This is a genomic window from Aquimarina aquimarini, assembly GCF_900299535.1.
In the GTDB taxonomy this organism is placed as follows: domain Bacteria; phylum Bacteroidota; class Bacteroidia; order Flavobacteriales; family Flavobacteriaceae; genus Aquimarina; species Aquimarina aquimarini.
Genome location: NZ_OMKE01000012.1, coordinates 1 through 57,671 on the forward strand (window position 1 = coordinate 1; position 57,671 = coordinate 57,671).

At 32.2% G+C, this 57,671-nt stretch carries 59 protein-coding genes and 1 tRNA gene (1 of these 60 running past the window's edge); 27 read left to right on the top strand and 33 right to left on the bottom strand.

Annotation, left to right across the window (positions count from 1 at the left end; translation table 11 throughout):
- The 18 genes from DG508_RS06980 to DG508_RS07065 form a co-directional block, all read left to right on the top strand.
- Window positions 1-411: transposase (locus DG508_RS06980; RefSeq protein ID WP_108867451.1), on the top strand; the 411-nt coding region annotated here is incomplete at its 5' end.
- 133 nt (window positions 412-544) lie between these two features.
- Complete coding sequence (locus DG508_RS06985) at window positions 545-973, top strand: hypothetical protein (RefSeq protein ID WP_108867452.1); 429 nt, start codon at window positions 545-547, stop codon at window positions 971-973.
- On the top strand, window positions 954-1,388 hold the full coding sequence (locus tag DG508_RS06990) for a hypothetical protein (RefSeq protein WP_108867453.1): 435 nt from the start codon (window positions 954-956) through the stop codon (window positions 1,386-1,388). The genes DG508_RS06985 and DG508_RS06990 overlap by 20 nt, the downstream gene beginning before the upstream one ends.
- Window positions 1,389-2,204: 816 nt before the next feature.
- Complete coding sequence (locus tag DG508_RS06995) at window positions 2,205-2,615, top strand: prepilin-type N-terminal cleavage/methylation domain-containing protein (protein ID WP_108867454.1); 411 nt, start codon at window positions 2,205-2,207, stop codon at window positions 2,613-2,615.
- 5 nt (window positions 2,616-2,620) lie between these two features.
- Window positions 2,621-3,097 carry a hypothetical protein gene (locus DG508_RS07000; RefSeq protein ID WP_159090725.1) on the top strand — a complete coding sequence of 159 codons (477 nt, stop codon included), beginning with the start codon at window positions 2,621-2,623 and terminating at the stop codon, window positions 3,095-3,097.
- Complete coding sequence (locus DG508_RS07005) at window positions 3,094-4,512, top strand: GspE/PulE family protein (RefSeq protein WP_108867456.1); 1,419 nt, start codon at window positions 3,094-3,096, stop codon at window positions 4,510-4,512. Before DG508_RS07000 ends, DG508_RS07005 begins: the two co-directional genes overlap by 4 nt.
- Window positions 4,513-4,517: 5 nt before the next feature.
- Window positions 4,518-6,734 carry a type II secretion system protein GspD gene (locus DG508_RS07010; protein ID WP_108867457.1) on the top strand — a complete coding sequence of 739 codons (2,217 nt, stop codon included), beginning with the start codon at window positions 4,518-4,520 and terminating at the stop codon, window positions 6,732-6,734.
- Complete coding sequence (locus DG508_RS07015) at window positions 6,734-7,951, top strand: hypothetical protein (protein WP_108867458.1); 1,218 nt, start codon at window positions 6,734-6,736, stop codon at window positions 7,949-7,951. The genes DG508_RS07010 and DG508_RS07015 overlap by 1 nt, the downstream gene beginning before the upstream one ends.
- Window positions 7,935-8,453, top strand: coding sequence for a hypothetical protein (locus DG508_RS07020; RefSeq protein ID WP_108867459.1), 519 nt, complete (start codon window positions 7,935-7,937; stop codon window positions 8,451-8,453). Before DG508_RS07015 ends, DG508_RS07020 begins: the two co-directional genes overlap by 17 nt.
- A gap of 27 nt (window positions 8,454-8,480) precedes the next feature.
- Entirely contained in the window at window positions 8,481-9,215 is a 735-nt protein-coding gene (locus DG508_RS07025; protein WP_159090727.1) for a hypothetical protein, read from the top strand.
- Between the two features lie 2 nt (window positions 9,216-9,217).
- On the top strand, window positions 9,218-10,147 hold the full coding sequence (locus tag DG508_RS07030) for a fibronectin type III domain-containing protein (RefSeq protein ID WP_108867461.1): 930 nt from the start codon (window positions 9,218-9,220) through the stop codon (window positions 10,145-10,147).
- Between the two features lie 7 nt (window positions 10,148-10,154).
- Window positions 10,155-10,625: a hypothetical protein gene (locus DG508_RS07035; protein ID WP_108867462.1), complete on the top strand. Its 471-nt coding sequence runs from the start codon at window positions 10,155-10,157 to the stop codon at window positions 10,623-10,625.
- A 29-nt stretch (window positions 10,626-10,654) separates the two neighbouring features.
- Window positions 10,655-11,893 carry a hypothetical protein gene (locus DG508_RS07040; protein ID WP_159090729.1) on the top strand — a complete coding sequence of 413 codons (1,239 nt, stop codon included), beginning with the start codon at window positions 10,655-10,657 and terminating at the stop codon, window positions 11,891-11,893.
- Entirely contained in the window at window positions 11,881-12,195 is a 315-nt protein-coding gene (locus DG508_RS07045; protein WP_108867464.1) for a pilus assembly FimT family protein, read from the top strand. Before DG508_RS07040 ends, DG508_RS07045 begins: the two co-directional genes overlap by 13 nt.
- A complete protein-coding gene (locus DG508_RS07050; RefSeq protein WP_108867465.1) occupies window positions 12,192-12,656 on the top strand; it encodes a prepilin-type N-terminal cleavage/methylation domain-containing protein in 465 nt (154 codons plus the stop codon). The genes DG508_RS07045 and DG508_RS07050 overlap by 4 nt, the downstream gene beginning before the upstream one ends.
- 3 nt (window positions 12,657-12,659) lie before the next feature.
- Entirely contained in the window at window positions 12,660-13,790 is a 1,131-nt protein-coding gene (locus tag DG508_RS07055) for a type II secretion system F family protein (RefSeq protein WP_108867466.1), read from the top strand.
- A 74-nt stretch (window positions 13,791-13,864) separates the two neighbouring features.
- Complete coding sequence (locus tag DG508_RS07060; RefSeq protein WP_159090731.1) at window positions 13,865-14,881, top strand: acyltransferase; 1,017 nt, start codon at window positions 13,865-13,867, stop codon at window positions 14,879-14,881.
- Window positions 14,882-15,160: 279 nt separating this feature from the next.
- A complete protein-coding gene (locus tag DG508_RS07065) occupies window positions 15,161-15,592 on the top strand; it encodes a tellurite resistance TerB family protein (RefSeq protein ID WP_108867468.1) in 432 nt (143 codons plus the stop codon).
- Between the two features lie 46 nt (window positions 15,593-15,638).
- Here DG508_RS07065 and DG508_RS07070 read toward each other — a convergent pair whose 3' ends face one another.
- The 5 genes from DG508_RS07070 to fbp all read right to left on the bottom strand — a co-directional run bounded on the left by DG508_RS07070 (window position 15,639) and on the right by fbp (window position 20,011).
- Window positions 15,639-17,177 (bottom strand): ATP-binding response regulator, encoded by a 1,539-nt coding sequence (locus DG508_RS07070; protein WP_108867469.1) that lies wholly within the window; start codon window positions 17,175-17,177, stop codon window positions 15,639-15,641.
- 6 nt (window positions 17,178-17,183) lie between these two features.
- Window positions 17,184-17,678 (bottom strand): Rab family GTPase, encoded by a 495-nt coding sequence (locus DG508_RS07075; RefSeq protein ID WP_108867470.1) that lies wholly within the window; start codon window positions 17,676-17,678, stop codon window positions 17,184-17,186.
- The gene (locus DG508_RS07080; protein ID WP_108867471.1) at window positions 17,665-18,489 is read right to left on the bottom strand and encodes a cell envelope biogenesis protein OmpA; all 825 of its coding nucleotides are present in this window, start codon (window positions 18,487-18,489) and stop codon (window positions 17,665-17,667) included. The genes DG508_RS07075 and DG508_RS07080 overlap by 14 nt, the downstream gene beginning before the upstream one ends.
- Window positions 18,490-18,507: 18 nt before the next feature.
- Window positions 18,508-18,861 (bottom strand): fructose 1,6-bisphosphatase, encoded by a 354-nt coding sequence (locus DG508_RS07085; RefSeq protein ID WP_108867472.1) that lies wholly within the window; start codon window positions 18,859-18,861, stop codon window positions 18,508-18,510.
- 151 nt (window positions 18,862-19,012) lie between these two features.
- Window positions 19,013-20,011 carry a class 1 fructose-bisphosphatase gene (gene fbp / locus DG508_RS07090; protein WP_108867473.1) on the bottom strand — a complete coding sequence of 333 codons (999 nt, stop codon included), beginning with the start codon at window positions 20,009-20,011 and terminating at the stop codon, window positions 19,013-19,015.
- 179 nt (window positions 20,012-20,190) lie between these two features.
- Here fbp and DG508_RS07095 point away from each other — a divergent pair, with 179 nt between their 5' ends.
- From DG508_RS07095 to DG508_RS07105, 3 genes are read left to right on the top strand one after another with little or no spacing between them, the layout of a single operon-like run.
- Window positions 20,191-20,673, top strand: coding sequence for a GNAT family N-acetyltransferase (locus tag DG508_RS07095; protein ID WP_108867474.1), 483 nt, complete (start codon window positions 20,191-20,193; stop codon window positions 20,671-20,673).
- A gap of 3 nt (window positions 20,674-20,676) precedes the next feature.
- Window positions 20,677-21,933 carry an aspartate kinase gene (locus DG508_RS07100; protein ID WP_108867475.1) on the top strand — a complete coding sequence of 419 codons (1,257 nt, stop codon included), beginning with the start codon at window positions 20,677-20,679 and terminating at the stop codon, window positions 21,931-21,933.
- Window positions 21,934-21,987: 54 nt separating this feature from the next.
- Window positions 21,988-23,796 carry a GNAT family N-acyltransferase gene (locus tag DG508_RS07105; protein ID WP_108867476.1) on the top strand — a complete coding sequence of 603 codons (1,809 nt, stop codon included), beginning with the start codon at window positions 21,988-21,990 and terminating at the stop codon, window positions 23,794-23,796.
- 75 nt (window positions 23,797-23,871) lie between these two features.
- On the opposite strand, the gene DG508_RS07110 is transcribed toward DG508_RS07105, so the two are convergent.
- From DG508_RS07110 to DG508_RS07130, 5 genes are all read right to left on the bottom strand, one after another.
- The gene (locus tag DG508_RS07110) at window positions 23,872-24,300 is read right to left on the bottom strand and encodes an arsenate reductase ArsC (protein ID WP_108867477.1); all 429 of its coding nucleotides are present in this window, start codon (window positions 24,298-24,300) and stop codon (window positions 23,872-23,874) included.
- Between the two features lie 53 nt (window positions 24,301-24,353).
- Window positions 24,354-24,848 (bottom strand): GNAT family N-acetyltransferase, encoded by a 495-nt coding sequence (locus tag DG508_RS07115; RefSeq protein WP_108867478.1) that lies wholly within the window; start codon window positions 24,846-24,848, stop codon window positions 24,354-24,356.
- A complete protein-coding gene (locus tag DG508_RS07120) occupies window positions 24,848-25,333 on the bottom strand; it encodes a DUF6428 family protein (protein ID WP_108867479.1) in 486 nt (161 codons plus the stop codon). Before DG508_RS07120 ends, DG508_RS07115 begins: the two co-directional genes overlap by 1 nt.
- A 21-nt stretch (window positions 25,334-25,354) precedes the next feature.
- Entirely contained in the window at window positions 25,355-25,678 is a 324-nt protein-coding gene (locus DG508_RS07125) for an ArsR/SmtB family transcription factor (protein ID WP_108867569.1), read from the bottom strand.
- Between the two features lie 90 nt (window positions 25,679-25,768).
- A complete protein-coding gene (locus DG508_RS07130) occupies window positions 25,769-26,140 on the bottom strand; it encodes a TM2 domain-containing protein (protein ID WP_108867480.1) in 372 nt (123 codons plus the stop codon).
- A gap of 184 nt (window positions 26,141-26,324) precedes the next feature.
- Here DG508_RS07130 and DG508_RS07135 point away from each other — a divergent pair, with 184 nt between their 5' ends.
- Window positions 26,325-26,669 carry a DUF805 domain-containing protein gene (locus DG508_RS07135; protein WP_103865355.1) on the top strand — a complete coding sequence of 115 codons (345 nt, stop codon included), beginning with the start codon at window positions 26,325-26,327 and terminating at the stop codon, window positions 26,667-26,669.
- Between the two features lie 49 nt (window positions 26,670-26,718).
- On the opposite strand, the gene DG508_RS07140 is transcribed toward DG508_RS07135, so the two are convergent.
- The 8 genes from DG508_RS07140 to DG508_RS07175 all read right to left on the bottom strand — a co-directional run bounded on the left by DG508_RS07140 (window position 26,719) and on the right by DG508_RS07175 (window position 34,326).
- Window positions 26,719-27,105: a VOC family protein gene (locus DG508_RS07140; RefSeq protein WP_108867481.1), complete on the bottom strand. Its 387-nt coding sequence runs from the start codon at window positions 27,103-27,105 to the stop codon at window positions 26,719-26,721.
- Between the two features lie 40 nt (window positions 27,106-27,145).
- Entirely contained in the window at window positions 27,146-27,604 is a 459-nt protein-coding gene (locus tag DG508_RS07145) for a DUF1801 domain-containing protein (protein WP_108867482.1), read from the bottom strand.
- Window positions 27,605-27,629: 25 nt separating this feature from the next.
- Window positions 27,630-28,142, bottom strand: a complete 513-nt coding sequence (locus DG508_RS07150; protein ID WP_108867483.1) for a DUF4199 domain-containing protein — start codon at window positions 28,140-28,142, stop codon at window positions 27,630-27,632.
- A gap of 102 nt (window positions 28,143-28,244) precedes the next feature.
- Window positions 28,245-28,661 carry a response regulator transcription factor gene (locus tag DG508_RS21415; RefSeq protein WP_108867484.1) on the bottom strand — a complete coding sequence of 139 codons (417 nt, stop codon included), beginning with the start codon at window positions 28,659-28,661 and terminating at the stop codon, window positions 28,245-28,247.
- A gap of 119 nt (window positions 28,662-28,780) precedes the next feature.
- On the bottom strand, window positions 28,781-29,401 hold the full coding sequence (locus DG508_RS07160) for an HD domain-containing protein (RefSeq protein WP_108867485.1): 621 nt from the start codon (window positions 29,399-29,401) through the stop codon (window positions 28,781-28,783).
- Window positions 29,395-30,336 carry a 2-hydroxyacid dehydrogenase gene (locus tag DG508_RS07165; RefSeq protein ID WP_108867486.1) on the bottom strand — a complete coding sequence of 314 codons (942 nt, stop codon included), beginning with the start codon at window positions 30,334-30,336 and terminating at the stop codon, window positions 29,395-29,397. The genes DG508_RS07160 and DG508_RS07165 overlap by 7 nt, the downstream gene beginning before the upstream one ends.
- A gap of 126 nt (window positions 30,337-30,462) precedes the next feature.
- Complete coding sequence (locus DG508_RS07170; RefSeq protein ID WP_108867487.1) at window positions 30,463-31,242, bottom strand: class I SAM-dependent methyltransferase; 780 nt, start codon at window positions 31,240-31,242, stop codon at window positions 30,463-30,465.
- A gap of 18 nt (window positions 31,243-31,260) precedes the next feature.
- Window positions 31,261-34,326, bottom strand: coding sequence for a glycosyltransferase family 117 protein (locus DG508_RS07175; RefSeq protein ID WP_108867488.1), 3,066 nt, complete (start codon window positions 34,324-34,326; stop codon window positions 31,261-31,263).
- A 251-nt stretch (window positions 34,327-34,577) separates the two neighbouring features.
- Here DG508_RS07175 and DG508_RS07180 point away from each other — a divergent pair, with 251 nt between their 5' ends.
- From DG508_RS07180 to DG508_RS07190, 3 genes are all read left to right on the top strand, one after another.
- Window positions 34,578-37,163 (top strand): beta strand repeat-containing protein, encoded by a 2,586-nt coding sequence (locus tag DG508_RS07180; RefSeq protein ID WP_108867489.1) that lies wholly within the window; start codon window positions 34,578-34,580, stop codon window positions 37,161-37,163.
- A gap of 66 nt (window positions 37,164-37,229) precedes the next feature.
- Window positions 37,230-38,249, top strand: coding sequence for a hypothetical protein (locus DG508_RS07185; RefSeq protein WP_159090733.1), 1,020 nt, complete (start codon window positions 37,230-37,232; stop codon window positions 38,247-38,249).
- Window positions 38,250-38,498: 249 nt separating this feature from the next.
- On the top strand, window positions 38,499-38,678 hold the full coding sequence (locus DG508_RS07190) for a hypothetical protein (protein ID WP_108867491.1): 180 nt from the start codon (window positions 38,499-38,501) through the stop codon (window positions 38,676-38,678).
- Between the two features lie 122 nt (window positions 38,679-38,800).
- On the opposite strand, the gene mgtE is transcribed toward DG508_RS07190, so the two are convergent.
- The 11 genes from mgtE to DG508_RS07245 form a co-directional block, all read right to left on the bottom strand.
- Entirely contained in the window at window positions 38,801-40,156 is a 1,356-nt protein-coding gene (gene mgtE, locus DG508_RS07195; protein ID WP_108867492.1) for a magnesium transporter, read from the bottom strand.
- A gap of 89 nt (window positions 40,157-40,245) precedes the next feature.
- A complete protein-coding gene (rsmA, locus tag DG508_RS07200) occupies window positions 40,246-41,109 on the bottom strand; it encodes a 16S rRNA (adenine(1518)-N(6)/adenine(1519)-N(6))-dimethyltransferase RsmA (RefSeq protein WP_108867493.1) in 864 nt (287 codons plus the stop codon).
- A gap of 3 nt (window positions 41,110-41,112) precedes the next feature.
- Window positions 41,113-41,421 (bottom strand): DUF4286 family protein, encoded by a 309-nt coding sequence (locus tag DG508_RS07205; protein ID WP_108867494.1) that lies wholly within the window; start codon window positions 41,419-41,421, stop codon window positions 41,113-41,115.
- A gap of 86 nt (window positions 41,422-41,507) precedes the next feature.
- Window positions 41,508-43,295 (bottom strand): tetratricopeptide repeat protein, encoded by a 1,788-nt coding sequence (locus tag DG508_RS07210; RefSeq protein WP_108867495.1) that lies wholly within the window; start codon window positions 43,293-43,295, stop codon window positions 41,508-41,510.
- Between the two features lie 138 nt (window positions 43,296-43,433).
- Window positions 43,434-44,705: a serine--tRNA ligase gene (gene serS, locus DG508_RS07215; RefSeq protein WP_108867496.1), complete on the bottom strand. Its 1,272-nt coding sequence runs from the start codon at window positions 44,703-44,705 to the stop codon at window positions 43,434-43,436.
- Between the two features lie 153 nt (window positions 44,706-44,858).
- Window positions 44,859-46,757 carry a tetratricopeptide repeat-containing sensor histidine kinase gene (locus DG508_RS07220; RefSeq protein ID WP_159090735.1) on the bottom strand — a complete coding sequence of 633 codons (1,899 nt, stop codon included), beginning with the start codon at window positions 46,755-46,757 and terminating at the stop codon, window positions 44,859-44,861.
- Window positions 46,758-46,926: 169 nt separating this feature from the next.
- Window positions 46,927-48,261: an HTTM domain-containing protein gene (locus DG508_RS07225; RefSeq protein WP_108867498.1), complete on the bottom strand. Its 1,335-nt coding sequence runs from the start codon at window positions 48,259-48,261 to the stop codon at window positions 46,927-46,929.
- On the bottom strand, window positions 48,258-49,190 hold the full coding sequence (locus tag DG508_RS07230) for a bifunctional riboflavin kinase/FAD synthetase (protein WP_108867499.1): 933 nt from the start codon (window positions 49,188-49,190) through the stop codon (window positions 48,258-48,260). The genes DG508_RS07225 and DG508_RS07230 overlap by 4 nt, the downstream gene beginning before the upstream one ends.
- 139 nt (window positions 49,191-49,329) lie before the next feature.
- Entirely contained in the window at window positions 49,330-49,959 is a 630-nt protein-coding gene (gene pth / locus DG508_RS07235) for an aminoacyl-tRNA hydrolase (RefSeq protein ID WP_199912765.1), read from the bottom strand.
- Window positions 49,960-50,156: 197 nt separating this feature from the next.
- Window positions 50,157-50,780 (bottom strand): 50S ribosomal protein L25/general stress protein Ctc, encoded by a 624-nt coding sequence (locus DG508_RS07240; protein ID WP_108867500.1) that lies wholly within the window; start codon window positions 50,778-50,780, stop codon window positions 50,157-50,159.
- A 27-nt stretch (window positions 50,781-50,807) separates the two neighbouring features.
- Complete coding sequence (locus DG508_RS07245; protein ID WP_108867501.1) at window positions 50,808-51,749, bottom strand: ribose-phosphate pyrophosphokinase; 942 nt, start codon at window positions 51,747-51,749, stop codon at window positions 50,808-50,810.
- 147 nt (window positions 51,750-51,896) lie between these two features.
- Here DG508_RS07245 and DG508_RS07250 point away from each other — a divergent pair.
- Together DG508_RS07250 and DG508_RS07255 are read left to right on the top strand one after the other, a co-directional pair.
- A tRNA-Leu gene (locus DG508_RS07250) sits at window positions 51,897-51,978 on the top strand.
- A gap of 237 nt (window positions 51,979-52,215) precedes the next feature.
- On the top strand, window positions 52,216-54,243 hold the full coding sequence (locus tag DG508_RS07255) for a DUF4365 domain-containing protein (protein ID WP_108867502.1): 2,028 nt from the start codon (window positions 52,216-52,218) through the stop codon (window positions 54,241-54,243).
- Here DG508_RS07255 and DG508_RS07260 read toward each other — a convergent pair.
- The 4 genes from DG508_RS07260 to DG508_RS07275 all read right to left on the bottom strand — a co-directional run.
- Complete coding sequence (locus DG508_RS07260; protein ID WP_108867503.1) at window positions 54,232-55,137, bottom strand: Abi family protein; 906 nt, start codon at window positions 55,135-55,137, stop codon at window positions 54,232-54,234. The two genes, DG508_RS07255 and DG508_RS07260, sit on opposite strands and share 12 nt — an antisense overlap.
- A gap of 298 nt (window positions 55,138-55,435) precedes the next feature.
- Window positions 55,436-56,230 (bottom strand): hypothetical protein, encoded by a 795-nt coding sequence (locus DG508_RS07265; RefSeq protein ID WP_108867504.1) that lies wholly within the window; start codon window positions 56,228-56,230, stop codon window positions 55,436-55,438.
- Window positions 56,231-56,284: 54 nt separating this feature from the next.
- Window positions 56,285-56,818: a metallophosphoesterase family protein gene (locus tag DG508_RS07270; RefSeq protein WP_108867505.1), complete on the bottom strand. Its 534-nt coding sequence runs from the start codon at window positions 56,816-56,818 to the stop codon at window positions 56,285-56,287.
- A gap of 196 nt (window positions 56,819-57,014) precedes the next feature.
- Window positions 57,015-57,671, bottom strand: the 3' portion of a protein-coding gene (locus DG508_RS07275) for a hypothetical protein (protein ID WP_108867506.1). 105 nt of this gene lie beyond the right edge of the window; only the last 657 of its 762 coding nucleotides appear in the window; its start codon lies beyond the right edge, outside the window — the gene reads right to left on this strand; the stop codon is at window positions 57,015-57,017.

Sequence of the window (57,671 nt, forward strand, 5' to 3'; positions counted from 1 at the left end):
GAGTTATATGCTTATTGTTTTATGCCAAGTCATATTCATTTAATTTTTAGATCGGCAGATGATAATCCAGCAGGGTTATTAAGAGATTTTAAAAGCTATACAGCTAGAAAAATAATCGAAGCTATAACAGAAAACTCGCAAGAAAGTAGAAGAGAGTATTTGCTTTGGTTTTTTGAAAGAGCTGGAAAAAAGAAAGGTAATGGAGCAAAGTATCAATTTTGGCAACATCATAATAAACCTATTGAGTTATGGAGTGAAGCGGTTATAAAACAAAAAATAGACTATATCCATAATAATCCTGTTGAGGCGGGTTTTGTTACAGATCCAACCCACTGGAAATATAGTAGTGCAAGAAACTTTCAAGAAGATAATACTATATTAGAAATCGATAGCACTGGTTTTTTAGGCTGAGTATTAATATTTTTATAATGTTTGGATTAACTTTTGTGACCACTAAGCACAGCTTAGCGGGAGCGGGGGACCAAGAATTAGAAATTTTGATCAAAGCTCAAATTTCACACGAACCTTAGCGGATCATTATCATATGGAAAATACCAGAAATGCAATAAGACAGGGGCTTAGTGCAAATGCAGAGCCTTTTACTGGTAATAGCTCATATAATCTTGGAGGAACACAAGGTTTTAAATATTTGAGAGATGTTGGAATTGTTGATGCATTTCCTCTTGCTGATTATGTTTTACCTGGGAATAAAGGTAGTCGTCATAATAGAGCTGCATTCTTTTTAGGTGGGTATTCTGTTTCATATAAAGTAACTTATGTTGATGTCAATAGAAGAATTGCTAAAGTAAGTTTTAGTGTACACAATAGGTCATCAATTGAATCCGCTACTAGACCTCCTGGTTTAGGTTATACTAAATTTTGGATTTCAATAACTAATAATTTAAATACAGAATCTGGGCCTACTTCTAATATTTATCAAAATTTTAACTGGAATGAAACAATTAGGTTTTAATTTATCAATGATTATTTGCTTGCTTTTATTTACTAATTGTAATAAAGAATTACAAAAGGATGAAATTTTAGGAAAATGGAGTGATAATAATGTAACAATAAACTTTCTTGATGATTATAAATTTCAGGGTTATGTAAATGGTAAATTCATTTCATCTTTCAATTCTCAAAAGAAAGATTCTATAGAAGGTAATTATATAATTATAAATGACTCAAAAAGAAGTTTTATTCCGATTATAGAGCTATCTATTTCAAATATTAATAAGAACCATGATATAAAAATAGAATTATTTTATAATGACATTGACGAAATACCATTTCTATCAAATCATGAAGATAGTTTTTTATATTGTAAATTAACCACCCTTGATGGCCCCCCCCCCGCTCCCGCTAAGTTGTGCTTAGTGGCGTTCTGAGTAAGTAAGCTATGAATATTTCAGATAAATGAGCAGGAATTATAAATTTCAGAATAAGTCTGGTTTGTATTTTGTGAATTTTACCCCCGCTCGGGGGTTCTTGTAATAATATTTTTATCTAGATATGTAGGTTTGAGCCTGTAACTGATAACAATAAAGATTGGTAGGTCAATAGTGATAAACACGAGTAAGAAAACTAAAAAAAGCGAGGTAAAAATTTTACACTCGCTTTTTTATATTTTGTAGTGCTCCTTTGGTATAAAGAGCAATAATCTCCTATGTGTCATCATAGCCTACCTGTGAATTGCATAGCTAGAAGATGCAGGAAGCTGTTTTATGAATTTGATAAGCGGTTTAAGGTTCAAGGTTACTGTAATAGTGTATAAAGTTTTCATAACTGTAATTATTTTAATTAATATTCATTTTGTTTGATCATAGTATAACCAATTGTTGTGCCAAAAAATAAAGTTAAATGTATGTGTTTCTTTTTCAGTGTTTTGTGTGCTTTTGTTTTTTGTGTTAAAATGTAGAGACATGTGTTTGTAGCGTGTTTTTTACTAAGTTTTTGAACTTAAAAGTTAAAAAAATGATTAAAAAATAGGCCAGTTTCAAAAAACGGTACTTCTATGTAGTATTATTGTACCAGAAAAGGATGTATTGATCCAGATTTTTGTGTTGAATAAAAAAGAGTAGACATAAAAAAATAGGAATAGTTTTAAAGAGAAATGTGCTAATACAAGCCATGCCATTTCCTTTTGATATTGATAAGAAATTATAGTGTTTCTACATATATTTGAAGCACAATAGAATAAACATATGAGAAAAGTCCTACCCACAAAAATAAAAGCCTTCAATTTACAGGAGATGCTTCTTGTACTGGCCATTATTGGTATTTTGTTGTTGATAGCATTGCCAAATTTCTTGCCTTTGATAGCACAAACCAAGGCACAAGAAGCCAAAATACAGCTCAAAACGATTAGTAATATGCAAACGCAATATCGATACCTTAATTCTAAGTATTCGATGGATTTTACTGAGCTTAATTATGAAGCCCCTAAAACGGTAAAGAATGGGGGTACTGCCAATTATAGCTATGAAGTGCTTCAGGCGAGTGTATCTAATTTTAAAGCAAGAGCCACAGCCGTAGTTGATTTTGATGGAGATGGCGTGTTTAATGTGTGGGAAATAGACGAAAACGGTAACCCTAAACAAATAATAAAAGACTGATGCTTTTGGTCAAAATACTTAGCCTGGTGGTATTAGCAGCAATAGCTTATCAAGATCTTAGCGATAGAAAAGTGTATACTTTTGTATTCCCTGTGCTTATTGGCTTATTAGGATATTTACACTATCAAAGCGTAGAAATAATTACTTTTATAAGTGCGATATGTATCAATATTGCAATGCTTACTATTATTATAGGTTTATTATACCTATATACAATAGTAAAAATAAAACGACCTTTTTTTGAAGAAGTATTCGGGATGGGTGATGTGCTCTTTTTTGTAGCACTTGCTATAGGATTTCCTACCATGACATTTATAATTTTATTTGTCTTTTCATTAATTTTTTCTTTGCTGGTATGGTTGGTTCTTAAAAAAAGAGCAAAACATGATTCAGTACCGTTGGCGGGATATATGTCTATATTTTTTGGAGTATTGTTTATAATGCAATGGGTGACTAATTCATTAACACTGTATCTGATATGAGTACTACAAAAAATTATGAAATACCAGTGCATTTGAAACAGATGATTACTTCAAATCAAGCATTTCATTATAGAATAATACCAGTAGTAAAAGAAGAGGGGATACTTCATCTCAAATCTGATACTCAGCAAGCCAATGCGCTACAAAAAGAGCTGACCATTATTTTGGGATGTGAGATTGCTATAGTAGAGGAAACCACAGAAAATATACAGGCGTATCTTGCTTTTAATTATCGTAAGACAACCACTTCTTCTAGTGAAAAACTACAATATGAAGATCAATTTTTGCAAAAATTGATTGCTACAGCCAAAGATTTTGGGAGTAGCGATATTCATATGGAACCTTATGAGAAGTTTTGTAGAGTACGTTTTAGGCTAGACGGTAAGCTAAAAGAGCAATACACAATTTCTAGTACAGAATACCCACAATTAGTCAATCAAATCAAAATACAGTCAGGACTAGATATATCTCAAAAAAGACTCGCGCAGGATGGTAGAATAACTTTTAAGGAAGGAACAGACGAATTTGATATCAGGGTTTCTACTATGCCAACATTATATGGAGAAAAGATAGTATTGAGGTTATTAAATAGGAATACACAAGAGGTTTCTTTGAATGAATTAGGGTTTACTCAAGAAGAAATACATGAATATCGTGAAGCTATCAAAAACCCTCAAGGAATTATCCTGATTTCTGGACCTACAGGGTCAGGTAAAACCACGACACTGTATGCTACCTTAAAAGAACTCAATAAGGAGACTACAAATATTCTTACTATAGAAGACCCTATAGAATATACATTGCAGGGGATTAATCAGGTACAACTTAGAGAAGATATCGAATTTGATTTTCCTGCCGCACTACGTGCCTTTTTGCGTCAGGATCCAGATATTATTATGGTAGGAGAGATCAGAGATGATCGTACTGCAGGAATGGCTATCAAGGCGGCATTGACAGGACACTTGGTTTTGTCTACAATACATACCAATTCGGCTTGGGCAACCATCTCTAGATTAATAGATATGAAGGTGCCTGCATTTTTACTGGCCAATACAATCACTATGAGTATTGCACAGCGATTGGTAAGAAAGCTGTGTCCTCATTGTAAAACAAAGAAAAAGACAGAAAGTAAAGATTTTCCTGCAGGGTTTGAAATTCCCGAAGCTATAGAACAACATTATATTGCTGTAGGGTGCAATCAATGTTATCATACAGGATATATGGGTCGTAAGGCAATTTATGAGATACTGCCTATTACAAAAGAATTGGAGACAGCTATACGGCATAATGAATTGCAGATCGATAGCTATTTAGAAAAAAGAAATATAAACACATTACAACATAACGCCATACGCATGGTTCTTAATGGAGAAACTTCTGTAGAAGAAGTATATGCACTGTTGGCGGATAATTAATTATTATGAAAATACATCGACTGATACTTATTTTTACACTGGCAATAGGAATACAGCTTTTTGCGCAGGAAAATTACCAAACTCTTGGGCAAGATAATACGCGAGTTGCTACGATAGAAAATAAGTTGCAATTACTGAATGTAGATATTCCTGGATTATCAGAAAAAGTAAATGTAAATATTTCTAACACCTCATTACTTAATTTTTTACGTGCAGTATCTCAAGTACATAAAATAAATATTAATCTATCACAGGAGTTAAACAATATTACTATTGTCAATGGATTTAATAATGTAAGTGTTCAGGATTTATTAGTGTTTTTGGTCAAAGAATATCAATTAGATATTGTGTTTACAGGTAATATTTTATCGATAAAACCATTTACCCCTCCAGTAGTTGTTCCTGCAGAAAAAGAAATTATAGCGCAATATGATGTTCTTGCAACTACTCTATCGCTGGATTTGAAAAATGACCCTTTGCCAAAGGTATTTAGAAAAATAACAGAAGCTTCAGGTAAGAATCTATTATTTACACCAGAGTTGAATAGTAAAAATCTAAACCTCTTTATAAGTAATGTTTCTTTTGATATTGCTATGAAAAAACTAGCAGAGGCCAATGATCTTGATTTTAATAAAACAAGAGACGGGTTTTATGAGTTTGCTGCTTTTCCTCAACAAGGAGCTGATGGAAGTAATCAGGTTGGTTACCGCCCCAGACGAGCTAATTTTTCATATAAGGTAATAGATACTGTAGCACGGGTTATATCTGTTGATCTTAGAGATACACCCATATCCAATGTAATCTATACACTGTCAGAAGATCTGAAACTTGATATTTTTACTGCTTCTCCATTAGAAAACGCAGGAACAGTAACCGTAAAAGCAGAATCGATTTCTTTTGATGCTTTGCTGGTCAAAATTTTTGAGAGTAATATACATACAGCGCAGAAAACTACATCAGGTAATGAGTCTAGGCAGAACAATACCAATAACTATAATACACAGTCACCCTCACAAAATAGAGCACCCGTATCAAATGCATTTACATTCAAAAGAGAAGGAAATGTATATTATTTTGGTACCGAAGATCAGTTGGCACTCAAAAAAATAGAACTGGTACAAATGATGCATCGCTCTATTGCTATGCTTGGAGATGCAAACCCTTCTAATTCTTATGGCAATAGTTTTAATAATTCTAATTTTACAACAGGAGGAGTTAATTATATATCAGGAGGTTCCAGTTCAGGGTTCAATCAAAATGGAAGTAATGCCATAAACCAGCGGGGATCATCTTTTAGAAATACAAGTTCTTCCTCTGCAGGAACACAGCGGGTAGGATCTATTTCAGATATTTTTCCCTCAACAGTAACAGCAGGATTAGATGTCAAGATAGATACAGAGCTTAATAGTTTTGTGGTGAGCGGTGCAGGAACACGTGTAGAGAAATTTAAAAATTTCATTAAGTACATAGATAAACCAGTACCTTTGATTTTGATCGAGGTAATGATTCTAGAGGTAAATCGCTCTGCGAAGGTAGAGACGGGGGTAGAGTTTGGAATTGGTAAAGAACCCGTTACTACAGAAGGAAGGATTTTTCCTGATGCAAAAATTACTTTGGGTGCCTCAACAATAAATAGGGTAATTGGTGGATTTGATGGTTTTGGATCTTTAAACTTAGGCAATGTAGTGCCTAATTTTTATATGGATATCAAAGCCATGGAAAGTAATGGTAATATAAAAATATTGTCTACTCCCAAGCTAAGTACTCTAAATGGACATAAAGCTTATTTATCGAGTGGGCAAACTACCTATTATGCGGTTACCAATCAAAACTTCTTTGGATCGCAGATCCCTCAAACATCAGAAGTGGTCAATTACCTTCCAATAGATGCAGAGTTGGCTTTAGAATTCAAGCCTTTTGTATCAGGAGATGGGCAAATAACGTTAGATATACAGGTGATCCAATCCAGTTTTAGTGGAGATCGTATTGCAGAAAATGCTCCACCAGATATTAATAGTCGTAGATTTTCATCAATTATGAGAATGCGAGCAAATGATGTTGCTATTCTTGGCGGTATAGAACAAAAAGTTAAGAATGACTCAGGGTCAGGAGTGCCTTTATTATCGCGTATCCCAGTTTTGAAATGGCTATTTAGTAAAAGAACTCGAGAGGACAGTAAGAAAAAATTAAATGTAATTATTAAACCAACTGTTTTTTATTAATGAGGAGTCTGTTATCGTCATATAACCCTATAGGAAAAACCCTAGTTGCTCTAGAATATTCTATTCAGCAAGAAGAATTGGTTGTTTTTGGTTTGGAACTGGTGCAAAAAAAAGGCGAATTAAATATTGCCCAAACGTTTACTTTAAAAGAATTAGAGAAGTTACAATCTGTTTTAAAAACAACAGCAGGAGTACATCTGGTCATAACAGATGATCAGGTATTATATAAAGAAGTTTTTAATACAGGTACAGATGCAGAGGTAGTAGGTGAGGCTTTTCCTAATTTGAATCTGAATGATTTTTATTATCAAATTCTTCGATCAACAGAAAAATCATTTATAGCAGTAAGTAGAAAAGAATATGTAGAAAACTGTATTCAGGAATTTAAAGGTATAAAAGGTAAGATTGTTACAATTTCTTTGGGAGCTCTAGCAACAATAGCTTTGGCAGCATATGCAGAAGGAGAAATATTACATAGTCATACTGTAGCGATAGGTTTCAAAAATGAAGAAATCATATCAATTAATACCAAAAAAGAAGAAGTAATAGAGCATTATACTATAGAAGGTTTAGCCTTTTCCTCTACACATACATTATCACTGGCAACAGCTCTGGATGCCGTGATAAAAAACAATAAAATTTCTGGGAATCTTGATGCCAGAAATAAAAAATTACAAAAGGCATATAAAGAGTCTAGGTTTTTTAAAAACACATTACAAATAGGTGTTGGGTTTCTCTTGGTAGCATTGTTAATTAATTTTTTTGTTTTTAATGCAAACTATAAAAAATGGCAAGGATTGCAAGAAGAACTTCAGGTGTATACAGTACAAAAGGAGCAAATAACAAATAAACAGGCTGAGGTTACTACCAAAGAAGCTTTGGTGGAAAGTATATTGGCTACTGGGTTTTCTAAAAGTTCATGGTTTATCAATTCTATAGTACAAGCCCAACCCAGTACGATTATATTAACATCATTTGCATATCAGCCTTTAAAAAAACCAATTAGAAAGGATAAGAGTATTATTCTTGAGAAAGAAATGATTGCTATTTCGGGGACCTCAATAGATAAATCGGATTTTACCATCTGGTTAAGAACAATAGAAGGATTAGAGTTTGTAGATTCAGTAACAATTACACAATATGGGATAAACAAAAAGAATACTTCAGATTTTGAGTTAACGATTAATATCAAAACGAGTAATGAAACAACAGACTAAAAATATTATACTGAGTATAGTGCTATTTTGCGTGCTTTTGATTGCGTATCGTTTTGGTTTTTCTAAAACTTTTGCGATACGGTCTGAAGTTGCAAAGTTAGAATACGAGAAAGAGAAATACTTGGCTGCACCAAAGCAATTGGTAGCATTGACAAAAAAAGAACAACAGCTTGATGTTATTTTAGCAAAAAATAATGTAGAAGGAAATTCTCTGCAACATAATCTGTTGAAAACATTGCATTCGTTGTCTGCAACATCAGGGATTAAAATAATTTCTTTTGAGGAACCTCATATTTATTTTAACAAAGATATAAAAGAAGGAACAACCACCTATGATTTTGTTTTACAAGGTGATTATAAAGGGTTGATAGGAGTGATATATGCATTAGAGCAAGAGTATAGTTTTGGGAATATTGCCCAAGTTTATTTTGAGAAAAAGAAAAATTTTAGATCAGGAGCAAAATACTTGCAATGCAAGGTGTTATTGCAACGTCTTAATTAATTACGATAAAAATAGAAGAACAATAGTATGAATTATAGAATAGTTGGTTATATATTTTTTTTGATATGTTGTTGTGTAGGATGCCAAAGTATCAAGGTTGACAAAAGTAAAATGCATACTGCGGTAAAGAACCCTATTGCTCCTGGATTAATCGGGGTGCAAAAAAATGGAATATACAGCTCTGAATTTCAGGTTTCTGCAATACCCGAGTATAAAAGGCGTATTAGAGTGAATGCTACAAGAGTTGATTTTAGTCAAACCACATTTAATGCATACCTGAACGTTTCAAAAGATAATAAGCAACAAATAAAATACGTGGATTCTCTTGAGAGCAAACCTCGTTTTATGACATTTGAGTTATTGGATAGGGTTACGATACTTGGTGAACTTCAAAAAGAATATAATATAGAAGCTCTAGCATATATAAAAAATCAAAAAGTAGCTAGTATAGTAACCTCGATATCATTGGCAATGCCTGAATCACTTATGCAGGAAATAGAGCAGGCGGAGGCAATTTTTATAGGTAGTGGTGCTTATAAGCAGTATGAATTGTCGTTGATAAAAGATGGAAGAAAGTATAAGGCAATTGATTTTTCTAATACCACAATCTTTGCTTATGGATTGTCATTTTTTTGCTGGGGTGAAAATGATAGGAAACAAATAATGCTGGCAGATATTATTGAAGAAAAATCGTCATGCCCCAAAAATGCATATAGAGATGCAGAAAAGGCAACAGCAAAAATGAATTATTTTAAACTTTGATTATGAAAAAAGTAGTTTTGTATATCCCTATATGTCTCTTAGCTATTTTTAGTTGTGAAGAGGTGCTTTTTGAAGAAGATTTATCTGATAAAGAAATCGTGCTGATTGCTCCCTCTGATAAAACTACAGTAGAGAATACCTCAGTAACTTTCAGTTGGGAGGCAGTAGATCAAGCAACAGAATATCACCTTCAGTTGGCGCAACCTAATTTTGAGAATGCAACTCAAATACTGATGGATACAACCGTTGCATCAACCAGTTTTAATACAACTTTGGTTAAAAACGAGTATGAATGGAGAGTAAGGGCAGAGAATTCGGGTTCGGCTACACCATATGCTAATGCTGAATTTAAAATAGTTGAAAGTGAGGACTTCTCGGCAAGAGAAGTATTGTTGATTGCACCTCAAAATAATGGAATTGTCAATGCCACTACCTCAAGTTTGCAATGGCAAGCAGTGGCAGATGCTACTTTATATAGAGTGCAATTACTCAACTCAAGTACTGAAGTAATTAGTGAGCAAACAACTACAGAAACAGCAGTAACGATTACTTTTCCTGAAGGAACCACTACATGGCAAGTACGAGCAGAAAACAATACTCAAAGCACACTCTTTACTACTAGAACATTGACAGTAGATAGCCAGAATCCCAAAAAACCTGTACCTACGGCGCCTGTAAATGATGCTTCTCAAACAGCAACAACGGTTGCATTTGCTTGGACAAGAGAAGAAGTACAAGGAACGGCAGAGTTTGATAGTATTTATATCTATAAAGATGAACAATTGACACAATTGGCACACAAAAACAAAGTAACCTCACCTACAGATATTGAATTGGAAGCGAGTACAGTATATTATTGGTTTCTAAAAGGATTTGATGAGGCTGGTAATCAAAGTGAATCTAGTACCACCTCAAAATTTACAATAAATTAAATAACATATGCTAAAAGGTAAAAAAGGATTATATGTTTTATTACCATTAGTGGCATTTATTTGGGGAGCAATTGTTTTTCAGGTAATAGGTGCTTTTTCTGATGAAGGTCCAGTTGTTGTGGGAACAGAAGAAGTATCAGTAGCTCCAATTGAAACAAAGCAACGAGAACGTTTTAAATTGGGTGTGGTAGAACGAGACCCTTTTTTAGGGACATTGTATAAACCTAAGAAGAAGAAAATAAGTAAAGTAAAAGTAAAGGCAAAAAAAACAGTTCTGGTATGGCCATCTATTCAATATAAAGGAGTGGTTTCTGGACAAGGTAATGCAAATGCGATTTATCTTATTGAAATCAATAATACAGATCAACTTGTTAAATTACGGCAAACAGTTTCTGAAGTAACGTTGGTAAAAGCTTTTTCGGGTTCTGTGCGACTACGGTATAAAGGAAAAACAAAGGATTTTAAAATAGCGAATTGATTTTTTTTTCAAAAATAAAAGCACAGGCTATGCAATTTGCTATACTCATTTCAGTATTGGTAGCAGTATTGCTGAGTGCTTTTTTGTTGCTTACCCACGTACATTCTTTTTTTAGAATCAAATCTCAGGAAGTAGTAGTAGCCTTTGATCAAGCAAATAGGCAGTTGTTTGAATCATTAGAACAAAATAAAATAACAAAAGATACTATCGTTTCTATAGTCGATGTTAAAACTAGTAAGCAATTCGCAAATTATCATGGAGTTTGGCAAAAACGATATACAGAAGTAGATGTACATAATCAAAAAGCTGTAAGAATTGCATACACAGGAGCAGAGCGATCAGAGAATACACCAAATCTGTATATTGAAGATAGAAATTCACCTATTGTAGTGGTGGGAGCAACCAGACTAGAAGGTAAAAGTTATATTCCTAAGCAAGGGATCAAGGCTGGGAATATTTCTGGAAAATATTATCAAGGTAATGCCCTGTATTATGGTCGTGTTTTGGAAAGTAAAACATCTCTACCTGAAATGAATCCCGAATGGATTAGATATTTAGAGAATATTATACAAGGCGATCTTCTTAATCAAGGAGAGGTGATCGTACTAGAGAAAGAGCTTAAGAATACATTTTATAACCCTCTTCAAGTAATTTATGATAGAGGTTCTATTTTTTTGGATGATGAAAAAATAACAGGGAATATTGTTATTCAATCAGGAACTAAAATTATTGTTGGGTCTGGAGCAAAACTGACAGATGTTGTTTTGATAGCTCCAGAAATAATAATAAAAACAGGAGTTATAGGTAGTTTTCAAAGTATTGCTACCAAAAACATAAAAATCGAAAGAAAATGCTATTTATCATATCCTTCTTCGGCTATTCTTATTGATAAAAAGATAATAAAAGAAGGTCAGCAAAACAATCAATTTCTATATGCGAAACCTGATTTTGTAATTGATAAAGGAGCAGTTATTGAAGGTGTCATTGTATATTTAAATAAAAATAAGAGTACAAACAATCGTATTAAAACACATGTAGAGATCGCTTCTAATGCTACCGTTATAGGAGAAGTGTATTGCCAAGGTAATGTTGATTTTCAGGGAACGGTATTGGGATCATTATATGCACAACAGTGTATAGCTAGGCAATCAGGATCAGTGTATCTAAATCATATCTATAATGGCAAAATATTGTTGAACCCTGTTTTGGACTATGCAGGATTACCGTTTGTAAATTCAAAATACAATATTGCAAAATGGTTGTATTAAAAAAAATAAAAGGTGCTACATTGATAGAGGTTCTTACAGCTTCAGTTTTGATCGTTATCGTATTTATGATAGCCAGTTTAAGTTTTAATACAGTATTTAGTAATCAAATAAAAAGAGATCGTACTGCAATTGATAATAGAGTGAAGGAGTTGGAGTATCTTTTTATTCATCATAAAATTAAATTGCCTTATACAGAAGATTTTGACGGTTGGGAGGTTATTATAACTTCAATGTCAAATCATACAGTTTTATTGTATAGTAAAGGAGATGTTGAATTAAAAAAGCGACTGATTGTAAAATGATTAAAATAAATCAAAAAATCAAGGCTTTTACCCTTACAGAAGTTATGGTAGTGATTGTAATTTCTACTATAGTTGTTGGATTGGCATTTTCAGTATTGAGGATAGTACAAGAAAGCATGAGCAGTATTGATGAGAACTATGAGTATAAAGAAGAAATGCAATCTTTTGAGGTCGCTTTGACAATAGATTTTAATAGATTGACTTCTGTAAAATGGAATTCATATGAGAGTACGTTGTCTATGTATTCTCCTATAGAAGAGAAGGAGTATAAGTTCTTTAGCGATAGTATAGTGACAGCTATTCATACGTACCCTTTACAATTAAAAGAAAAAACATTTTACTTTGAGGGGGAGGCTGTAAATTCTGGAGCTATTGATGCGATAAAATTGACTTTTTATAATACTAGAAAATTACATCGTGTTTTTGTGTTTAAATATAATGACCCTACGATACATTTTTAAAATATGGGAATAAAAATAGAAAAGACCAAAAAACAATACCAAGAGGAATCTTCTTTTGCTATTTCTGAGATACTAACCAAAGAAATTACACTGTTTGGAAATGCATTTACATCAAAAAAGAAAGAACAATGGTATGCAGAGCTCAGTGTATTGCTAAAGTCTGGAATTGATCTAAGAAGTGGGTTAGAACTATTGTCTGAGACTCAAAAAAAAGAAAAAGATCAAAAATTGATGGCATCTATGGTTGCTAAGCTGGTCGCAGGAACTCCTTTTTCTGAAATCTTGAAACAGAATAAAAATTTTACAGACTATGAATATTATGCTATTAAGATTGGAGAGCAAACGGGTGAATTGGCAAAAATTACACTAGAGCTTAGTGAGTTTTATAAAAGAAAAAATGAACTGCGTAGAGAGATTGTATCTGCACTTACATACCCTATAATTGTAATGTGTACTGCTATGATTGTTATTGTTTTTATGCTTCGATATGTAGTGCCAATGTTTGTAGATATTTTTAAGCAAAATAATGTAGAACTTCCTGGTGTTACCAAAGGGATTATTAATTTTTCTGATTTTATAAGTGATTCTGGTTGGTTGGTGTTTGGATGTTTGTTAATTACTATTGGAGTTTTAATTTTTGTTTCCAAAAAAAAATGGTTTCGAAAAATATTGGGGAGTATACAGTTGAGGTTGCCGATTCTAGGGAATTATTTTAGAAAAATCTATATGGCACAGTTTACACAAGCGATTTCTTTGCTTACATCATCAAAAGTTCCTATGGTAGAGAGTATCGATCTGGTAAAAAATATGATTGATTTTTATCCACTTCAAGAGGGATTGCATAAGACAAAAAATAGCGTTTTGGCAGGAGATACCTTAAGTGTTTCCTTTGCAAAGAGCTCTATATTTGATAAAAAGATGATAGCTATGATTCGGGTAGCAGAAGAAACGAATCAGACAGAATTTATTTTTCAAAAACTAAATGAGCAATATAATCAACAAGTAAAATATCAGTCTCAAGTAATTTCTAACGTCCTTAATCCTTTACTCACAATATTTGTAGGAATCATAGTGGGGATCATTCTTATTGCTATGTATTTGCCAATGTTTAGGTTAAGTAGTGTGATAGGATGAGAATAGAAGGTTGTTTCATGAGGATTATATGCATTTAATTTTCTAGATTTAACCTGTATTAAAATATATGGGTTTTGAGAGAAAAACAAGTTTGGTTAGATAATGCAAGAGCTATAACTACGATCGCAGTAATATTTTTACATGTTGCAGCTCCTTTGTTATATGAATATGGTAAGGTATCTAATGAATTATGGTGGGTAGGTAATGTGTATGATAGTGCAGTTAGATTTTGTGTTCCGATTTTTTTTATGATTACTGGGGCGCTATTGTTGAGTAAGGATAGTACTTTGTCTGATTTTTTGAGAAAAAGATTTCTAAGAATTATACCCCCATTGGTTTTTTGGAGCCTTGTGTATATAGTCTACAATACTTTTATAGTGGATAAAAAAAGTGTTACCCTGTTAGAATTTGGAGGTAAAATAATAAAAGGTCTTTTTCAAAGAAGTGAATATCATCTTTGGTTTATCTATGTATTACTAGGGCTTTATTTGTGTATTCCAATACTAAGAAAATGGATTAAAAATGCGTCTAATAAAGAAATACATTACTTTATATTGATTTGGGGAATTACTTTGCTTTATAGGATTCCTGGGATTAGTGATTATTTGCCAGAGATTACATTGGTAAATTTTTCTGGTTTTATAGGGTATCTGGTATTAGGATACTATCTGGCGAATAAAACAGTACGAAGCAATTACATTCCTGTGATATTAGTAGTTATTGGAACATTAATAACCATCTTTGGAACATATTATTTATCATATCAAGAACAAGAGTTTTGTGAATACCTCTACGGTTATTTGACTCCAAATGTATTGATGAGTTCAATAGGTGTTTTCTTATTATTTAAAAAATGGTCTATAAAAAATAAGATAGCAATAAAAACAATTACATTTCTTAGTAGTCATAGTTTTGGGATTTACTTAAGCCATATTCTGGTTTTATCTATACTTGAAAGACAAGGCTTGGATTGGAGTTGGATTCATCCTGCGTTTAGCATTCCATTGTTAACAATTGTGAGTTTATTAGTTTCTGGGGGGATTGTTTATCTGCTCAAAAAAAACAAATATGGGCGGTATGTTTCTGGGTAAAAAGAGTAAGTGTACTTTGTGCAACAGAGCTTCGTTATGAAGTTTGGAAGTGTTATATATACAAGTGTTTTAGTCATTTTTGTATAGTACTGCTATGGAGAAATAGAAAAACAGAGCAAAGCGATTGTATTTGCAGTAGATCCAAGACGTAATAGATTTTTCATTGTATCAAGGGATTAAAATACGGTAAGAACTATTTTGAATTAAAAAAGGGGTGTTTTAAATTTTAAAAGGTGTATAGTTTAGTTATATTTGCGGCAAATTAAACCAAAATATAAGATGTCAATATCTGATTTATTTGATAGCGGATTTCAGAAAAGAAACCAAGATCATTTTGCTGCAATTGTAAAAGTTGCAATGAGCGATAGTGTGATTACTGATGAAGAAAGGGCTTTTCTGGATAGATTAGCCAGAAAACTTGATATTTCTGAGAATGATTATAAAGAGATTTTAAAAGATTACAATTCTCATTCTATCAATCCTCCGATAAGTTATGAAAGAAGATTAGAACGTTTGTATGATCTGTCTAGAATGGTATATGCAGATCATATAAAAGGAGATGATCAAGTAGTTTTATTAGAAAAACTTAGTATAGGTTTAGGTTTTAAACCTGAAAATGCTAAATATGTAGTAGATAAAGCCTTAAATCTTATTGATAAAGGAGTTGATGGCGATACTTTTGAAGAAGAGATCAAGAATATGAACAGGTAATTTATAGCTGTTTTGTTTTAAAAACTATAATTTAAAAAGGCTGCCTCTATGAGACAGCCTTTTTTGCTATTTGTTTTGTAATCTTATAGATTAGTTCTTCTTGCTCAAAAGGTTTGGCTATAAAATCATCCATTCCAGATCGTATACATTTATCTCTGGCGACATGGCTAGCTTTTCCAGAGAATCCAATAATAGGTACATCAGAGATAAATTTATCTCCATAATTATTACGGATCATGTGAGTTGCTTGATATCCATCAATTTTAGATAGAGTAAGATCCATTAATACGAGGTCATATCGACGGCGCTCTATGTAATTAATAGCCTCTTCTCCATTGATAGCAATATCAACAAAGAAATTACCTTGAGAGATTAGTACCTTCATGATTAGGTATTGTGTGATCTCTTCGTCTTCAACAACAAGAATTCTAAACTTGTTTTTTGTTTTAGGTAATTTATATTTTTTCTTTTTTCGTTCTGGAGCAGCTTTTGTAACCTCAAATTTAAATGGAAGTTTGATATTGAAGACCGTTCCTTTCTCTAGTTCACTAGTAACTTTTATTTCTCCGTTTAAGAGGTCTACAAGGTTTTTTACAATAGCAAGGCCTAGTCCAGTTCCAGGAACACGTTTGTTAGCTTCAAAACGAGAAAAACGGTCAAAAAGAAACGGGATGTTTTCTTCCATAATCCCAATTCCTGTGTCTTCAATTTTAAAATTAAGGCTTACTTTATTAGTTCGCTGGTAATTTTTTGTTATCGAAAAGATGATTTTTCCTTCTTCGGTAAACTTAAAAGCATTAGTAAGAATGTTATTAAGGATTTGATATATCCTTGTTCTATCACCGATAAGGTATTCTTGTACGCCAGAATCTATATTGGTTTCAAAAACAATTTGTTTTTCCTCAGCTATTTTAGAGAAGGATTCTCTAAACCCATCAATCAAATTTTGAAAAGCAAAACGTTCTTCTACTATTTTTAATTTTCCAGATTCTATTTTTGAGAGATCGATCATATCATCTATTAATGCATTAAGATGAAGGCTTTCTCTTTTTATGATTCTGGCAAGCTCTTCTTGCTCAAAAGTAAGCTTGGTTTTTTCTAGAACTTCTACAAACCCCAATATGCTAGTTAGAGGAGTTCTTATCTCATGATTAATATTAGCAATAAAACTATTTTTGAACTCTTCTTTTTCTATAAGATATTTATTCTTGAGTTCTAGTTCTTTTGATAATAAAATCGATTCATTTTTTTGTTGTGCTATTTGATTAAGGTCTTTGTATTTACCTGTATAATCAAAAAGAATAATTATGATTTCTTGCTCTTTGAATGTAACGGTGATATCACATATTTTTTCAGACTGATTATCTTCTAGATGAATGCACGGAAAATTTAGTGCCTTTTTATCGAGATCATTATCTTCTGCAAAAGAGCGTAGTACCTCAAAAAAAGGATGCGCATCATAGATTGAAGTATCCTTTTGCCAGTTAAAAAGATTTTTATCTGTTTCTGTAATGATACCATCATAAGAAGCATTAATAATCTGTACTTGAGGATTAAACTGCAAAGGGTTATTCTGATTAGCCATACTCTTTTATTTACTTATTTCGTTTGCCAAATCAGAAAAGAAATGTTCAACATTTTTATTTGTTTTGGCACTAGTTAAACAATCAAAGGGTATGTTTTTTTCCGTCAAAAGGGTGTTAATTTCTTTTTCATTAACTAGGTCTAATTTATTACCTATTACTTTGGCGGGTATTTTATTGTAATTTTCTTTTAGGTACTTTAGGTCTTTAGTAAGGGTTATATATGTTTCTTCTCTCGTGAGGTCAAACACATATATAAAGGCATGTGAGCCTAAGAGATAGGATTTTCTGGTGTCTTCAACACTATCAGAATGTCCTTCTGCGTCCCAAATAATCATTGATAGTTCTCTGCCATCGGGTAGCGTTATAACTTTCTTTTTTATTTGGACTCCTAGAGTCACTTTGTATTCTTCAGAAAATTCGTTGTCCATAAAACGCCTGAAAAGGGACGTTTTTCCAACACCGAAGTGTCCTAAAAGCACTACTTTTTTAGACAATTTCATCTGCAAAATGTTTTTTTAATTTTTTAGTAAAAAGGCTACTGTCTTCTAAGTCTTTGCTCGAAATATGGTTTTTGGCAAAGTCGATAATTTGATCTTCCAAAACTTCTTTAAACATCATATTATAAGCTCCTGAAATTACGGCGGCAACATAATATGAATAAAAGTTTTGTATATGTATAGTATATAACTCGTATTCTATGAGTTCTAGATTTTGATTTCCACCTTGAAAAGCATCTTCAACAAAGCTTTTTATGGCAGTAAGCATTCCAGCGACCATTTCTTTATCTATAGTGTTTTCTGATAATGGGCTATAGTCAGCAAGTAATATTCCAGAATTTTTTTCTATTACAAATAACTGAATTAATCTAGGTTTGGCATAATCGTTTATTGCGAGATCTCCTTCGCTAATTCCTTGTGCTCTTGCTTTGGTTCTGCGAAACCAGTTTTTGAAAGAAAATGCCTTTTTGGTTTTTTTACTGATATTTTCACTCAATAACTTCATTTCATGAGCGATATACTTTTTTATCATTTTACCAATGATAGGAAACAACGCTTCTACTACGGCATCTTGTGAGTTTTTTATTTCCTCTTTTAGGGCTTGAGTAATAGTTGGTCCTAATGTTTTAGGGATTTCTTCTACAAATTCCTCTAATCTGTCATCAATAATTGGATCAACTTTATGAGAGAGTTCTTTTTTCTGATTTACTATTTTGGTTAATTCTTCAACTTTTTGAGCAATGGAGTCAGCATATTCATGTTCTTCTGTAAAAAGAAGTTCTTTAAGAATTTTAAGTTTATCCTGCTCTCCCATACCCTTGGACAGATTGGATTATTTTTGATTGATTTTTTCTCCCAGATTAATTAGAAGGTCTCCTAATACTTTTTTGTCAACTTTTTTGTTGTCAAGCATATCTGTTTTGTCAGCCAAATTATCTTCTAATTCTGTGATCCTGATATTGAGGTCAGTGCTCAAATTATCAATTGCTTGAAATAACTCTTTACGAGTGTCATCAATCAAGTCTTCAAGGTCCTTCTTTTTTGAAGTAATTTCTTTTTTTACTTTTTCAAATTCTGAATTGTAAGCAGCAATATTTTCTCCAAATATTAGGTTCTTTATTGCTTCTATTTTTGAAGAAGGATCATCAGAAATTTTTTCTTCAATAGCTTTACTTTCTTTAGCCATTTTGATCAGTTTATTAGATTCGTAATTTTGAACTCCCGTAAAATTAACATAAAAACGTTAAATAAGTGGTTATTATGGAGATAATGTTAACTTATAGAATTAAAATCAGGTAGAAATAGAAAGATTATGTTGTGTATTTGCCTATTTAGATTTATTCCATAAAAGATTCAACCTTTTCAACCATGTTTTTACTACCACAAATAAAAGGAGTACGTTCATGTAATTGAGTGGGTTTGATATCCATTATTCTGGTGTATCCATCACTAGCTTTACCTCCTGCTTGCTCTGTAATAAAGGCCATTGGATTGCATTCATATAATAAACGAAGTTTACCTTTAGGCGATTTTGATGTGCTAGGATACATATAAACACCTCCTTTGATCATATTACGATGAATATCACTTACCAGAGAACCAATATATCTTGAAGTATATGGGCGATCTTCTTTTTCTTCCTGACAATATTTTATGTAATCTTTTATCCCTTGTGGAAAATGTATGTAGTTCCCCTCGTTTACAGAATAGATAGTACCATCTTTTGGGAATTTCATATTAGGGTGTGATAAATAATAGGTTCCTAATGCAGGGTTTAGTGTAAAACCATTAACACCATGGCCAGTAGTGTATACTAACATAGTAGAAGTACCATAAATAATATAACCAGCAGCTACTTGTAAGTTACCTGGTTGTAAAAAATCTTCTAGTGTAACAGGGGTTCCCATAGGAGTTATTCTTCTATAGATAGAGAAGATGGTTCCTACAGATACATTTACATCTATATTGGAGCTACCGTCTAGAGGGTCCATAAGGACAACATAATTATTGCGATGGTCATTTTTTTGCCCTTTAATAGTAATGAATTCATCATTTTCTTCAGAAGCAATACCACATACAATTTCCCTATTGGTAAGAGTATTTATAAAAGTTTCATTGGCAAGAACATCAAGTTTTTGTTGGTCCTCTCCTTGAATATTAGTTTCACCTGCCGCTCCAGTAATGTCAACAAGTCCTGCCTTATTTACCTCATGATTTACCATTTTTGCAGCTAATCGAATTGAATTGATTAAACGAGAAAGCTCTCCACTTGCGTATGGAAAATCCTTTTGGTTTTCAATGATAAACTCTCCTAAGGTCTGATTTCTTCTTGTCATTTACGGTGAAATTTGTTTGTTGCAAAAGTATTATTTTTTAAGCAACTATAACGTTTTCGGAAATTTAATTTATAGAGAAATTTCTGTAATAATTGCAAAAATGAGTAGGGGTAATTGTATAACAACATAAAATTACTCAGTTTCTAATACATATTTTATAGTTTTGATAAATTTTTTTTATGAATTATGTGATTAGAGAGGCCCAAAAACAAGATATGCCACAGGTGTTGGGACTTATTAAGGAATTGGCAGATTTTGAAAACGAACCTGATGCGGTTGAGGTAACTGTAGAAGACCTTGTAGATGAAGGGTTTGGAGAAAAAGCATTGTTTCATTGTATTGTAGCAGAGGTGTCAGAAGAAATCGTAGGTATTGCATTGGTATATTATCGATTTTCTACATGGAAAGGGAGAACAATTCACCTTGAAGATCTTATCGTAAAAAAAGATATGAGAGGATCGGGGATAGGAATGGCTCTTTATAAAGAAGTGATGTGCTATGCACAAGAAAAAGGAGTAAAGAGAGTAGAGTGGGTTGTCTTGGATTGGAATACACATGCTGTTGATTTTTATAAAAAAAGCGGAGCAGAAATTTTAGAAGATTGGAGGGTGGTGCAAATGGGGCAGACACAGTTACATACTTTTATCAAAAAACACACGTAACAAATGAGAGTTTTTAAGTTTGGGGGAGCATCAGTAAAAGATGCCAATGGAGTAAAAAATGTACTCAAAGTATTGAGAGAAACGGGATTCTCTAATCTCGTAATTGTTGTTTCTGCAATGGGCAAAACAACAAATGCTTTAGAACAGGTGGTAGAAATGTATTGTAGCCATAATACCCTTGAACTTGAAAAAGAAATTAGGGTAATAGAGAAATATCACCAAAATATTCTAGCTATTCTTTTTGATGATAAACAGCATACCGTTTTTAAAAAGATAGAAGGATTATTTGCTGATATGAGAATGACTTTAAAAAGAAATAAGTCTACTCAGTATGATTATATTTATGATCAAATAGTTTGTTATGGAGAATTAATTTCTACTACTATAATTAGTGAATATTTGAATCATACAGGATATCAAAATGAGTGGTTAGATGCCCGTAATTTTATAAAAACAAATACGGTTTATAGAGATGCAGAAGTAAATTGGGGAGCAACTCAAAACCTTATTTCTGATAAAGTTAATAAAAATGGGCTCAGTGTTACTCAGGGGTTTATAAGTTCTGATAATAATAATTTTACGACTACTTTGGGTAGAGAAGGGAGTGATTATACTGCAGGGATTTTTGCGTATTGTTTAAATGCAGATAGTGTAAGTATCTGGAAAGATGTTCCTGGGGTGCTCAATGCAGACCCTAGAGTTTTTAATACAACAGAGTTATTATCTCATATTTCTTATGAAGAGGCTATTGAACTTGCTTTTTATGGGGCGTCTGTAATTCACCCTAAAACTATACAGCCATTACAACGTAAGGAGATTCCATTGTATGTTAAATCGTTTATTAACCCATCGAACTTAGGAACTACTGTAAAAAAAGGACAGCCTTTAGAACCTCATCTTCCTTGTTATATTGTAAAGAAAAATCAGATTTTATTGTCGCTTTCTTCCTTAGATTTTTCATTTATAGTCGAAGAAAATATTAGCGAGATTTTTAATCTTTTTCATCAGTATCACATAAAAGTAGATTTAATTCAAAACTCGGCAATCAGTTTTTCTGTATGTTTGAATGATAAGTTTAACCATTTTGAAATGCTTTTGAATACGCTTAAAGCTAAATTTAAGGTTACGTATAATACAAATGTTTCATTGTTTACGATTAGACATTTTACAAATGATGCCATTGCAAGTTTAGAAAAAAATAAAAATATTTTGTTAAAGCAAATAACTAGAGAAACCTATCAAATGGTTACTAGTGATTAACGAGTGTGAATTCAAGGATTTTGCTATATTTGCAGTTAGCGCAAATTGTATTTAATGCCCATAGTCACAGCAAGAGAAGTAGCCACAGGGCTCAAATTAGATAAACTTGGTTTTATAGGCACCTTTATCGGTTGGGTGATTCTAAAGGTCACCCGAATATCAAAAATAAATCGTCAGTACGATAAGCATAGTCATTTAGAAGGATTAGAATATATAAATAAAACTCTTGATTTGTATGGAGTTAAGTTTGAAATTCCTGAAGAGGACTTAAGACGATTGCCAAAAGAAGGTCCGTTTATTACATTATCAAATCACCCATTAGGAGGACTTGATGGAGGAATGTTACTTAAATTAATGGTAGAACACCGTTCTGATTTTAAAGTTATTGCTAATTTTTTACTACATAGTTTTGCTCCGTTAAAACCTTATATTATGCCTGTAAATCCGTTTGAGGATAGGAAACAGGTAAAATCAAGTCATACTGGGATTAAAGAAGCTATTTTGCATCTTCGAGAAGGGCACCCATTGGGTATTTTTCCAGCAGGAGAAGTATCTACCTTTAAAGAAGGGAGAAATTATGTAGACAGACCGTGGGAACCAAGTGCAATGAGGTTGGTTCAGAAAGCAAAAGTTCCTGTAATACCTATATATTTTCATGCACGTAATAGTCGATTGTTTTATCGCCTAGCATCAATAAGTGATTTGCTTAGGACTGCCAAATTACCTAGTGAACTTTTTTCTCAAGAAAATAAAATTATCAAAATACGAATTGGTAACCCTATCTCAGTAAAAGATCAGGAAGGATATACCAACCTTGAGGATTTTACGAATTTCTTACGGAAAAAGACGTATATGCTGGCTAATCCTTTTGAAAAGAAAACACTACGGGAGTCAATACCCCAAAACCTTAAATTACCAAAATCACCTAAAGAAATTGCGGTAGAAGGAAATATTGATGCAGTTGAGTCAGAGCTACAATATTGTAGAGAGAATGATAAACGATTATTGGTAAGTAAAAATTACGAAGTTTTTCTGGCAAAGAAGAAGCATATTCCAAATATAGTACATGAGATAGGTAGATTACGAGAGATCACATTTAGAGAAATCGGAGAAGGAACTAATAATTCATTAGACCTTGACCCTTTTGATGAGTATTACCATCATATGTTTTTGTGGGATAATGGAGCAAAAAAAATGGTAGGAGCATATCGTATGGGAATGGGGTCAGAGATTTATGCTAATCGAGGTATTGATGGATTTTATCTTCAAGACTTGTTTAGATTTGAGCCAGAGTTGTATAAAATGATGAGTCAATCTATAGAAATGGGTAGAGCTTTTATTATCAAAGAATATCAGCAACGACCTATGCCATTGTTTTTACTGTGGAAAGGGATTGTGCATTGTACACTTCGTTTTCCTGAGCATAAATATCTGATAGGAGGGGTGAGTATAAGTAATAAGTTTAGTAATTTCTCTAAATCTCTGATGATTGAATTTATGAAGTCTCATTATTATGACCCCTATGTAGCACAGTATGTGAGGCCCAAAAAAGAGTTTAAGGTAAAACTGAAGGATGCAGATAAGGATTTTGTTTTTGATGAGAGTAAGAGTGATCTTAATAAGTTTGACAAAATTATTGATGAAGTAGAGCCAGGAAGTCTTCGTATTCCTGTATTGATTAAAAAATACATTAAGCAAAACGCTAAAGTAGTTGCATTTAATGTCGATCCATTGTTTAATAATGCTGTAGATGGCTTAATGTATATTCGTATTGCGGATTTACCTGATAGTACTGTAAAACCAGTTATGGAAGAGTTTCAAGCTGAATTAGAGCAGAAGTATTTTAAAAATGGTGATAAGTAAAAAGGGTACTCTCTCAAAAAAATAAACCCTACAAGTTGTCTTTTTGCAGGGTTTGATATTTGTAAAATTCAGGAGTTATATTGATGTCACTTTGGATATGTGTTTCTCTACAAAGTCTTGGCAATATTCTTTAATTTGGTTTCTGGTTTTAGTAAATGCAGCATGAATTTCTTCTTCTGTACCTTTAACTTTTGAAGGATCAAAAAAATTAAAATGTAATCGTTCTGCCTTCCCTGGGAAGAAAGGACACCTTTCTTTGGCATTATCACATACGGTAAGAATGTAATCAAAAGAAATATCCAAATATTCATCGAGGTGATTTGATGTGTGGTCAGAAATGTCAATAGCATCATCTGCCATAATAGTGATTGCTTTAGGGTTTACACCATGAGTTTCAACGCCTGCGCTATAAATAGTTGCCTTTTCTTTTGCAAAATGTTTTAGATACCCTTCTGCTATTTGACTTCTACAGGAATTACCTGTGCATAATACTAAAATATTCATAAGTTGTTTTGTTTTAGTGGTTTTGTATAAAAAATATGATTATTGTGGTTATACTATATAATGTTACTTCTTCGTTCTAAAATAGTATTATCATACCAGATACCATTTAGTTGTGCAATTTTTTCTCTATATCCTATTATTCTAAAGCCTAAAGAGGTGTGTAGTGAGATGCTTGCTTTATTTTGGCTAAATATTCCAGCTTGTAAAGTCCAGATTCCTACATTTTCACTTTCTTCAATTGCGCTAGACAAAAGTAATCTACCTATGCCTAAACCTCTGTATTCTGATGTTATGTAAATGCTAATTTCTGCTACACCTTGATACACTTTTCTTTTTGATGCAGGAGATAGTGCAATCCATCCAGCAATACAATTATCAATAATTGCTTTGAATCTGCATGGTTTTATATGAGAAATATTCCAGTTTTTCCATGTAGGAACTTTAGTTTCAAAAGTGGCAATACCTGTATCGATTCCTTCCTGATAAATGGCAGAAATTGATGGCCAATCCTGCTTTGTTATTTTTTTTATCTTGATAGAGTTATTCATTAGCAACAACCACTACCCGGAGCACAAGATTCGGCTTCCATAGTATTTGTTTCAGGAACTCCGCAAGCTTCTTTAGCTTTGCAATCTGTTGGGTTTATCGCTAGCTTGAGTACTAGTTGATTTTCTTTGATGTCAAAATCAGTGATATGTAAATGTGCTGTATGAAACATTGTATTACCGTATTCTATTTTTACAACAGCGTCCATTTCATAAGTTTTCATTGTTCCAACCTTTCTCAGTATTCCCAGTGCTTTATTTGCACTCATGTAATCAGGTTTGCCTAGCTCTTTTGGGCTTTCCCAAAGTTGGATTATAGTTTCTTTCCAGGAATCAGCACGAGCACCGCAGTCTATAGCCTCTACAGTAATATGCTTTACTTCTGTAATGTGATAGTTTGTTCCTACTAGCATTCCTGTTGTGTATTCAAATAATAATTGTTTGTCTTGATGTTCAGCTAATAATGATATAAATTCTGATGTATTCATAGTTATAATATTTAAAAAAGTTTAACAACAATTCTTTTTGGTGGTATTAAAAAATGAGTTTAGATTTTTTTGAATGGTATTCCATCGATCAATATCAATACAATAGCATATACTTTTGCCTTCGATTTCACCTTTGAGTAATCCTATACTCTTGAGTTCTTTGAGATGTTGTGATATGGTCGCTTGAGCTAGTCCGATCTCTTCTACTAGGTCATTACAAATACAAGTATTTTGCTTACTTATGTATTGTAGTATGGCAATTCGCGCGGGATGACCTAATATTTTGAAAAATTGTGCTAACTCGTTTTGATGTTCATCAAACATCTGTGTTTTGGTTATACCCATTTTTTTGTATTTTAATATTGCAATATTACGATAATAAAATAATATAAAAAAGCCAAAAGCATTTTTTTGCATTCTGGCTTTACAATATTATTAGAACCAAGGCTTTTTACCTACTTGATATGTTTGGTAAAACTCTTCGTCTGATTTGGTTAGATAAATAATTCCTTCTATTAATCCAATAAAAGAACCTATACCACAGGTTACAAAGGTTATAACGATTTGAATTATTCCTTCTTTGGTGTATCCTAACATAAATTTATGAACTCCAAAGCTACCTACTACAATAGCAAGTATACCTGCTAGCATCTTTTTGTTCTCGGTAGAATTGACAATCTCTTTTGCCTCATCAACCATATCATTAGCAGTTTCTTTTGCTTCGTTAGCAAAATCTTTAGCAGCTTCTGCAGCTTCTTCTGCTCCTTTTTTTATATCGTCTCCTAAGTTGTTGTTCTCTTCACTCATGATTACACTATAGTTTATTATATTTTTGAGAAAATTACAAAATTATTAATTAAAAACCCGATAGGGAACACTAATATTTATTGAGACATATCTTTTATGGCTGATTGATAGTACGATGTCTTATTTTTTTATAAATCATATTTATTGTTATATTTGGTTATACTAACTAATTAAATAAATCTATATGAATTGGTATTTAAAAGCTTTAAAAAACTATGCTGGATTTTCTGGAAGAGCCAGACGTAAAGAATATTGGATGTTTTTTCTCTTCAATATTATCATTATGTATGGATTAATGATTCTTGCAGCAGTTCTAGAAATAGGTCTTTTAGCTACACTGGGTAGTATTTATGCATTAGCAACACTTGTGCCTAGTATTGCTGTAGCTGTACGTAGAATGCATGATGTAGATAAGGAGTGGTGGTATGCTCTTATTCCTATCTATAATATTGTTCTTGCGGTTACAGAAGGAACAAAGGGAGACAATCAATATGGTTCTGATCCAAAAGCAGGTGGCTCTGAGGAGTAATTTGTTTTAAATTATAATACAGAAAAGGTTGGTTGTTCCAACCTTTTTTTTATGGTAAAAAGGCTTTGTCTACAGGCTCCCAAAGCTCTATTTTATTTCCTTCGGGATCTAGGATCCATCCAAATTTACCATATTCATATTCTTCTATCTTATCAATTACAGTCACGCCTTCTTTTTTTAAAGTCTCAAGAAGCTTAATTAAATTTTCTACTCTAAAATTCATCATAAACTCTTTCTTACTAGGAGTAAAATAATCAGTATCTTCTTTAAAAGGACTCCATTGGGTTGAGCAATCGTTACCTTCTTGATCTTTCCACCAAAATGTAGACCCGTAATCATCTGTATTAAACCCTAAGTGATCTCTGTACCATTGTTTTGTTTTTTTTGGATCTGTAGTTTTAAAAAATATTCCACCAATTCCAGTTACTCGCTTCATAGTTCTTTTTTATAGTGTTAATGCTCTTTTTTATAAAAGATTATTTCTTTTTAATTTGGGATTCATAAAGATTTATCCATGCTTTGGGTGTCATTTTGGAGGCTAATTCTCCAATTAATTTCATAGGGATTGTATCTATTTTTTTAAATCGAATACAACTTTTACCCATATCCAATTTTGTTTTTACATACTTAGGATATTCTGTAACAAACCATTTCATTAAATTAGGATCTGCATAGATACCACTATGATATATTGCAATAAAATTCTTTTGAGAAGCTATATTCATAAAAGGTAGCGGTAATTTTGGATCACAATGATATCCATTTGGATATATGTTATGTGGTATTACATATCCTATCATGCCATAACTGATCTGTTCAGAGAATCCTTTTGGGAGATTGTCTTTGATTACTTTTCTAAGGGTGCTCATTGGTGCTTTTCTTTCTTCAGGAATAGCATCTATGTACTCATCTGGTGTTTTTGCCTTGTATTGCATGTTTACAGAATGTTTTTGATTATCTCTAAATAGGTTTGCGTTGTAATATTAATGCAGAAATTAATGAAATTATAAATCCAATAATAAATACAGTGGTAAACATTAAGAAGAAACTCATAAATCTATTTGAAAATATTTTTTTTTGAGATTCTAATTCTGCTAATTTGGTTTGTAGTTCCGCTTCAGGAAGAGTGTTTCTCATTTGTTCTTCATAATGTGTGTAGTATTCGGTTATAAAATCTGGATTAATATACTTGATATAAATTGTATCTAATAGACCAAATATAAGGGCAGCAATTAAAGCAATTAATACTCCAATAAGAAGTGCTTTCTTAAAAGAAACAATACCATTGTTTTCTTTATCACGAAAATGTTTTATTCCAAAAAAAATAAATAGTAAGGCAACAATTATCCCTGCATACCCAATTACTTCTTGTATAGAATAGTCAAGGTTTTTTCCTAAATACCACCCTACAAGTGAGAGTATGCATATTGTTAGCGCGCTTTGCGATCCAAAACGTATTATTGTATTTTTCATTTTAGGTATATTTTATAAAGTTAAACCCAAAAATAGATTTAGAAGGCTAAATTATACTCATACTAAAGTATGAATTTCATACTAATTGTAGTAAGAATAGACCTATAATGGTATAATTTTGAGTTTTTTAGCAATTTGTATTGCTTGTGTACGACGCTTGGCATTTAATTTTGCTAATAGATTAGAAACATGTGTTTTTATAGTATTCTCCGAAACATAAAGTTGATGAGCTATTTCTTTATTAGACAACCCTTCGGCAACTTTACACAGTACTTCATGCTCTCGATTACTGATGCCTAATTCATTTATTTTAGCTTGATTTATTTCTTGTGAACTTACTGTTATAGAGTGTGAGGTTTTTTTATTGATTACACTTCCTATGATAAAGAACACAACAGCAATTGTAGCAATTACAAATTGTATAGATACGTCTTGACTGATAAGATGATACTTACTTATTTGAAAAAGAGCTAGTAATGCAATAATAAGAGAGGTAAAAATAAAAATAGTTTTCTTCACTCTATAAAGTTAGCAAAATTGTGATTTGTTTTGAAAAAAAACTACCTTGAGATAAATCTACGAAGTATTCGTTTGAGGCGAACCTTTAATTTCGAAGCTGATTTTGGAGGGTTAAAATCTCACTTAGTGAGTAAATTGATTTCGTTGGTAATGTTTGTTTTGGCTTGAGATTCAAATCTGGTGTAGAAATAATCTGTTTTAAATATTTTGGGCATGCTAATAAAATGATTTAGAATTTTAATGCGCCCTTTGTTATACATGAAGTCTGGATAATACTTATATTCTTTTCTAATGTTTTCAAAGTATGTTTGGTAGTTTCTCCAATCACTGCCTAGTATTGATAAATCTGCATCGGTAAAATAATTAATATCATTTTTTGCAGAGATATTATGCCCTTTTGTAGCCAATATAATATCTGAACATAGAGTTGCTCTATGTTTGTTTATTGATAATTCTTGTAGTGTTTTTGAAGCTTTTTTGGCACTTTCCTCCTCATTATTGTGTTTATGTACATTATAAATGAAATCATGATAAAATAATGCAAACAGTATAATATTCCAATCTTCGATATCATTTTTTACTTGATTTAGATTGCTGTAAAGATGATAAAGGTGAGTGAGATTGTGGTAATGTCTGTTGGATTTGGAGTGCTTCTTTTCAATTTCATTCCATAAAGAGGTTATATATTCAGTATTATTTGAATATTTAGTGGCTAAGGAAATGAAAATATCTTTTAACAAAATTCTGTTTTAATTTTATCTACAATAGTTTGTGCTAACTTTTCTTTGGATTCGACTGTCCAGCCAGCTACATGTGGGCTTAGAATTACATTACTCATTTTTAGAAGCTCATTGAATTCTGTGGGAATCTCTTTATCAGAGGAGAATAGGTTTTCAAAAGATGATTTTTCATACTCCAGAACATCGAGACCAGCACCTAGAATTTTGCCTGTATTTATCGCCTTAACAAGATCAGAGGTAATCACACTTTTTCCACGAGCAGTATTAATGAGCCAAAATGGTTTTTTAAACTTGTTTATAAAACTGGTGTTAATCATACCAATTGTTTTAGGAGTTTCAGGAGTGTGTAAGCTTAGAATATCTGTTTTTTCATAGAGTTCCTGAATGCTTACTTGGGTGGCATCACTGTTTTCTACATCTTCTTGAATATCGTAGCAGATAATTTCTACATTAAAACCACGTAGTTTTCTAGCAAAAGCTCTACCCATATTTCCATATCCTATGATACCAAGGGTTTTGCCATCTAGTTCAACACCGCGATGTTCCTCTCTAAGCCATTGTCCTTTTCGTACACTTTGATCTCCATTGTTTAATTTATTGAATAAAGATAAGATCATTCCTAGGGCGTGTTCTCCAACAGCATTGCGGTTGCCTTCTGGAGCATTGTATAACTTAATACCTAGTTTTGTGGCATAATCAATATCAATATTTTCCAATCCAGCACCTACTCGGCCAATAAATTTTAGTTTTTTGGCTTTGTCAAGAAAAACTTTGTCAATTGCAAATCTACTTCTAATAATGATACCATCATAAGTATGAATAATCGTTTCAATATCTTTTTTGGAAGCCGTATAATTTTCGTCGTTTTGAAATCCTGCTTCTTTAAGTTGATTGGTAAGTAGAGAGTGATTTGTATCGAGATGGAGTATTTTCATAGACTTTGTATTGATATTCAAAATTAAGGATTAATAATTGTATTTGCTATGGCTATTATTGTGATTTAATTGAGGGCTTTATTTTTGTTTCCTGAGTTTGATGTTTTTTATGATGTTTCCTTTGAATCATTGTTTTTTGACCATTGTGCAAAAAAAATCTAGTGTGTTTTTTGAATATTTGTGTAAACTATAATCTTGACTATTGATGGTATTAACTAATTCATTATTTTTTTTAAAAAGCCTTTTTCTGTTATACCGATTCAATATTTCATATGGAATTTTTAGGATAAATGAAGGGGTTTTGTACTGGAGGTTAAAGATGTCTAATTTTAATATTCTTTCTACATTTTTTTTATTTGTAGCATAGTAATGGTCTGTTTTGTCGTTTCCCTCGATACCCATAATAGTGTATGTGTTAAATACGTTTTTGATTAAATTATTGATTTGATCATACGTATATTCTTTATAATGCCATGGGTTTCGAGCAATGGATTTTGTGGCGTTTGGAGTAGTTAAAAAAGCTGTTCCTCCTGGTTTTAGAACCCTTTTTATTTCTTCAATAAGCAGTTTATCGTTTTTGATATGTTCAATAATTTGAAATAAAAGGATAACATCAAAACTATTATCTGAAATGTGTGATAGCAGAGGTACTTTTTTTTGAATAACTGTAGCGTCAGGAAACTTTTTTTTAATGAGAGAGGTAGAATATTTTGATTTGTCAATGAGTGTTAGTTGTTTTGCTCTTTTATGGTACATGGTAGCTCCATATCCTTCTCCACAACCAATTTCAAGGACATTTCCTTGTATTGAGTCTAGTGTTAACTCATAAGCTTTACGTGTTCTCTGGTATAAAGGGTTATCTGAAGATATTTTGGATGAAGTGACTTCTGTAGAAAAGAAATACATGTATTTTTAATTAGTAAATTAATAAGGCCAGTTTCTTGTATGCCAATTCTGAAATGTGACTTCAAACTTTTGAAATTGAATAGATAGTCTATTTGATTCTTTGGGATGATTAGTTTTTAATTGATTAATCATTTGAGAATACATCTTTTTAAGTCGGGTCGCATGTTTTACATTGATAATTGGGTGAAGAGGATCAAAAGAGGTTATCCATTGTAATTCTTGCCAGATATTAAGCATAGCACTTAGGCATATTTTTTTTCCTTTTTTGTGATCACCAGCTCTATAATAAAGTTTTCCTAAAGCATATGCGTATTGACGAAATGGAATAGTTGTATCGGGGAGAATTGAAATACAAGTATCTAGTACTTTGATTGCTTGGTCTGTTTTCCCTTCTTCTAATAAGGCTTGAGCTAAGAAATAGTAATTTTTTCTTAAGATTTTTTGAGCATATGTTCTAGATTCATCATCAATAAAAATAGAAGGGTCATTTAGATTTTTGAATATATTTGATTTAATAAAGATCGGATACATTGTTTTTGTATCTACAATTTTTGGGTTTAAAGAGGGTTTAGATCGTTTTACAGGGGCTAATAAATCTACAAGACCTCGTTGTATAGTATGTTTTTGTAAACCTATGTAGTGATTTTTGTTGCCATTTATGGCAAAACAAATAGGTCTGTTCAGTATATTTTGCTGAACGATATTTAACAAAACAAGATCATTGACAGCATAAAATTCTTTTGGGAATTTCCAAGTAATTTTATCTGTATAATCAAGTTGTAATTCTTTACGACTATAGAGATGATGTGGGATATTTACAGTATCAATGGGAATAGAAAAAACCTCAGAAGGAATGTAATGAATTTTTTTTCCATTCCATGACACACGAGTTTTGGCATCAGATAAAAAATCGAATAATAATTTGACATCAACAGCTTGGTTTACTTCTTTTTTTAATGGTAGTAATTGTTGATTATTAGTATAAATATCTTGAGGTAAACTTATTGATATTGGATTTGATGAATTTACTTTTCGTTTTAACTTTTCTATGTACCAATCTAAGGTCAATTGATCAAAGTTAACTATGCGAATGTCTGTTCTGTAATCTTCTACTTCTTGCAAATACCATAATGGGAACGTCATATTATCTCCATTGGTTATTAAAATAGAGTTGGTAGGGCAGGAATCTAGGTATGATTTTGCAAAATCATACGCAAAATGATCTCTGGATCTATTATGGTCATCCCAGCCTTTTGCCAAAAGATGAACAGGGACGAGTATTCCAATAGATAAACCAACAGTGATTAATCTTGTTTTTTCTACAACAATGAATCTGAGTAAATTAAATAAAGATAGTGTAGATAACCCAATCCATAATGCAAAAATGATAAAGGATCCCATAAAAATATAGTCACGTTCTCTGATCAGAATACTAGAGGGAGTTGGGTTTACGTAAATTGTAATCCCAATACCAAAGGTTAAAAAAAATACAACTGTAGTTGCTAAGTATGTATAGTTTTTGCGTAGGGTGAATAATCCAATAAGGCCAAAAATAAATGGAATAAAGTAATAATAATCATTACTTAAATCATTGTGATATTGATCAGGAATATGCTTTTTATCACCAATTCTATGAGAATCAAGAATGTTTATTCCGCTTTTCCAATTTCCATTTAGAATTTCCCCAGTACCTTTAGTGTCATTTTGGCGTCCAATAAAATTCCAAAACAAATACCTTAAGTTGAGCCATGATATTTGGTAGGTTATAAAAAAATTAAAGTTGTCTAAAAAAGTAGGCGTTTTAATTTGTTGAATTTTGCCTTGTACAGGGTAGGGGATTGTTTTTCCTTTAATAGGTGTCCAGCTATTATACCCATTAATATTTGAAGTTCCTTTGTGGTACATCCTAGGGAATAATGAGCTAAACTCCCTTGCATAATTGGGTTTGCTATAGTGACCGTGATCTATCGTAATGTATTTTTTCTTTTCCCTGTTGTATTTAGTAATTACTGGGCCATCAGTAAAAGGGGTTGTTTTGTCTAAAGGTGCATTATATAGATGTCCCCTAAGTAAAGGAACTTCACCTAGACCAAACTGCTCTGCTCTAATGTATTGTAATAATTGATTACTGGTAGAAGGCTCGTTGGATGTAGGAGTGTGAGTATTAGCTCTAATCATTGAGACAGTATAAGAGCTCATTCCAATGCAAAAGAATAGAAGTGCTAATAATGAGTGATGTATTGCAATTTTCTTTTGTTTATAGGTGTACAGAAGAGCAATTCCAAAACAGATAGTGAGAATGCAAGTAAGTAGTATTGGACCAGAATTTACAGAAAAATTAAAATCATTAACCAGCGATACGTCTAATTTGTTTGCAATAGTTAAGAACCCTTGGATTAAAACTCCATAAAGGGTAAAAAAAAGTAAAGCTCCTCCAACCAATGAGATGCATAAGTTTTTTAAGGTAAGCCCAAATTTTTTGTAAGTGTATAGAATAGAGAGAGGGATAACAATTGATATATTAATTAAATGTACTCCTACCGAAATCCCAATAAGAAAAGTGATTAAAAAAAGTAAGCGAATTTCTTTTTTTTGATTGTTAGTTTTTTTCCACTGTATCATAGTGTAGAGTACAGCTAATAGAAGAGAAAAAGAAAGTGTGTATACTTCACTTTCTGTAGATGCAACCCAAAAACTATGAATAAAAGCGAGTGTTGATGAAGCGATAATTCCACAAATGATAGGTAGCCAGTTTTGTGTCTGTTTTGTATGTTTATTATTTAAGACACTCTTGGCTACTTCTATGGTGATAAAATATAAAAGAACAATTGTCAATGATCCGAATAAAGAAGAGACCAAATTATTTATGTAGGCAACCATAGATACTGGAAAAAAAGACAATATGAATTTACAAAACAGCATGTAGAAAGGAGCTCCAGGAGGGTGAGTGATCTGTAATTTGTAATTTGAGGCTATAAACTCTGCGCTATCCCAAAAGGTAATGGTTCTAGGAGTGCAAAAAGCATAAATGATAAATACGAATATAAAGAGGAGCCAACCAATGCCTTGCTCTGTTTTTTTCATTGAATAATGGATCAAATCTTATGCAAGATAGAAGAATTATTTTTAATAGACCAATGCGTAAAAATGTTCATCATTGAATTCATTTTTAAACACTTTGTTTTAATAGAATATAGGTTTGGTAAGCTTTTTTTGATTGAGAGAGAAGTCGCGTTAAAGAGTTGTTAATATAAACGCTTTAAAACTTTATTGTTTTTTAATGTTTTGTTATATTTAAATATACTTTTGCTTATTAAATTTTTAAACCTATACCCATGAAAAAACCTTTACTATTTTTAATATATACGTTGCTTATAACAACATACATGTCTTTACAAGCACAAACTTTAAATGAATCCTTAGGAACTGGATCTGGTGTAAATATCACTTCTGGGGATTATAACACCATGTACGGTGATAGTACAGGATCAAATCTTACCAGTGGGTCAAAGACAACCTTTGTTGGTTTTGGTGCTGGTAGGGATAACACAACATCAGAGAGTACATTTATTGGATATTTGGCAGGTCACAAAAATACTACTGGATTTGACAATACATTTATAGGAAATGAAGCAGGTAGGCTTAGTTTAACAGGAGGAGATAATACGTTTGTTGGTACTGAATCTGGAGAAAATAACACGACTGGATATGACAATACTTTTATGGGAGAAGAGTCGGGAACAAAGAATACGACAGGGTATGAAAATGTTTTTATAGGAGAGGATGCTGGTTTCAGTAATACTACAGGGTATAGAAATACATTTATAGGTAATGAGGCAGGGATATCATCTGATACAGGATATCGTAATACTGGAGTAGGAGATGAAGCACTATCTGATGTTTCTGAAGGACATCATAATTCTGCATTTGGAGATTCAGCAGGAATCGATGTGAATAGAGGGATTTATAATACTTTTGTTGGGGCTGCATCTGGTGTGGCAACAGAGCATGCAGATTATAATACCTTTGTTGGTGCACGATCGGGTTGGGATAATAATAGAACTAATTCTACTTCTAATGCAAATAGAAATACATATGTTGGCTTCGAAGCTGGGTTTACTAATCGAGAAGGAGAAGATAATGTAGGTATGGGGGCATATGCAGATTTTGATAACAATAGAAGATATAGATGTACTTTTATTGGTGCTGCAAATACACCTAGTAATAATGATGTCATTATGTTGGGGTATAGTATTTTTAATGATGGTCAATATTCTATTGGTATTGGTAATGATGTTGATATTCGAAGTACAGGAGCCATTGCTATGGGATATTTGGCAGATATGAATAATAATACTTCTGCTAATTCTATATTGATTGGTAGGCAAGGATCTATGGATAGAAATAGTGCAATAGGTATTGGTTATCTTACAGATGTGGATAATACAGAAGCGATTGCTATTGGGGCGAACTCTGTGGCACAAAATGACGGTACTATAGTTATTGGTACAGGAGCAACCTCAACAGATCCAGGAGCAACCAATCCTATTAATAATATCGCAATAGGATATAATGCAAGTGTAAGTGGAACAAATGCTATAGCAATTGGAAATGCAGCTACAGCAGTAAATGATAATACGATGGTATTAGGAGGGGCAACCAATTCGCTGAGTGTAGGGATTGGAACAGATATCCCAAATGCTAATGCATCATTAGAATTATCAGGATCTAATAAAGGGTTGCAAATAAACAGATTAACGAATGCTCAAAAAACAGCTTTAGAAAGTAGTCTTGGAGCTACTGATGAGGGCTTGTTAATTTATGATACTGAAGATAAAACTGTATATACATGGGACAGTACCCAATGGTTAAATACAACTTCATTAAATACAGATGCACAAGAGTTATCTCTTACTACTAATACTTTGGGTATCTCAGGAGGTACAGCTACAATTGATCTTTCAGGGTACTTAGATAATACAGATGCACAAGAATTATCTCTTGCTACTAATACTTTGGGTATCTCAGGAGGTACGGCTACAATTGATCTTTCAGGGTATTTAGATAATACAGATGCACAAGAATTATCTCTTGCTACTAATACTTTAGGTATCTCAGGAGGTACGGCTACAGTGGATCTTTCAGGGTATTTAGATAATACAGATGCACAAGAATTATCTCTTGTTACTAATACTTTAGGTATCTCAGGAGGTACAGCTACAGTGGATCTTTCAGGGTATTTAGATAATACAGATGCACAAGAATTATCTCTTGCTACTAATACTTTAGGTATTTCAGGAGGTACGACTACAGTTGATCTTTCAGGATACTTAGATAATACAGATGCACAAGAATTATCTTTAGCTGGTAATGTGTTAAGTATTTCTGGTGGGACAAATACAATTGATTTATCTGCATTTACAAGTTCGGATAATCAGAATCTTACATCTGCTATTTTGGATGGGTCGAACTTAACTATCGCTATAGAAGGAGGGAATTCTGTTTCTGTAGATCTGTCACCTATTTTTTCTTCATTACAAACTGATTTAGATGATACTCAGAGCGAGGTCGTTGCTTTACAAACACAAATAACAGATATGGTGTCTAGGCTGGATGAAATAGAAAATTGTGCTTGTAGTAATGAAGAGAATAAAAACGGAGGTCCAATATTGTATCAAAACATACCTAACCCTTTTAATGGGACATCTTCAATCAAGTATTATCTTCCTACTGGTATTACTAATGCTTCAATTATTTTTAGTAACTCAGTTGGTCAGGTGATATCTAATATTAAATTAAATAAAACAGGTACTGAAGAGGTTAATATAAATAGTGATGGATTAGCTTCAGGAACATATTTTTATACTATGTATGTTGGTAGTATAAAAATAGATACTAGGAAAATGGTAATTAAAAATTAAAACTTAAACCTTATAAATTAATGAAAAGCTTCACCATACAGTGGAGCTTTTTCTTTTTCAATCCTTATGAAGATTAATAATATAGATGCGCTAAATACGTTTTTGATTCTCATATCTTTTATGTTGGCTTATTTATTACCTTTTCAGCTTTTTCTTTTTGTATATGCAATCTTAGGGCCGTTACATTATTTTACAGAAATAAATTGGATACAAAACAATGACTATTTTGTAAAAAGTAAGGTTTGGAGTTTTATAATAGTAGTTTTTGCCTTTTTGATTGCGGTACCAGTCTTAGCACGACTTTCAGCTTTTGATATTTTAGAGAATAATCAGTTGATTTATAAAGTAAGGTTTGTGATGCCTGAGTACTTAAATTCTTTATTTTTTCTAAGTGTTGTAATAGCCTTTTCATTAGTTGTTTTTAAAAATAAAAAATATCAACTCATTTCTGTATTGGTAGGTATTATTATTGCTGTTTTGGTACATAAGTTGCCTTTGTATCATGTAGTTTTTGGGATTTTTTTGCCAACCATAATCCATGTTTATGTATTTACATTATTGTTTATGTTGTATGGTGCTATTAAGTTGAAAGGAAGAATAGGGTATTTTAATGTGCTACTTGTTGCTGTGGCTCCTATAATGATTAGTTTCTTGACCATTGATCAAAGTTTTTACTACTTTTCTGATATTATAAAATCAACTTATGTAGGGAACCGTTTTCATGTCTTAAATGCTAATCTTTCAAAAATAGTAGGAGCTTCTGATGGAACAACTTTCTTTTTTTATGAAATAGCCGACTTGAAAATCCAAATGTTTATCTCATTTGCATATACATACCACTATCTCAATTGGTTTTCTAAAACGACAATTATTGGTTGGCATAAAAAGCTTACCCAAAAACGATCTATTCTTATTCTTTTTTTATGGGCAATATCGATTGGATTGTATTTTTATGATTATAAAATAGCTATTTCTTTGCTTTTATTTTGTAGTCTAATTCATGTATTTATGGAACTTCCTTTAAACATTATTTCTATGAAACAAGTAGCAAAATCAGTGTATAGGTCAATTAGAATAAGAAATTAAACAGTATTGAGACTGTAGGAAAATATATTGTAAAAACAGGTTATTCGTTTGCGAAAATGTGAAAAAACCTTTTGTAATTAGTTGTAAATTAGTGGAATGAAGCTACAGTTTCGATAAAAAGTAAAAAATATTCGATGAAAAATCCCTGTGAGATACAATAATCTAAATTTTTTCTTAAAAAGGTTAAAATTGTTCTTTACAAGTAAAAATAATTATAGTTTTAAAATATTAACCATTAAATATAATTATATGAAAACGAATCTTTTGAATATCGAAGGAGTTAATGTTCTATCCAGAAAAAGCCAAAGCCAGATAAAGGGGCAGGCAGGGGTAGACCTATCATTATGTGGGTGTGACTGTAAAGGAACTGTTGTAGGTCCAGCATACTGTCATAAATACATAGTTTGTCCACAGGATCATACTTGCTAGGAAGCTCCTGGGAACTCTAGAACTAATTCTACGGGTTGGACACTGGTTAGAGGACTATAAAACTCTGTTGTTTTATTATTTTTTTGATCATGTTCGACCCAGTCGAAGTATATTTTTCTTTATTAAAATCCTAAAATAAGTTTTGCTATATAGAAGAATAAGAAGATTCCAAAAATATCATTACTTGTAGTAATAAAGGGCCCTGTGGCAATTGCAGGATCAATTCCTTTTTTGTCTAGGATAATCGGAACAAATGTGCCAATTAGAGCTGCTACTATAATGACACTCATAAGTGCTATGGCAATGGTGATGCTAAAAGAAATTTCATATTGCATAACAAAACCAAAAATAATGATGAGTAAAGCAAGTGCAATACCATTAATAAGACTAAGGCTTACTTCTTTTAGCAATCGGCTTAATAGACTTCCCTTTACCGCATTATTTGCAAGCCCTTGAACAATAATAGCAGAAGATTGAACACCAACATTACCTGCCATTGCAGCAATTAGTGGTGTATAAAAAAAGAGATCTCTGATTTTAGGGTTAGCCATTACATTTTCAAAACCTTGCATAATAAATACACTTCCTAATCCACCAAATAATCCCAGAATTAACCAAGGTAATCTTGCTCTGGTTAGCTCCCAAACATTATCATCTGCTTCTACATCTTGAGATATACCAGCGGCTAACTGATAATCTTTTTCTGCCTCATCCTTAATAAAATCGACAATATCGTCAATTGTTACGCGTCCTACAAGAATACCTTCTCTATCTATTACAGGGATCGCTTCGAGGTCATATTTTTGCATAATACGAGCTACCTCTTCACCTTCTGTATCAACATCTACATAATCTACTTTAGGTATGTATACTTCGCTGATATGTGTTTTTGCAGGTGCTGTAAGTAAATCTTTTAGAGATAACCTACCTTTTAATTTTCCTTCTCTATCTATAACATAAATAGAATGTACTCGAGTAACGCTTTCTGCTTGACGTCGCATTTCACGAACACAGCCCGCAACAGTCCATGTTTCTTTTACTTTTACCAGTTCTTTGGCCATTAAACCACCTGCTGTATCCTCATCATAAGCGAGTAACTCTTTGATGTCTTCTGCACGTTTTTCGTCACCTATTTCTGCAATTACTTTTTCTGCACGATCATCAGGTAGTTCTGCAACAACATCAGCAGCATCATCAGAGTCCATCCCTTCTAACTCTTCTGCAATTTCTTTTACAGAAAGATTTTCAAGAATACGTTCACGAAAATCTTCTTCCAGCTCCATAAGAGCTTCAGAAGTTTTCTCACTATCTAGTAATTTAATAAGATAAGTGGCTTGTGTAAGGTTGAGTTCACTAATGATTTCTGCAACATCCGCAAAGTGTAATTCACTGAGCATGTTACGCAGTTGGGTATCACCAGTATTTTGGATAAGATGTTTTACCTTTTCTATAAATTCAGTAGAAATCTGAAACTGCATATACTGATTAATTTAGTGTGACCCCTTGTTCAAATGCTCACAAAGATAGCCAAAGAATTTAATTGAGCTTTATGGTTGTACTAAAACCCTTAAGATGGTAATTTCTCAATAAGTTGAGTTAATTCTATAAATTGATCTACGGCTAATTGTTCTGGACGTAAAGCAAATAGTTCTAACGTTCTGATTTCTTCGGGTAACTGAAAAGATTTAAGACTATTTCTTAAAGTTTTACGACGTTGTCCGAAAGCAGTTTTTATAACTCGCAAAAATAACTTTTCATCGCAAGGAAGTGTGTAATCTTTTTTTCTAATTAGACGTAATACACCGCTGTCAACTTTTGGAGGAGGATTAAAAACATCTGGGGGAACAGTAAAAAGATATTCAGCATCATAGAATGCTTGTGTGAATACAGAAAGAATACCGTATGTCTTGTTTCCTTCTTTTGCACAAATACGTTGTGCAACTTCTTTCTGAAACATTCCTGTGAATTCAGGAATTCTAGATCTGTTCTCAAGTGTTTTAAAAACTATTTGAGAAGAAATATTATATGGAAAATTACCAGTAATAGCATATTGTTCTTCAGAAAATATTTTATCAAGATCAAATTTCAGAAAATCTGCTTCTACTACCTCAAATGTAGTATTTCTTTTTAAGGTATTGTTGTGTTCAAGTTGAAAATTGGTGTTGAGATATTCAATAGACTCACTGTCTAAATCCATAGCAAGTACATGTAACTCTTTTTGGAGTAAGTATTTGGTGAGTACTCCCATTCCTGGGCCAATCTCAATCACGTTTTTATATCCTTGAAGAGTAAGGGTATCTCCAATTTTTTTTGCGACCTCTTCATCTTTTAAGAAATGTTGCCCTAAATGCTTTTTTGCTTTTACAGCAGTTTTTTCAGAGAAACGTGAGTAAGTAGTGCTTTGTTTTTTATTTTTCTTGGGCTTTGCCATTTATTAATGTTCGCTTACAATTTCCAGTTCTGTTCTAAATGCTACAAACTTACCTGCAAAACGTTCAGAAGTGGCTCTGAGACGATTGGCATCTTCATCATAATATTTTTGTAATATTTCTTTACTTTTTGTTGTGTATTGTACAGAGTAGGTAAGTCCCCCCATTTCTTCTTCTACCAAAACTTTACTCATTAGTGCTTTAGTGAATTTTCCTGTAGATAACATCTCAGGAATATGTTCTTCCTTCATCCAATGCAGCCATTCATCATGAATAGTCTCGTCTATATTTATAGTAACATTATATATGTGCATTATATGTGTATTGTGTTTGAGTTATGAGTACGCAAATTTACAAAGAAGCATAAACTTGGGTATAGTCATTTTAAAAAAATGAAATTCTAATTTATTGTATCTCCTCTAAGTGCTCTGTACTTTTTTCTGGCTTCTACAAAGAAAATACTATCTGCATGATTAAAAATGATTTTTTCATATAATTCCTTAGCTTTTTCAGGTTGACCTAATTGATTTACATAAAGTTCTGCTAGCCAATAATAAGCATCATCAACTAATATGTCATCACTATAAAATTCTATTATTTTTAGATAGTTAACTTTTGCTTTTTCGTATTGTTTTTCTTCTTCAAATAGCTTTGCTTGTCTTAAAAAAGCCTCATCTTCAATTTTTTCACCTTTATGTTGTGTTAAGATGATTTCATATTTTGAGATTGCTTCCTGGTTTTTATTTTGAAAAGCTAATAGGTCAGCTTTTGCAAAAATCTTTAAGGCTGTTTGAGTAGAATCTTCTTGAGAGTTATCACTAATGATAAGGCTTAGTTCCATAGCATCATTGGCTATCAGCTGAGAAGTAGAAGATTTTAATACATCTAATTGTGTTTGCGCCCATGCAAAGTCACCTTTGTAATAACTCGTTTTGGCAACTTTAAATCTAGCATCTTGGGCAAGAAAATTGTTTTTTAAAGCATTTTGTACTTGAGTATAATAAATTAAAGCTTGATTGAATTTTTGGTCTAGTACCAGAATATCAGCAATTTTCATTTTTATACGAGAAGATTGAAATCTTGAAAGGCGTTCTCTGTCTAGTATTTCTTTTAAAAATTGAATAGCTTCTTGTTTTTTGTCTTGATCAAATGCCATAAAATGGGCATAATCGACTTGTAAACCTATGGTTTCTCTAGATTTTCCGTATTCTTCAAATACGGTATTGTATTGTTCAACAATGGTTTTGTGTTCTTTTTTGGTGGCGTTATCTACTTTTGCTTTTAAAATAATTTTATGAGCAGTAAGCTTCATGTCTTTTGAGGCAGGAGTTTGCAGAATATAGTTTAATATTTCTGTAGCAGATTTAATGTCTTTTTCTGATATAGCAATTCTGGCAAGACCAATAATGCCTTGTGGCCCTTCTTCTTTTCTTCGGTAAATAGCTTTTTCTTGTATGAATGCTTTTTTAAATTCTTTTTGCTGTACAAAAAGCCAACTTAGCATCTCATTATAAAGAATATCTGGGTTTTGTTGTAACTTTTTGATGAGTAGTTTTCTAAAAATTAAATTGGCTTCATTGCTGGGGTCCTCTGTAATATAATCACCAAAATTTCGTCGTACGATGTTTTTATAATTTGGTTGTTGTTTTAAGAGGTCCAAATAGCTGTCAAACATTTTTTCAAGTTTACCTTGCTCTCCATAAATTTTAGCTAATTGCACATTAAAATTAGCGAGAGGATTGTGTATCATCCCTTTTTCATAGATCAAAGCAGCTTCATCTAATAAGCTATATTTTTCAAAAGTTTGCGCTAGAGAATATGCGTGGTTTTTCTTGTATTTACTATATGTTTCTATCGCTCTGTCGTAATAAATACGTGCTTCTTCTTTTTTTCCTTGCAAGTCATAGTGATGCCCTAACTCGACAAAAATTTGTGCGTTGTAAGGAGTCTCTTCTACTTTTTTTTTTAAGATTTTCTCAGCCTCTTCAAATTGTTCTAATTGCTGATATACTTCTGCTAGTCCTAGGAGATAACTGGTTCTACTTGGTTTTTTTAAATATAATTTTTTGTATATAGAAAGAGCTTTCTCATATTGACCTTGTTGTATATAGTTTTTAGCCAATAACTCTGATTGAGCAAAGGTCAAAAAAGAAGATAGCAAAGCAATATAGAAAAAAGTAAAACGCATTTTTTAGCAAGTTTTATGTAAATATAACTTTTAAGTTACAAAGAAACTAAAACGTCCAGCTTTAGTTTCTTTGCAAAGAAGTTATTAAAAATATTTTTTTTAAAACTATAAACCAGCATTTTCCCTTTTGAATAGTTGTTAATCGATGTATTCAAATCCACAGTATGGAACTAATACATCAGGAATTTTAATGCCTTTTGGTGTTTGGTAATTTTCTAGAATACCTGCAAGTACTCGAGGTAATGCAAGTGAGCTTCCGTTAAGAGTGTGAGCTAATTGATTTTTGCCATTTTCATCTTTGAAACGAAGCTTTAGTCTATTTGCCTGGTATGATTCAAAATTAGATACAGAGCTAATTTCAAGCCAACGATCTTGTGCGGTTGAGAATACTTCAAAATCATATGTTAAGGCAGATGTGAATCCGATATCTCCTCCGCAAAGCCTTAGAATACGGTAAGGTAATTTAAGTTCTTTGAGAATATCTTTTATATGATCTACCATGCCGTCTAAGGCGGTATACGAATTTTCTGGTTTCTCTATCCTTACAATTTCTACTTTGTCAAATTGATGTAAACGGTTTAATCCACGTACATGTGCTCCATAAGAACCTGCTTCTCGTCTAAAACATGGGGTATACCCAGTACAGCAGATAGGTAGATTATTTGCAGTTAGAAGTTCATCTCGAAACATATTGGTTACAGGTACTTCTGCAGTAGGAATAAGATATAGATCATCTCCTGTTACATGGTACATTTGCCCTTCTTTATCTGGTAATTGCCCTGTTCCATATCCTGAAGCTTCATTTACAAGGTGAGGTACTTGATACTCTTTATATCCTGCCTCTGTATTTTTATCTAAAAAATAGCTGATCAAGGCTCTTTGTAATCGAGCGCCTTTTCCTTTGAAAACAGGAAAGCCTGCTCCAGTGATTTTTACCCCAAGCTCAAAATCAATAATATCGTATTTTTTGGCTAGTTCCCAATGAGGGAGTGCTCCTTCTTCTAGTTTAGGGATATCTCCTTCACGATACACTTCTTCATTATCTTCATCACTTTGTCCATTTGGTACAGAATCATGAGGGATATTAGGAATAGTATATAATAATTGTATTAATTTTTCTTGTATCTCTGTAAGTTCAGCCGATAATTGCTTAGAGGTGTCTTTTAGCTGTGCAGTTTTCTCCTTTAGTAAATTTGCTTTTTGCTGCTCACCATTCTTAAATAAGACCCCAATTTCTTTAGAATATTTATTGGAATCAGCCAATGTGTTATCCAGTTTAGCTTGAGTGTCACGTCGATTTTTGTCAAGGTCAATGACTTCTTCTAAAACAGGAGCTGCATCAAAATTTCGTTTTGCCAAAGCTTTGATGTAAACTTCTTTATTTGCTAAAATATTCTGTACTAATAACATGGTGTGTTTTTTATATGATGTGCACTATTTTTTGTTGTCTTTTGTTGTGTTGTAAAGGCAAATTTAAATAAAAGTGAGATGTATAGGTCTAGTTCTATTACGAATTTTAAGAAATTTGTTTAAGAAGCTTCTTAAGCGGAGAGAAAATATTAATTATATAGGGATTTCTATATTAACAACAGTTCCTCTCAGTAGGGTTGAGTCAATAAATATATTGCCAGATAATGAGCTTAGACGGTTCTTGATGTTTTTGAAACCGATTCCTTCAACAATTTTATTGGTATCAAAACCTACTCCATCATCCTCAAAGAGCAACTGTATTTGATCTTTGTAATGATTGAGGTATATATCAATATTTTTAGCCTTGGCGTGTTTTAAACAATTGGTTAAAAGCTCTTGTATGATTTTAAATAACTCTTCTTTGATAGTGGTATCTATTTGATCAATTTGGTTTTCAGGATAGGGATGAAATGATATAGATTGTTTGCTACCACTAGTTACATTGTTGATGTACTCTTTTATTAAGGCAGTGATTGGGTTTTTTTGAAATTTTTTTGGGGTTAGATTGTGCGAAAAATCTCGTACCTGATTATAGGTTTCGTCAAGTTGTTTTATGATATTGTCTTGTTGATTGTTGATATTAGAAGTGTTAGAGAGTTGTAGTTTTATACTTGCTAGATTACCTCCTATACCGTCATGAAGCTCACGTGCCAATCGTTGACGTTCTTTGTCTTGCCCTTCCATCGTAGCTTTGATCAAGTTAAGTTCTTGGTCTTTCATGAGTCCGTATACTTTTTGAGTATTTACTTCTTTCTGCGACTTATTGAGGGCTATTTGTGTTTTTAACTTCTGAAAGTACATAATTAGTAAACCGATAATAGGGAGTAAAATAATAAGAAAACCAATCAAGAATGCTTGTTTGATTGTTCGTTGTCTTTTAATCTCAATTTCTTTTACTAACTGTTCTTCTTTAAGAGCAAGTATTTCTTTCTCTTTTTGGAGCGTTTGGTATTTAATCTCTAATTCTTTTGTAGCTTTTTTATTTTGTTTTGTTATGATCTGATTAGATACACTAACATATTGAGTCATTAACCCATAGGCATTTTTATAATTTTTTTGGTCTACATATAGGTTTTTGAGCATAGAAATCACCTTTTTTTGTAATTCTAGACGTCCCCATTGTACAGCATTCATGTATGCAGTATTTATGACCATTTCTGCAGTTTCGTATTGCTCTAGTTTGTAGTATACACGACCAATGTGATATACAGCATCTATATATAGATCATAAAAGTGATTTTTTTTTGCCTCTTCTTTTATGGGTATAAAGTAATCCATTGCCTCTTGAATTTTGTCATGAAAAAATTCTATTTTCCCTAAATTCATTTGGGCTTCAAGACTTATTTTATTAGGAATGTCATTAGGGATGCTCTCTATAACGTCTAAGTAATAGAAAGATGCTCTTTCAGTACTTTTTTGATTAAAATAGATGTCTCCCAAAAATTTCTTAGCAAGTATTATTGTTTCTTTGTCTTTTGTCTCTTCAATACAAGATTCAAAAATAGGAAGTGCATTTTCGTAATTACCTTGTTCAAGATATACGATACCTAATCCTAATTGATGTTTGTAGTGCATCGTGCGCATTTCCTGAACAGGAGAAATGGCAATCCCTTCCAAAAAATATTTCATTGCCGCATCATAGAGCTCGTTTTTAAGTTTTCCCCAGCCTATAATGTTATTGGCTTTAGATAAGTATAGTTGTTTGTCTGAATCATTTTCTTTTAGTGTTTCTTTTTTAAGAAGTTGGCCGTAATGAGTGATAGAGTCAGTGTTTCCAGCTAGTAAGTGGATTTTTGCTATTTTGGTGATGAGTTGTAGCCTAGTAGAATGATCAGTACTTGTATGTAATTCTTGGTACAAACTGTTATCTACAGTATTGGGAATGAATCCAAAAAAAGAAAAAGAGGTAATGTCTTCATCTTCTTGGCTATATAGAGATGTAGAAGATACTATGAGTATGGCTAATAAGCCTTTTATCATATGTTGATACATTGATAATGATTTTTGCAGGATCAAAAAATAGTTATGCATAAAATTAAGATGCGTGATTTGACTTAAAACCGTATTCCAATGATTATAAGTACTACAAAATTACATAAGGTTTTGCAATGGAGCGCTATAAGTGCTTAAAAATAGAAAGTTTTTTTGTGAAATAGATATATTAATTAGGAGATGCTGCTTTTTCGTATTTAATAATCCATGGATTGGTGGTAAAATAGTTCCATGGTGTATTGGCAAGATCTGTTTCGGGATTTATAAATAGTTTACGCTTTTTTCCGTTGATGGATATTTTGCTATTTACATAAACTGCGATATCTTTTTCTTTGGTAGCATATTCTTCTTTTAGATGCTGTGCAAATTGCCACATGGCATCTGGCTTAGAAGATACAAGGCGTAATTGTTTTTTTGTGAGGTATTTATTTTTGTTGATTAATTGCTTTTGCGCTTTAGGATCGTTTTTATCTAAAATATAAAAATTTGTAATTCCAGATCGCCCTCTTAGCATCATACGCCAACTCATTCTATGTCCTTCCTCAGTCCAGAGTACATCTCCTGGAATAACCCAATGACGAAGAGGAAGTAGAATTTGTATGCTAAACCATAGTATCATGATAAGAAATAATGGCTTACTATATGTTGGAGTTTTTATTTCTGCACGGGTATAAAATTCTTTCTTTTTCATAAAAACGCGATGTATTGTTTCTTGGGAAAAGAAAAAAACAGTGAATGCTAAAGATAGATATGGGAATATTCCTATTTGAAAAACAATAGAATTAAATATGTGGAAAAATATACTGAAAAAAAATGCTGCTAATCGCGTTCTTTTCCATAATAAAAGGGGGACAATCAAGAGATCAAATAAAATTCCGAAATAGGCAATGAATACATGAGTCCAGTGTTTTTGTAATATCGCTCCTACTATGGGGTAATTTGCTCTTCCTGTCATTAGGTTTTTGGCGACAGTAAAGTCTAACCAATCGGGATATAGTTTGGCGACAGATGCATATGTGTAAACAATCCATAATTGAGCAATGATAATTAATAGACACCACCTAGGCATAGATATTTTCTTGATAGCTGGGTTTTGCTTAGCATCGAGAGAAAAATAATTTCCTGCAGGTAGCACACTCATAAGTATACAAAGCAGTAGTAAAAGGTAATAATGGTTGTTGTAGGATGATTTTTGCATAAAATAGACCCCTGCCCACATTATAGTGTAGCTAATCATACTCCATCGATATTTAAGACCAATCATTACGAGCAGTCCAAAAAGCCCCATAACCGCAAAATAGTAATACATGCCATTACCTGGTAAGGGTTGTAAGAAATCGAAACCAATAAAATTAAAAGTAAATTGAGGTTCAACAAGTGTGCGTGATATCCAACCTGTAAAAATGGCACCTATAGCTTCTGCAGCGATAAGGAATCCAAAAAAAACTCTAAATATTATAAGAGCGCTATTATCAATATGAGTAAACAACCAACGATTGATCATACTAATGAGTTTATATAATTGCGAGAAAAATCTTCATCATGTTGCATTGCATTTTGTAGCTCATCAATAGAATCAAATTTTTTCTCATCTCTAATGCGTTTCAGTAGTTGGATTTGAATTTTTTTGTCGTACAGGTTAAAAGAGACATCAAAGAAATGAGTTTCAATTGTTTGTTGAGTTCCGTTTACTGTAGGGTTTGTGCCTATGTTCATCATTCCAAAATAGGTTTTGTTGTCAATGCATGACTTTACAATATAAACTCCATTTTTTGGGATCAATTTATAGGCTTCTTCTATATGTAGATTTGCGGTAGGGAAGTTTAATTTTCTTCCTAGTTCTTTTCCTTTTACGACAGTACCAGTGAGCATAAATTCATATCCGAGATAGGTATTGGCTTTGATAATGTTTCCTTGTAATAATGCTTCTCTTATTTTTGTTGAGCTTACAGCAACATCATCAATATCTTGCTTAGAGATCTCTTCTACAGTAAAATCTTTTTGTACACCATAGGATGCAAGATCTGTGATGTTGGAGTTACGATTGCGTCCAAATCTATGGTCGTATCCTATGATCACGTGTCTTACATTAAGGCATTCAACTAGCATTTGTTGTACGTACTCTCCTGCGGTAAGGCGAGAGAATTCTTTGGTGAATGGATGAATGACTAGACTAGAAAGACCTGTTTGTTTTAGTATTTGAATACGCTCATCTATGGTATTGATGAGTTTGATTCCTGAGTCTTGTTGTAAGACCATCCTTGGATGAGGAAAGAAGGTAAGAATTACTGATTCTAAACCATTGTTTTTGGCGCTTTCTACAAGGCGTTCTATTATTTTTTTATGACCAATATGTACACCATCAAAAGTGCCTATGGTGACTACAGAAGGTATAGAGTTTTCGTATGTTTTGGCGTTGGTATAACGTTTCATCTGTTCTGTTTTTTATGTATGCCAGATAAAAAATCGCCAGTAGGCATTATGATTAGCATGAATTGTATTATTAAGGCTTTTTTCCAGAGGGAAAATTTAAAGCGATTGTAAAAATAAAAAATAGTTCTGAGACATTTCTTTATTTTCCGTTAAAGGTATTCATTGTATTGGCAGTTCCTGCAGTGGTAAATGATTTGATGAGTTCAATTCCTTTGTCTAGTCTTTCTGGCATTGCAGTTTCTTCTTCAGAGCTCCATTCTCCCAAAACATAGTCTACTTGTCTACCTTTGTTGAATTCATCACCTACTCCAAATCTAAATCTACAGTATTTAGAGGTTTGTAGTTGATTTTCGGTATCTTTTAAGCCATTATGTCCACCTGCGCTACCTTTGGTTTTGAGTCTGATAGTGCCAAAAGGAAGATTGATATCATCTGTGATGACTAAAAGATTTTCTATTGGTATTTTTTCTTTACCCAACCAATATCGAATAGCTTTCCCGCTAAGGTTCATATAGGTGTTGGGCTTGAGTAGGATGATCGTTCTTCCTTTGTGTTTATAAGTAGTGAGATCGCCTAGTTTTTGAGTTTCAAAAGAAAGATCTTCTTTTTTTGCCAAAGCATCTAGAATTTTGAAGCCAATATTATGACGAGTGTTATGGTATTTTGGACCAATATTGCCAAGTCCAACAACAAGAAATTTTTTCATGAGATCTTCTTGAGTTTCCTCTATTTTTTGTTTTGAAAATAATTGTTTAATTATCGAAAACATGTTGTTTTTATTTCTGTGAGGAATGGGGTGATTTTTTTTACTGTCTTGAATATAGCTAGAAGCTTGTAAAATAGTATAATGCCCTTGCTCTTTATGTTTAAGCATGTAGAGAGTTCCTCTAAAATTTGTGTAAAAATAAAAAAAAGCATTCTGAACTCAATTCAGAATGCTTTTATATTCTATTAAAACCTGTAGGTTTATGCTTCTGCTGCAGGAGCTTCTGCACCTTCAGCTGCACCTTCAGTTTCTTCATCGTCTTCGTCTTCGTCTACCGCAGTACGAGAAGTCTTAACCATACAAACAACTGTGTTGTCTGGGTGTAGGATAGTAAAGTCATCACTAGCTAAGTTGGTAACATATAATTTGTTTCCGATTTTTAGCTCAGAGATATCTCCTTCTAAAACGTCTGGCAATTTAGACGCTAGACCTTTTACTTTAATACGTCTTAGGTTATAACGTAATACCCCTCCGTTACGAACACCACGAGAGTTCCCTACTGTTTTGAAAGGAATCTCCATAGTAATTGGCTTGTCATCAAAAATTTCAATAAAGTCAATATGTAAAATTTTATCAGTCACTGGGTGAAATTGAATATCCTGTAGGATTGCATTCACTGTAGTACCATTATCCAACGCAATAACCACGGTATGAACGTCTGGAGTGTACACTAAGTTTTTGAAAGCAATTTCTGGTGCTGCAAAGTGTATAATAGTGTCTCCACCGTAAATTACACAAGGAACCTGTCCAGCATTACGTAAGGCTTTTGTTGCTTTCTTGCCTACGCTTTCTCTTTGAGATGCATTGATTGTTAATGATTTCATTTTTTAAAAAATATTAATTAGTATTTACTACATTATAAAGTTAGAACTGATCGACTGGTTGTTATGAACTCTGTTCATCACATCTGCAAATAAATCTGCACAGCTTACAACTCTGATTTTATCACTTTTTTGTTTTAGAGGAATAGAATCTGTTACGATTAATTCTTCTAGTTTAGAATTTTCTAGTCGCTCATATGCGGTACCAGAAAGAATAGGGTGGGTGCAAATAGCTCTTACGCTTTTTGCTCCTCTCTCGATCATTAAATCCGCTGCCTTGGTAAGGGTTCCTGCTGTGTCTACCATATCATCTACCAATACAACATTTTTTCCTGTAACATCACCAATTAGTTCCATGTGTGAAATGATATTGGCTTTTGCTCTTTGTTTGTAACATATTACTACATCACTTTCTAAAGCTTTAGAATAAGCATAAGCTCTTTTAGAACCTCCCATATCAGGAGATGCAATCGTAAGATCATTTAGATTTAATGATTGCAGATAAGGAAGAAAAATTGTAGAGGCATATAAATGATCTACTGGTTTTTCAAAAAATCCTTGAATTTGATCTGCATGCAAATCCATTGTAATGATCCTTGTTGCCCCAGCCGTTTCAAGCATTTTGGCAATTAATTTTGCTGCAATTGGTACTCTAGGTTTATCTTTTCTGTCCTGGCGTGCCCATCCATAATATGGTATTACGGCAGTAATATGTCTTGCTGAAGCTCTTTTTGCAGCATCAAGCATCAATAATAATTCCATCAGATGATCTGAGCTAGGATTGGTAGATCCTATGATAAAAACTCTAGATCCTCTTACAGATTCTTCAAAAGAAGGTTGGAATTCACCATCACTATAAGTTGAGGTAATAACTTTACCTAGTTTAGCGCCATAGGCCGCTACTATTTTTTCTGCGAGTTCTGTACTCTGACCACAAGCAAAAAATTTTGCTTCTGTAACTCCAATTGGCATACTGTAAATTATTGTTTTGTAATGAGTTGAAATTAATTCTAAAAAAATAAGGTGCAAATTTAGAAATTTATTTTCACTCTATGCTTTATTTTATTACTTATTTGCTGGTGAGAAAGGAATATTTTATTAATTTTGCCATCTCAATATGCTCGAGTGGCGGAACTGGTAGACGCGCTGGATTCAAAATCCAGTTCTTTCGGGAGTGTGGGTTCGATTCCCACCTCGAGTACGAGAAACCTCTGAAATCTTTTGATTTTAGGGGTTTTGTTGTTTTTAGGGGCAACTAATAGGGCAACTTTTTAACATATATAGTATTCTGATGCGATTTATAGTGTAATTAAATTTTGAATCTTATATTGCTGTAATTCATTTGTTTATCAATGTTTGTTAAAAATAAGATTATCAATTTTCTTATAATATGTAACTTTACTATTTAGGATTTACCTGTGAAATTATAACATATAATATGACCGACTTTTTAGATAGTATGCAATTGCCAAATAGCAATGAACAAGAAGAACTCGAACAATTGTCAAAAGATAAATTACGTCCATTATTTGATTTAACATTATTCGAAATTCGAGAAGAAGTATATAGAGATAAGGGGGTTGATCTTGATATAGAGTTGAAATATGATAATAAGTATACTAATTTCAGATTCATAGTTCAATTGAAAGCTACGGAGACAATTGAAGAAAATTCTGATGGTTCTTACAGTAAATCTATTGACACATCGAATATTCAGTATTTGTTTAATTCTGGTAAACAGGCGTATTATGTATTGTATCACAAGCCTTCCAACGAATTTTACTATGCAAGTATTAATGAATTTATTAAAAAATTGTCAAATAGTAATGAAAATTGGGAGAGCCAAAAAACAAATACTTTAAGATTTGATAGTGGAGTAAATTCTCAAGTAGTCGAGGAGATATACAGGAATGTTCTAGAACGTGGAAAAAACCTAAGGAAACTTAATCAAAGAATAGCACTTTCGTCCAGCGATAATTTTGGTAAAATATCCATTACTGATGAAAATTTAAGTTTTTATTCTGAGGATGAGATTAGAGATAAATTAGAACAATTTGGTTTAGGTTTAGTTAATGAGGGGAATTCCAAGCTTGTGGTTAAAGCAGCAAGTCTAGTCTCTAAAAACCTTCAATTAGGTTATGCTAAATTCAATTTGGTTACTGCTATTGCAAATTACAATTTAGGAAATATGCTAGAATCTTTATCGCTTCTTAAACAGGCAGAAAAGGATAAAGAGGATTTAAGGAAAGAGGATTTGAGTCTACTTGATTATTTTACAGCAAAAGTGAGATATTCCTTAGGAATAATGACAAATGAGGAATATTTTGAAAAAATAACTACAATTGAAGAATCAAGTTTTATTCAATATTATGTCAAAATTGAATCCTTGGGTAGAAAGCATAATGATGGATCTGGTGTTTATTCATTAAATAACTATAAAAAGGACTTGGATGAGTTAATTGATGGAGAAGATGTACCGAAATCTATTGTGAATATTGCAAAATCAGAATATTATAAATATTGGTCAATGGATATTAACCTTAGAGGGCTTCAAAATTCAATGCTTGTTAATAAGGAGGTAAGTTCGCCTGGAATTATTAATTCAATAGAGAGTCAACAAAAACAGATTATTGAACTAGAGCATTACCATAAAGAAATTCAAGAAAAAATAATCAAGGATAAAGATTTTTTTAATTATTGGTTACTGGAAACTTATAGAATAAATTATCACTATGAATCCTTTGTGATTTCTAAAATAATATCAGATTCTGAAGGAGTGCTTAAAGCGGATAATGATGAAATTTTCAATAGGATAAATTTTCTAATAGATGAAATTCGAAAAATTGAATTGAAATATGATGAAATTAATCATATTGAAAATAAAATTGTTTGTATGACTCAGGAATATGAAATGCTTTTGTTTTTGAATAAGAGTGAAGAAGCTAATAAATTAGGAAACGAAATCGCAAATATTATAGATCTATATGAATTGAGAGATTTTAAAAGAAGGTTTAATCTTCTTAGTAGCGGAGATACTAAGTTTTTTCGATTAAAGGAGTTTTTAGAAGAAGCGATTAAAGAACATGATGATAAAATAGAAAAGGTTAAAGTATATACGGATAAAGTAGCTGAGTTGGATGAAAAAGATAAAGAAAGACAGAGTCTACTTGGAAAGGAAATATATACTATCGATTTATTTCCTTTGGGATATTATTCTTTTGAGAAAGAAAAACTTCAAATTTTTTATAATATTTTAGAAATAAAAGATAATAAATTGACAGAGCAACTTGAGCAGATGTTCGAGTTAGTGATACCTCAATTAAATTTATTTAAAGAAATAATCATTGAAGAGGGGTATTTAAATGGTATTCGAGAATACGAAGGGTTAAATAGCTGGAAGTTGGCTTGTGAAAGAAGGGAAAAATTTTTTGAAAATGAAATAATAAGAGTTAAACTACTTCCATAAAGGTTCATTCTGCCAGTTAGGCTTCATTCCAAGGGCATCTGGATCAACATTAGGGTATTTTTGAAATAAGGTGTCCAATTTGCTTGTAAAAGTATTACCTGGTTGTACTGTGTTGAGTAAATATTTCATTAAACAAAGATGTACATATAGTTTCTGAAATTGTCTTGGTACATTTTCTATTTCAAGTATCCAAGGATTTGGGGGCTTTGGTAATAATTTTGGTGCTCCTGGTAAGTTCCTGTTCCAAAGTCTTGAATGATGTGCACAATAATTTCGTATTTGCGCTATAGATTGTAACCAACTAGGTAGAAAGGTATGATTTACTACTCCATATTCTTGTGCAATCTTATCCTTAGCTTTTACAGTGTTTTTGAGATTCCCATATAATTTAGATAAAGCTCCAAAACTAGTTTGTTCTAAGGATTTCCATGCAGGAGGGAAGCGTAAATCATCTTTGTGTTTTTTTCTATGGTTTTTAATTGTAGGGTCTTTCGATCGAGACAATTCTTCCTCTAAATTAGATAGTGTTTTTACAAGAGCCATACTATCACTAAATAAATCAAAATTTTGAAACCACCATGGGTTTATTTCATGTGATAGATGGTAAATAAGTTTTGTTCTTAGACTAATTTCTATTTTTTCAATGACATCAAAAAGTAAAATACGCAGTTCTCTATCAAAGCTATAAAGAGCAATAACATCTGAAAAACGACTATTCTCTTTGAAAATATGTTGTTCTTTATCAGATTGCATAGAATGCCAATACTCACCTAATCGATAATAACTTATGTGTGAAAGGTAGTGCTCTGCATTATCTTCTGTTATTATTTCTAGGCCTCTATCTTTAAGTTTTTGTATTTGTTCTTGTATGGTGGTTGGTTCTTTTTTAAACATATTAGTGGTAAAATAAGTATGTAATTTTAAAACAGAAAGGTCTATAAAGCAAAAGACACACCCTGGGACGCTGTTCTAATGGGTAGCGTGGTGTGTACTGTTACTGCAAATATATAGTTTTTATATCTTTTTTCTGTCTTTTTTAACAATATTTTTCTACAGTAGAGGAAGGTAATCCTGTTTTTCTATGCTATTGTGAACATCATATTGTCACAAAAGTAGTATGTTTTTAAAGTAGTATGTTTTTGTGACAATATGAATGTTCTGTGTCTATTTGTTAGATTCTTTTTTACTTAAACTAATCTTTACTCTTTAAGCTTACTTTATCCACTTTTGATTTTGGAATAAACTCTACAACTGAATCCCTTTTGTTAATAATTATAAATGTGGTTTTATTTTGTCCTATAACGAGTTGAGAGTTTTTTAACTTTTCGTTTCCTTCTACATCAATCAGGTTAATATCTTTTTCGTACTGGAATCTTTCTTTTGCAAAAACTTTTCCTAATATCTTTCCTTTAATCGAAATAAGAATAATAAAAAATATCAAAAAAATATCATGCTTAGCTTTTCGATGTAGATAAATAGATAATATTGCTAATCCTAGCAGAGCTATAGTTATTAAGACATTATCAATAGAATTAGAGTAATCGAAAACAAGCCAGCTAACAAAAAATAGGGGTAAAAAAAGCATTAAACCTAAGATCAATATTTGTCCTTTTGAAAAATATTCATCTTCTTTATTTGTTTTTAATTTAACAAAAAAACCACCAAACATTAAGGCTAGTAAAGATACTAATAAAATAGAGTTAAAAAATAAATCAAACCTACCAAGCGTAAAGTTATAAATATCCACATATTCAAAATGAAGAAAATAATCTACTCCAAAAGATGCATAATAACTTGTAGTAAAAGAATAACAAAAGAGAGTTATGATTATAGTTCCAGAAATAAAATTCTTAATTAATTTTAAGTTTAATGATGCTTGCTTAACCTTTGACTCTTTATTTAACCATTTAGAAAATACGATAGGCTTGTTCGATAATATAGTCAACGTTTTTTTAACAGTATTTAATACTTTTTGCAAATAATTCATGTGGTATTTTTTGGAGATTATTAAATAATGATAGAATTCTAAATTGATGTCATTTTATAAATTATTGTTATTAATTATTAATCTTACTTCCTCATAAGACAATGGATAAAAGTTATGACAATCCACACCAATATCCAATGCCGTTTTTCGATTAAAATTTGTCAATTTTCCATGAGAATGCCCAAAAAGATGATAAGCCCCACTATACTTACCTTTCCAAGTCATCAATGGGTAATGCATCATTACTATTAATTGATTATTTACAGAATCTGGATCAGGTAATTTTAATTCGTGATAGTCTTTAATCCATTCAAATCGTTCCTTGCAGTCCCGATTCAAATCATCATGATTTCCTTTGATTAAATGAATTTTCCCGTTTAGCCGCTCTAAGATCTCAACCAACTTACTAGATGCCATTAATCCAATATCACCAAGATGATAGACGATATCATTCTTTTTTACTTTCTCGTTCCATCTTAGGATCATTGTTTCGTTCATTTCGTCAACAGTTCCGAAAGGTCTATTAGCATGTTTAATAATTCCTTTATGCCCGAAATGATGATCAGAAGTAAAAAAGATAGTACTCATTTATTATTCTTTGTGAATTAATTATTTTCTTGTTTTGATTTCTTCTAAATTTTGCTTAACGAAGTGAAACGAACAAAGATTCCTGGTAAGTGCCTGTATAGGCCTTAACAGGAATTTTGTGAAGTTGATCGAGATAAGTGAAATTTAGAATCCTGATTAGATTTTTTTTGCCCTAAATAAGCTACTTGATTAAGTCTTACTTAAAAAAATCAACAGTTACTTTTTCGGATCTTTCTACTCCATTAGAATCAATAATAACTATTGTGAAAGTGTCTTCAATTGCTGCGAGTGAGCCTATTAATCGAATGTTAATGAAGGTATGTGAATTTGTGCCAAGAGGTCTTATTTGACCAGGAACAGCTGTCATTCCTGATCCTACATTTCCTATTTCTATCCAGGCATTTGAATTTTCTCCTTTAAAATAAATATTGTACTCTAAATTTTGATTTACATCAGGGATAATAATACTCAAAGAAAATTGAGCAGCATCCCAAACTGATACACTTTTCTTCTTTGGGTTTATAATAATTTCAAAATCAGTAGGTAAAGTATTGTATTTTATCGTTTGCGTTTTACGAATACCATTTGAAGCTTCCACTACAAATTCTATTTCATTATTTTGAATTGCAGTTCCTTTGAATTCCATAAATGTTATTCCTTCTGAAATATCGAATTCTCTGTTCTGAATGATAGTTTCTTCTTCAGATGGAAGCTTTAATTCACCTTCTACATTCGTGAAATAAGCTTTATATGTCAAATTATCATTGCCTTTCTTTTGAATATTAACATTAAAAGACGTGTATTCATTTACGTAGCTCTCTTGCTTATCAAAAAGAACAACAACATTGAAATC

Bases quoted from the DNA above. Each gene is read 5' to 3' on its own strand.
- DG508_RS06985 (WP_108867452.1), top strand. From the start codon at position 545: ATGGAAAATACCAGAAATGCAATAAGACAGGGGCTTAGTGCAAATGCA.
- DG508_RS06990 (WP_108867453.1), top strand. From the start codon at position 954: ATGAAACAATTAGGTTTTAATTTATCAATGATTATTTGCTTGCTTTTA.
- DG508_RS06995 (WP_108867454.1), top strand. From the start codon at position 2,205: ATGAGAAAAGTCCTACCCACAAAAATAAAAGCCTTCAATTTACAGGAG.
- DG508_RS07005 (WP_108867456.1), top strand. From the start codon at position 3,094: ATGAGTACTACAAAAAATTATGAAATACCAGTGCATTTGAAACAGATG.
- DG508_RS07010 (WP_108867457.1), top strand. From the start codon at position 4,518: ATGAAAATACATCGACTGATACTTATTTTTACACTGGCAATAGGAATA.
- DG508_RS07015 (WP_108867458.1), top strand. From the start codon at position 6,734: ATGAGGAGTCTGTTATCGTCATATAACCCTATAGGAAAAACCCTAGTT.
- DG508_RS07020 (WP_108867459.1), top strand. From the start codon at position 7,935: ATGAAACAACAGACTAAAAATATTATACTGAGTATAGTGCTATTTTGC.
- DG508_RS07025 (WP_159090727.1), top strand. From the start codon at position 8,481: ATGAATTATAGAATAGTTGGTTATATATTTTTTTTGATATGTTGTTGT.
- DG508_RS07030 (WP_108867461.1), top strand. From the start codon at position 9,218: ATGAAAAAAGTAGTTTTGTATATCCCTATATGTCTCTTAGCTATTTTT.
- DG508_RS07035 (WP_108867462.1), top strand. From the start codon at position 10,155: ATGCTAAAAGGTAAAAAAGGATTATATGTTTTATTACCATTAGTGGCA.
- DG508_RS07040 (WP_159090729.1), top strand. From the start codon at position 10,655: ATGCAATTTGCTATACTCATTTCAGTATTGGTAGCAGTATTGCTGAGT.
- DG508_RS07045 (WP_108867464.1), top strand. From the start codon at position 11,881: ATGGTTGTATTAAAAAAAATAAAAGGTGCTACATTGATAGAGGTTCTT.
- DG508_RS07050 (WP_108867465.1), top strand. From the start codon at position 12,192: ATGATTAAAATAAATCAAAAAATCAAGGCTTTTACCCTTACAGAAGTT.
- DG508_RS07055 (WP_108867466.1), top strand. From the start codon at position 12,660: ATGGGAATAAAAATAGAAAAGACCAAAAAACAATACCAAGAGGAATCT.
- DG508_RS07065 (WP_108867468.1), top strand. From the start codon at position 15,161: ATGTCAATATCTGATTTATTTGATAGCGGATTTCAGAAAAGAAACCAA.
- DG508_RS07070 (WP_108867469.1), bottom strand. From the start codon at position 17,177: ATGGCTAATCAGAATAACCCTTTGCAGTTTAATCCTCAAGTACAGATT.
- DG508_RS07075 (WP_108867470.1), bottom strand. From the start codon at position 17,678: ATGAAATTGTCTAAAAAAGTAGTGCTTTTAGGACACTTCGGTGTTGGA.
- DG508_RS07080 (WP_108867471.1), bottom strand. From the start codon at position 18,489: ATGGGAGAGCAGGATAAACTTAAAATTCTTAAAGAACTTCTTTTTACA.
- DG508_RS07085 (WP_108867472.1), bottom strand. From the start codon at position 18,861: ATGGCTAAAGAAAGTAAAGCTATTGAAGAAAAAATTTCTGATGATCCT.
- fbp (WP_108867473.1), bottom strand. From the start codon at position 20,011: ATGACAAGAAGAAATCAGACCTTAGGAGAGTTTATCATTGAAAACCAA.
- DG508_RS07095 (WP_108867474.1), top strand. From the start codon at position 20,191: ATGAATTATGTGATTAGAGAGGCCCAAAAACAAGATATGCCACAGGTG.
- DG508_RS07100 (WP_108867475.1), top strand. From the start codon at position 20,677: ATGAGAGTTTTTAAGTTTGGGGGAGCATCAGTAAAAGATGCCAATGGA.
- DG508_RS07105 (WP_108867476.1), top strand. From the start codon at position 21,988: ATGCCCATAGTCACAGCAAGAGAAGTAGCCACAGGGCTCAAATTAGAT.
- DG508_RS07110 (WP_108867477.1), bottom strand. From the start codon at position 24,300: ATGAATATTTTAGTATTATGCACAGGTAATTCCTGTAGAAGTCAAATA.
- DG508_RS07115 (WP_108867478.1), bottom strand. From the start codon at position 24,848: ATGAATAACTCTATCAAGATAAAAAAAATAACAAAGCAGGATTGGCCA.
- DG508_RS07120 (WP_108867479.1), bottom strand. From the start codon at position 25,333: ATGAATACATCAGAATTTATATCATTATTAGCTGAACATCAAGACAAA.
- DG508_RS07125 (WP_108867569.1), bottom strand. From the start codon at position 25,678: ATGGGTATAACCAAAACACAGATGTTTGATGAACATCAAAACGAGTTA.
- DG508_RS07130 (WP_108867480.1), bottom strand. From the start codon at position 26,140: ATGAGTGAAGAGAACAACAACTTAGGAGACGATATAAAAAAAGGAGCA.
- DG508_RS07135 (WP_103865355.1), top strand. From the start codon at position 26,325: ATGAATTGGTATTTAAAAGCTTTAAAAAACTATGCTGGATTTTCTGGA.
- DG508_RS07140 (WP_108867481.1), bottom strand. From the start codon at position 27,105: ATGAAGCGAGTAACTGGAATTGGTGGAATATTTTTTAAAACTACAGAT.
- DG508_RS07145 (WP_108867482.1), bottom strand. From the start codon at position 27,604: ATGCAATACAAGGCAAAAACACCAGATGAGTACATAGATGCTATTCCT.
- DG508_RS07150 (WP_108867483.1), bottom strand. From the start codon at position 28,142: ATGAAAAATACAATAATACGTTTTGGATCGCAAAGCGCGCTAACAATA.
- DG508_RS07165 (WP_108867486.1), bottom strand. From the start codon at position 30,336: ATGAAAATACTCCATCTCGATACAAATCACTCTCTACTTACCAATCAA.
- DG508_RS07170 (WP_108867487.1), bottom strand. From the start codon at position 31,242: ATGTATTTCTTTTCTACAGAAGTCACTTCATCCAAAATATCTTCAGAT.
- DG508_RS07175 (WP_108867488.1), bottom strand. From the start codon at position 34,326: ATGAAAAAAACAGAGCAAGGCATTGGTTGGCTCCTCTTTATATTCGTA.
- DG508_RS07180 (WP_108867489.1), top strand. From the start codon at position 34,578: ATGAAAAAACCTTTACTATTTTTAATATATACGTTGCTTATAACAACA.
- DG508_RS07185 (WP_159090733.1), top strand. From the start codon at position 37,230: ATGAAGATTAATAATATAGATGCGCTAAATACGTTTTTGATTCTCATA.
- DG508_RS07190 (WP_108867491.1), top strand. From the start codon at position 38,499: ATGAAAACGAATCTTTTGAATATCGAAGGAGTTAATGTTCTATCCAGA.
- mgtE (WP_108867492.1), bottom strand. From the start codon at position 40,156: ATGCAGTTTCAGATTTCTACTGAATTTATAGAAAAGGTAAAACATCTT.
- rsmA (WP_108867493.1), bottom strand. From the start codon at position 41,109: ATGGCAAAGCCCAAGAAAAATAAAAAACAAAGCACTACTTACTCACGT.
- DG508_RS07205 (WP_108867494.1), bottom strand. From the start codon at position 41,421: ATGCACATATATAATGTTACTATAAATATAGACGAGACTATTCATGAT.
- DG508_RS07210 (WP_108867495.1), bottom strand. From the start codon at position 43,295: ATGCGTTTTACTTTTTTCTATATTGCTTTGCTATCTTCTTTTTTGACC.
- serS (WP_108867496.1), bottom strand. From the start codon at position 44,705: ATGTTATTAGTACAGAATATTTTAGCAAATAAAGAAGTTTACATCAAA.
- DG508_RS07220 (WP_159090735.1), bottom strand. From the start codon at position 46,757: ATGTATCAACATATGATAAAAGGCTTATTAGCCATACTCATAGTATCT.
- DG508_RS07225 (WP_108867498.1), bottom strand. From the start codon at position 48,261: ATGATCAATCGTTGGTTGTTTACTCATATTGATAATAGCGCTCTTATA.
- DG508_RS07230 (WP_108867499.1), bottom strand. From the start codon at position 49,190: ATGAAACGTTATACCAACGCCAAAACATACGAAAACTCTATACCTTCT.
- pth (WP_199912765.1), bottom strand. From the start codon at position 49,959: ATGTTTTCGATAATTAAACAATTATTTTCAAAACAAAAAATAGAGGAA.
- DG508_RS07240 (WP_108867500.1), bottom strand. From the start codon at position 50,780: ATGAAATCATTAACAATCAATGCATCTCAAAGAGAAAGCGTAGGCAAG.
- DG508_RS07245 (WP_108867501.1), bottom strand. From the start codon at position 51,749: ATGCCAATTGGAGTTACAGAAGCAAAATTTTTTGCTTGTGGTCAGAGT.
- DG508_RS07255 (WP_108867502.1), top strand. From the start codon at position 52,216: ATGACCGACTTTTTAGATAGTATGCAATTGCCAAATAGCAATGAACAA.
- DG508_RS07260 (WP_108867503.1), bottom strand. From the start codon at position 55,137: ATGTTTAAAAAAGAACCAACCACCATACAAGAACAAATACAAAAACTT.
- DG508_RS07265 (WP_108867504.1), bottom strand. From the start codon at position 56,230: ATGAATTATTTGCAAAAAGTATTAAATACTGTTAAAAAAACGTTGACT.
- DG508_RS07270 (WP_108867505.1), bottom strand. From the start codon at position 56,818: ATGAGTACTATCTTTTTTACTTCTGATCATCATTTCGGGCATAAAGGA.